This is a genomic window from Polynucleobacter sp. UK-Gri1-W3, assembly GCF_018881595.1.
Taxonomy (GTDB): domain Bacteria; phylum Pseudomonadota; class Gammaproteobacteria; order Burkholderiales; family Burkholderiaceae; genus Polynucleobacter.
On sequence record NZ_JACVQA010000006.1, the window covers coordinates 281,837 to 336,788 of the forward strand.

Below are 54,952 nucleotides of genomic sequence, written 5' to 3' on the forward strand. Positions count from 1 at the left end.
AGAGCCAATTTATGACGCCCTCAGAGATAGGGCGCATCCATGAGTCAATAAATTCCTATAAGGAAGATAATTTGTCGGGAAACTATGTGGTTTAGTAACACAAGTCTCTAATGTAGGCTGCTCATATCAATAACAAACCGGTGCTTCACATCATTTTTTATGATCCGCTCAAAAGCGTTATTAATTTGATCCATTTTGATGATCTCAATTTCCGATACGATCTGATGTTTTGCACAGAAATAAAGCATTTCTTGTGTTTCTTTGATTCCGCCAACTAATGATCCAGCAATACTCCGTCTTCCATAGACCATCGGTTCAGTATTGAGCTCGGCAGAAGGTCCAATAAGCGCTTTAGCTCCCTACCGATTTGCAAGCTCACGGTAGTCAAGGTCGCTAGATAATCCATTGGTTATATGCATTGGTAACTCCAAACGTCCTGAGGAGTTTGGTATTGCTCTGATGGAGATGATGGGCGCCGACCCAAGGACTGCTCCAAAGATTGAGGTGATAGCGGTATCAGCTGCATCATGACCAGTACAGATACGTAAGAAGCCCATTGGAATAGCAACTCCAGAGGGATCAAATATGTACCAGCGCCCATCTAGATAAACCTCAACATAAGCATGAAAATCTGTAGGCCCCAGGATTGGATCTGAGCCGTAATCGATTCCCGTAACAAATCTAGCTGGAATGCTGAGTGCTCCACAAAGCGCAATCATCAGATGAGCATAATCTCTACATACCCCTGCTTTGCTAAGGTATGTATCAATCGCAGTAGTGTGCGCTGTGGAGGAATTGGCTTGAAAACGAACATGATTACAGACCCAGTTACAAATTGCTTGTATTCGCCCATACCCATGATCAAGTCCGCCAAACTGCTTAATCGCTATATCCCGCATGGAATCAGATTGGCAATAGCGGGAAGGGTATAGGTAGCTAATGACGGATCCTGGTAGGTCCGCAACTGGTGGTTCATGAATTTGGTTAGGGGGTGCTGAGAAATGATTTAAATCCACTATGCCACCATAGTTCAGGCGTAAGGCGCCGGGCATTGCTTTCAAGCGCAACAGCCTCGTGTATGTTTCAGGATTCTCATACATGATCAAATCGATATTCTGATTAGTATTTAAGTATTCATTACAAAGTATTTGATAGTCTGTTTTAGCTGCATGGATACTAAAAATAAAATCACTGTCCGATTGCTCAACTTCATAGTTCAGTTGAATGGAAAACTCGAGTCGAATTGTTGGGACGGAATACTGGGGAGAAAATGAGTTGCTCATATAGCGTGATTGACTAATTTTTAGTGTAATAAGCCACTCTAGGGATATCTGGCTCAATAGTCTGTCTGTTGGCGGACATATTGAGCTAAGTGAATATGAAAATTCACTCTATCTGCACTTCTAATACTGTTTTTTATACCGAGGAGTCGCACACTATTGCTCTAAAGGTCTTACTGTGACTGCTACATCTAGTGTGTGGTCCGCTCCACCATGAATGACTCCGCGGATAGGGGAAACATCTCCATAATCTCGGCCATAAGCAAGATGTACATAATCCTCCCCGGGCGATTCAAAACCCCAGCGATTATTTGTGGGATCCAAATCACACCAAGCACCATGACCAAGATTACCTTGGTCATCTACTGAAGGAATGTATACCGACGCCCAAGCATGAGATGCGTCTCCACCAATCAGGCGAGGTTGTCCTGGTGGTGGATTGGTAAGAATATATCCACTGATATATTTAGCTGGAAGACCTATGCTACGCATTGTAGTTATCAGAATATGGGCAAAGTCTTGGCAAACACCCCTACGGTTTTTGAGGGCCTCAATAGCGGGGGTATTCACATCGGTACTTTTGCTTACATAATGAAATTCACTATAAATTCGCCGCATCAAATCGATGGCCGAGTCTAGTATAGGACGATTGCTTGTAAAGTTTGCCCGAGCAAATTCTGCAAATTCTGGGCTAGGGGTAATGTATTGTGAGGAAAATAAAAATTCAGATGCAGAATCCCATTTATTTTCCGAGTGATAGCGAAAGTATTCTCGTACCAATTCCCAAGAGGGGGTCTTAGATGATTCGAAATGAATTAATTGAGACTCTTTAGTTTGAATTTGTGACCTGACTGATATTTCCAGTGATCTATGTCGCGTCTCTAATGAAAAATAGGTGCAAGTGTTGCCATAGTTATCACTGTGTTCTTCTTGCCAAGCTGGCCTTGGATTAATGAGTAGCTCGGTTTGGATAATATCTTGAGTGCTCGTATTTGTAGGCTTCAGGTGGGTCAAATGCTGAGCTATCTCTACGTTAGGATCGTATTGATAGTTTGTGTCATGAATAATTTCTAACAGCATGGATAGGCTTTAGGTTTGAACTCGGTAGTCAATCTCGTGTATCAAATTGAAATAGCGGGCGCTAATCTCATCGGACACACTCCAGGCAGAATAGGAACAATTGCCAAAGCAATTTCTGAGATTATTAAAGCTGCCAGATGCATCTCGCAGGCATAAATTTTCTAGTGAGTAATCTTGTAGGTTTGTAACGCTGCGAGTAAGCTCATCTGGCTGGTTCCGCTCTGTACCTGCAAGCTTCGATAGTCTAGCTCTGAGGGCTTTGCTCACCCAAGCAAGGGATCGTGGGTTCTCATCATCTAATACCAGCAATTCAATGAGGGGCTCTAGTTCTCGACTCTGTTGGTGTTGAGCATGGAAAGTGATAGTGCTATCAAAGAGTGCCAATAAGGCCATGTAACCAGAGTTATCTACATTTGGATTGTTTAGCAATCCAGAGCTCACAGCTAAATCTAGTACGGAGGTTAAAAACGAAAGACGTTCAATGTGCCGGCCAATTGCAAGCAGCTGCCAACCATCATCCCGGGTCATGCGATCAGTTTGGGCTCCAGTAATGGCGGCTAATGAGCTGCTGGCACGATTGAGCGCTTCAATTGCCAGCGAAGGCGAGAAGTCTTGATATGTGGTGGCTTTATGGCAACCAGCATGAAAATTATCGATGCAATAATTGATCGTGCTCCATTGTTCAGTCGATAGTCTCTCGCGAATGCCAGAAGCAGTGCGCTTCATTGCGTTTAGGTTGTAGCCAACGCTGGTGACGTGATCACTCTTATCCAGGCAATCAATTAAGGTTCTTTCGAAAATACGATGACGATTTTCACTCTGATCTAGATTGCTTGGCACTCCATCGGGCACAAGACCATATTGGGCGCAGAGGGTTTCTAGCCATGTCCATAATTGCTTGGAAGGAGTGTATTCGCTGTTAATGCTTTCTAGATAGAGCTTTGCTAAGCGCAAAATATTTTCACTGCGCTCGGTATATCTGCCAAACCAATACAGATTTTCAGCGGCACGACTGGTGACAAGTCGTTTTCTTTGCATAGCTGTTTTAATTGGCTGCTGTGCTTGGGTAGCGTCTAAGTAATGTTTTTGATGGCCTTGAACCCAGACATCAGCACTACTCCCACCACGTTGCATCGAAGCAATCCCAGAGTCAGAAGTTGCAATACGTGCCAATCCTCCGGGTAATACTTGCCAGTTATCAGTACCATTGCTTAAGGCAAAGACCCTGAGCATATAAGAGCGTGGCTCTATTAAGGATGCGTTATTGAGATTAAACGCATTAAGCCAGACCGGCATTTGGGCCAGAGGAATATAGGTTTGAACGGTGTAATCCGCGGGCTGACGCATGATCCTTCCAATCCATTCATCGAGCTGAGATTGGTTAAGGCTGCCACCAAGACAGGCCTCGTAGCTAGTATGGCCAGGGGAATAAGGGTAGGTCGGCTTAATGGCGCTCATTTCCAAATGTGGAATCGCAGCCTCTAAGGCGGCTCTTTCGCCGCACCACCAAGTATCCATCGCGGGTAATTGGATTTCTTCGTTCAAGAGGCGTTCGCTAATGCCTGGTAAAAATCCGAGCAGAGCTGGTGACTCCAGAAAAGCCGAGCCAGGAGCATTTGCCAGAATAATATTGCCTGCTCTTATAGCTTGGAGTAGCCCTGGTACGCCCAGAGTTGAATCGGCGCGTAGCTCTAATGGATCCAGAAATTCGTCATCTAGACGTTTTAGCAAAATGTGGACTGGCTCGAGACCGCGAACTGTTTTTAGAAAAACATGCTGGTCTCGCACCGTTAAATCACTACCTTCAACTAGTGTCAGACCTAAGTAGCGCGCAAGGTAGGCATGTTCAAAGTAGGTCTCGTTGTAAGGTCCTGGAGTAAGAAGAGCAATATGTGCATTTGCTCCTGCCGGGCTTTGAGATTTCAGCGATTCAATCAGACCTCGATAGGCAGTTGCTAATGGTGAGATTTGCATTGCTTCATATGCTTTGGAAAATTGACGGGCAATAAGATTGCGATTTTCTAGCAGATACCCTAGGCCCGATGGAGCTTGAGTACGCTGCGAAAGAACAGACCATTTGCCGTCAGGTGAGCGCGCTAAATCAAATGCAATAACGTGAAGATGTTTTTTGCCCTTGGGGGTAACACCATGCATGGAGCGCATGTATCCGGGATGTCCATGTATTAGGGCGGGAGGAATCCAACCTTCTTTTAGTAAATTCTGTTCTCCATACACATCGGCCATGATGACTTCAAGTAAGCGCGCTCTTTGTAGAACGCCAGACTCAATCTCTTGCCATGCAGAGGCATCAATAATGAGTGGAAATAAATCTACTGACCATGGGCGTTGTGGGCCATATTCATCCGCATAGACGTTGTAGGTGATGCCATTCTCACGAATTTGTCGATTGAGCTCATGTGTTTTTTGATCAAAGTCCACAAGACCGGTTGGTTCCAGTTGCTCAAAAAACGTCTTCCAATGTTCAGCTAAATCCCCTGTGTTTTTATGTAATTCATCAAAGTGCCCATCTTTTGCTAAGGGCGCGAGTTGAGTCACTTCCTCCGCAAGAGATGGCTTGTGATGGGATGAGTTGTTCTGAGAGGATTCCACAGCTTATTGTCTCATCGGCGCATATCTAGTGTGAATGGAAATTCTTGGCTAACCGCCAGGTTAATGTTTGCCGGAACGCCCTCGATAGTTCCAGGCGTATGCCCCATTCTGAAGAAGCGTGACAGTCTTCGACTCTCAGCCTCATAGGCATTAATAGGGAAGGTATCGTAATTAAGGCCGCCTGGGTGGGCCACATGGTATTGGCAGCCACCTACAGAGCGTTTCATCCAGGTATCTATAACATCAAATGTCAATGGTGCATGAACCCCGATGCTAGGATGCAAACTAGATGGTGGATTCCAAGCCTTATAACGAACACCCGCAATATATTCTCCTGCAACGCCAGTTGGCTGAAGTGGTAGAGGCTCCCCATTGCAGGTAATGGCGTAACGACTTTGATTGAGGCCTGTAATACGAACCTCAAGTCGCTCAATTGAAGAGTCGACATAGCGGGCGGTTGCCCCTGAGGCATTCTCCTCACCCATGACATGCCAAGGTTCCAGAGCATTGCGTAAAGTAATTTCTACACCCATAGTTTGAACTTGTCCAATCAGCGGGAAGCGGAATTCTAAATGAGGCGCAAACCATTCCGCCTTGAATCCATAGCCTAGGCTTTGCATCTCTTCCATGATGTCTGCGAAATCCATCTTAATGAAGGTAGGTAGTAAGCAGCGATCATGAAGTTCTGTACCCCAACGGGTCGCAGGCGCCAAATATGGTTTATCCCAAAAGCGAGCAATCAATGCTCGAATGAGTAACTGTTGAACGATACTCATCTGTGCATGGGGCGGCATTTCAAAGGCGCGAAGCTCTAATAGGCCGAGTCTACCCGTTTGGCTATCGGGTGAATACATCTTGTCAATACAAAACTCACTACGGTGAGTATTGCCAGTGACATCAATTAGAATATTTCGCAGGGTGCGATCAACAATCCATGGAGGCATGCTGGCCCCAAACTTTTCTCGATTCTCATGAATTTGTTTTAGGGCAATTTCTAACTCATAGAGTTGGTCGTTACGCGCTTCATCTACTCGAGGCGCTTGGCTGGTAGGGCCAATAAACATACCGCTAAATAGGTAGCTCAAGCTAGGATGATTGTGCCAATACAAAATTAGGCTAGCGAGTAATTCGGGGCGTCGTAAAAATGGACTATCAATTGGGGTGGCACCACCCATGACAAAATGATTACCACCACCTGTGCCGGTATGACGACCGTCAGTCATAAATTTCTCGGCAGATAAGCGAGATTCAAATGCGGCATTGTAGAGAAACTCGGTGTGCTCTACTAATTCTTTCCAGTTGTGCGCCGGATGAATATTAACTTCGATGACTCCTGGATCTGGCGTGACTTGTAAAAGTTTTAAGCGAGGATCGCGTGGGGGAGGGTAGCCTTCTAGGACGATTTGGTATTGCAACTCTTCTGCCGTTGCCTCTACTGCCTGTACTAGGTTGAGGTAATCCTCTAAGCGAGCCAGAGGCGGCATGAATACATAAAGTGCACCACTCTTACCGCCATGAGCATTCTCTGCGGCAGGCCCATTTGAGCGCATGGGATCACGTGTCTCAACACACAAAGCGGTTCTTGTAATCCAGGCTGCTGATTCTTGACGAGCAGGTGTTCGAACCTCTTCAGACTGGCTCCACACACTAGTGCGGGATGCGGAGTTATCTTTGCCTAAAGCTCGGTACTGTTGCTGGACAGGCGCAAATGAGGCGAGCGGCGGTTTTGGTGCAAAAGGGTCTTCTTCAATGAGATAGGGGTAATCGGCTTTGCTAGTCCAAGGCAGAGAATCCAATGGAAGTCGATAACCCATTGGGGAGTCGCCAGGCAGAAGTAATAGTCGATCATCTCGGTAGATCCATGCACCAGTTTTCCATTTGGTATCTAGATAACCCTGACCTTTGCCTGCTTCAATTGGTAATACATAACCAATGACTGAATCCAGTTTTTGAGTAAAGACCCGCTTTAGGCGAGTGCGCTCCATCTCATCATCAAGATTTGATTTAAAGGGGTCAACATTGACTGGTAGCTTAGATTCGCGCCAGAGATAGTAAAAGGTATCTTCGTAAGCCGGCTCAATAAAGCGATCTGGTAAGCCCAAGTTTTTTGTGAGTGTATGAATGAAGCGATCTGCATCTTTACTGGTGTAAGTGATCGGGTGTGACTCATCTGCAAAGAGTTTGGGGTTTTTCCAAATAGGAGTGCCATCAGCCCTCCAGTAAATGGATAAGGCCCAGCGTGGTAGCTGCTCGCCTGGATACCATTTACCTTGGCCAAAGTGTAAAAAGCCGCCATCACCATACTTGGCTCGCAGTTTTCCAACTAGGTCGGTAGCGTAAGCGCGTTTCGTAGGCCCAAGAGCATCGATATTCCATTCACGCTCATCACGACCATTGACTGATACGAAGGTAGGCTCTCCACCCATCGTAAGACGAACGTCACCTGCAACTAGCTCTTTATCAACTTGCTCACCAAGTTTTAGAATTTTTTCCCACTGCTCTTCAGTGTAAGGTTTAGTGACGCGTGGAGACTCGTAGATCCGCGTGACATCCATGGTGTGCTCAAATTCAACCTCGCACTGATCAACTCCCCCTTCAATAGGCGCAGCCCCTGACGGCTCTGGCGTACAAGCCACTGGAATATGGCCTTCTCCAGCCATTAGTCCGGATGTTGGGTCAATGCCAATCCAGCCTGCGCCTGGTAGATAGACTTCGCACCAAGCGTGTAAGTCTGTGAAATCCACTTCAGTCCCGCTAGGGCCATCCAGCGATTTCACATCAGGTTTTAGTTGAATGAGATAGCCTGATACAAAGCGCGCTGCTAGTCCACACAGGCGCAGTAGGTTAACCATGAGCCATGCAGAGTCTCGACAGGAGCCACTCTTTAAATCTAAAGTTTCATCAGGAGTCTGAACGCCAGGCTCCATACGAATGAGATAGCTAATATCGTTTTGGACTTTTTGATTAATCTTTACTAGAAAATCGATCGTACGCATTTCGCTTCGATCGATAGTCTTGAGATATTTGTTTAGTGTTGCATTACGCATTCTTCCTAGGTAAGGACGCAATTCCTTTTTCAGTTCTGCGCTGTACTTAAACGGGAAATTTTCTGCATCTGGCTCAAGAAAGAAATCAAACGGGTTGTACACCGCCATTTCGGTGACAAGATCAACCGTTACCTTGAACTTGGTAGTTGCTTCTGGAAATACCAATCGTGCTTGGTAGTTCGAGAACGGATCTTGCTGCCAATTGATGAAGTGGCCTTCTGGTTCTACCTTAAGAGAATAGGAAAGAATATGGCTGCGGCAGTGCGGGGCTGGTCGCAAACGAATGACCTGGGGACCCAGCTTGACTGGTCGGTCATATTGATATTCAGTGACGTGGTGTAGGGCGGCGTGGATTGACATATTCAAAGTCTATGAGTGCACCAATATGCGTAATTATCGCAGTGCACGCTAATAGTGCTAAAAATAAACTTACGCCCAATATTGGGTAAAAGCAGTCAAAAACTGGGCATTTAGCAACTTGCAAGCTAGGCGAAGGGGAATAAGTTGTAGTTGCACCCTTACCGAAAGTTGATATGTCCAAGCCAACAACCCTGACAATCAGTAGCAAAAATTACTCCTCATGGTCGCTGCGTGGCTGGCTCATGATGAAGTTTTCTGGTTTGAAGTTCACTGAAATCCAGGTGGCGCCTGATGATATTGATAACCGCGCTGAATTATTACTGTTGTCACCATCAATTTTGGTTCCCCGCTTAGATCATGATGGTTGCAAGGTCTGGGATACCTTGGCAATCGGTGAATATCTCAATGAGCTAAATCCTAAAGCGCACTTGCTTCCAAAAGATCCTGTAGCACGAGCGCACTGCCGCTCTATTTGCGGCGAGATGCATTCTGGATTTTCTGCACTCAGAGCTTCGCTACCGATGAATATCAAGGCCAAATTTGATTCCTTCAAAGTTTGGTCAAAGGCACAGATTGACATCAATCGTGTTTTAGTAATTTGGCAAGACTGCCTCTCTACTTATGGTGGACCTTTTTTATTTGGAAAAGAGCCTACGCTTGCTGACGCCATGTTTGCGCCAGTAGTTACAAGATTCCTGACTTATAACGTCGAGCTGGATAAGGCTTGCCAGAAATATTGCGAGCACATCATGGCTTTGCCGGAGATGAAGGAATGGGTGATGGGCGCCATAGAAGAACCCGATGACATTGAAGAACTTGAAGTGGAGTTTTAATTATGAAAACACCTGTTGATTTTAAAAGTGATACTCAGTTTTCTCATGTAAAGCCTGGCGATACCCAGTTTTTGCCAGGTGGGTTGCGAGATTTCTTCTTGTATCGGGATCTCGGTGTGGCTAAGGCTACCAACGGCAAAGTTATTGCACACTTGGTAAAGGCAAACAAACCGCCAGTGAATGGTACGGGCTGGCACTATCACGTAGCTGAGTTTCAGATTGTGGCCATGACAAAAGGTTGGGCGCGCTTTATGTATGGAGATAAGCCAACCTTAGTTGAGGCTGGAGATGTGGTTCATCAAATGCCCGGGATAGTGCATTACCTGTATGACTACTCACCAGATATGGAGTACATTGAAATTGTCGGTCCTGCAGACTTTGGTTCTATTCCGGTAGAAATTGGCCCTGCAGAAGTGCCCGGAGTAACACCATGGAAGTAGTTAAAACCAATAATCCGCTGGCCTCAGATTTTGCAGTGCTGTTTCAGCGGATTATGAATCTCGCTCAGGAGCTTGATGCCATGCGAGAGCATTATCGTGAGCTCTACCAGAGGATTGAGTCTGGTGAGATTGGGCTCGAAGAAGGTAATCCACTTAATCTTCTTAAAGAATTTAATGTTGCTGGTTTTGTGCATCTCTCTATTGTTGCTGCACGTTCTGCGCAGACGGCAGCGATTATTGCCAATGATGTTTCCTTAAGTCGTGTTTTCGATCCTTCTCTGAAAGAGTACGAGCGTGCATTTCGCCATATAGAAAGTAGGTCGAATTAATGATGTATCGCGCATATCAAACCTTTGCAAATCTGCATAACCCAATTCGTTTGTTTGCGAGCGCCTCTGAGCGCGTATCCAATAATTGGTTTGGAAACTTTACTCTCAATCCTATGCAGCGATTAGCTGCTCACTATGAGCAAATCTCATTATTGGGTTTTACGCATACAAGACCAGACTTTAAGATTAAAGAGATAGTCGATTCTTTTGGTGAAAGCAAAAGAGTTTCCGAAGAGATTTTGCATTCCACTCATTTTTGTAACTTGTTGCGCTTTAAAAAGGATGGGATTGAGGGTCAACCGAAGATTTTATTGGTGGCTCCAATGTCAGGACACTTTGCAACTTTACTTGCGGGAACAATTAAAACGCTACTCAAAGACCATGAGGTATATCTCACAGATTGGTTAAATATTCGGGATATCCCAGTGAGTAGTGGTGAGTTTGATTTTGACTCCTATATCGAGCATATCATCCAATTTTTACAATATATCGGCCCAGGAACTCATCTGATGGCAGTTTGTCAGCCAACGGTTGCTTGCTTAGCAGCGACAGCCATCATGTCAGAGGATAAAAATCCTTGTGTACCAGCAAGCCTTATCCTAATGGCGGGGCCAATTGATGTTAGCCAGAGCCCAACCAAGGTAAATGAATTAGCTACCAGCAAACCAATGTCTTGGTTTGAGGAAAAGTTAATCGGTATTATTCCCGATCAATTTGGCGGAGTAGGGCGCCGAGTGTATCCAGGATTTCTGCAGTTAATGGCGTTTATGAGCATGAATCCAGAGCGCCATGCCGATTCATTTAAAAAGCTCTATGAGTATCGCGTAAATGGAGATAACGAAAAGGCTGACGTCATTCATGATTTCTACGAAGAGTACTTTGCAATTATGGACTTATCAGCGCCTTTTTATTTAGAAACGATTAAAAAAGTTTTCATGGATCGCGATCTCGCAATAGGAGGGCTAACCTATCAAGGTAGGCTAGTTAATCCAAAGCTAATCAAAAAAACGTTTCTATTAACCGTGGAAGGTGAGCGTGATGACATCTGCGGAATAGGACAAACCTTGGCAGCCCAAGATCTTTGCAGCGGTTTGCCTGGATATATGAAATCCCATCATTTGCAAGCAGGCGTCGGTCATTACGGCATCTTTAATGGAAAACGTTGGGATACCCAGATCTACCCAGTAGTGCGCAATGTTATTCAGTCAGCTCTTTAAATCCAGGAGAAATCATGGTCGTTTACATCACACGCAATATTGTCGCAAGAATGCGTCGAAATGATGGCACAGACAAAGGGTGCCTCCCATTAAACCCAGGCAAGTATCAAGCAAATAAAACCAATGATGGTGCGTTAGAAATTTTGCAAGATACTGGTGAGCCAGTTTATCTACTGCCATTTATTTGGTGGGAAAGAATGGAGTTGGGCGAGATTGTGATTTCGTAGATGAAGTGCTTTAGACGCTGCCTATTTACCTAATTAGTTCATGACTAAGCTCATCTCAAAAGAAAAAGCCACCTGCTGAACTGACCCCCAAAAGTTGGACATTATGTCCAACCAAGGGGGTTTTGTTTTATGAGCAAGTACAGCAAGCAGTTCAAGCTAAAGGTAGTTAAAGAGTTTCTAAAGTCAGGTGGTCTTAAGCGGGTAGGTCACCTGTTTAAGATTAGCCATTCAGATGTCCGCAAATGGACCTTGGCCTATCAAGCCCATGGTCATAGTGGTCTTAACCCCAGCTTCCAACGCTACTCCCCAGTTTTTAAAGTCCAAGTTCTGCAGCACATGGCTGCGCACCAGATATCAGCAAGGCCAGCTGCCGCCCACTTTGGGATTGGGAGTATGACCACCATTTTGCAATGGCAAAAACTCTACAATGGGGGCGGTATTACAGCCCTTGCTAATCGACCGAGAGGACGATCTCCTATGCCCCACTTCAATATCAAAGCGCTACTTAAAAAGCCCATCTCTGAGCTCACGCCGGCAGAGTTGCGACGACGCATGGAATATGCCGAGGCCGAGAGTGCGTACCTAAAAAAGTTAGAAGCCTTAGCTCAGAGCAAAGCAGTAAAAGAGAGCAAGCCCAAGTAATTACTGAGCTAAGGCAACACTATCCTTTATCGGATTTACTAATCATCGCCAAGATGGCTAAAAGCGTTTATTACTACTGGCGAGAAGCCAGTAGTAAAGCCGACCCTTATCAGGACACTAAAGAGCACATTACCCAGATCTTTAATGCCAACCAAGGTCGCTATGGCTATCGGCGAGTACACCTAGAGCTATGCAATCAGCACCAACACCTAAACCACAAGACAGTACAAAAGCTCATGACTCAATTAGGACTTAAATCGACTGTGAGACCTAAGCGATACCGGTCCTATAAAGACACTATCGGTAAGGTGGCGCCCAATTTACTAGAGCGTAACTTTGGAGCAAGCAAACCTAATCAGAAGTGGGTCACTGATGTCACTGAGTTCAATATCAAAGGTGAGCGAGTATACCTATCGCCGATCTTAGACCTCTATAACCAAGAGATCATCTCCTATGAGATTGCCGATCGACCACAGATTAGCTCAGTAATGCAAATGCTTCAAAGCGCATTTAAACAGCTGGGACCAAAAGACAAACCTATGTTGCACTCAGACCAGGGTTGGCAATACCAGATGGGGCTGTATCAACAGGCCCTGCACCAGCAAGGCATTACTCAAAGCATGTCCAGAAAAGGCAATTGCCTAGATAACGCTGTCATGGAGAACTGGTTTGGGATTATGAAAACAGAGTTCTTCTACCAAAAGAAGTTTGAGACTATTGAATCATTTAAGGCGGGGCTAGAGGAATATATCCACTACTACAACCATGATCGAATCAAACAAAAACTAAAGGGATTAAGCCCGGTGCAATACCGAACTCAATCCCTCGTGCTAACCTAACTAAACTGTCTAACTTTTGGGGGTTAGTTCACAAGGGTCGCTTTTGTATAACTGGTGGGTCGGGCGAGATTCGAGCTCGCGACCAACGGATTAAAAGAAGTTATGTCTCTTCAAAAATCTATATAGCGTATGGCTTTGGGCGGTTAAAAAATGAGTGTGCGATTGACTGTGCGATTGCTTTTTTGGTACATAGCTCTAAATCTCATTTTTATATCAAGTCTCGGGTAATAGTAGATCAGCCGCGTTAAATAATTGTGTAATATATTACACAATTTATGATATAGTGCACTTATGAACTTACGCGAAATTGGTCTCAAAGTCGGGCAGCGTCGAACTGATCTAGGTTTATCCCAGGAGCGGTTGGCAAAACTATGCGGACTATCAAGGTCAACTATCCATCATCTAGAGAAAGGTAGTTTGAATGATTTGGGCGCAGCTAAATTGCTGTCCTTGTTATCGCTTCTAGGGCTAGATGTAATTACACAAGAGCACAGCAAAAAGCATCATGGCTTAGATATGGCCAGTAAGACAGCCAGCGTTAGTTATAAGACTAAATTACAAAGTGGTGATTTATCTCATTCGTTGGCCTGTGGAGATCTGCCTGAAAGTATTTATCCTCATGTGGCAACGCTATTGGATGAGGCGCCACTAGAAATTATCGTGTCTGCGGTTGAGGAGGCCGCCAAAAATAATCACGTTGCACCCAAAGTGATTTGGAAGAATATTAATCGATGGGCGCAAGAGATGCATTCTCTCAGATCGGCTTGGACTTAATTCATGAATAATATTATTGAACGTGAACTTCCCGAAGGGGTGTGGAGAGATTTACTTCCGCATGCGCTTTCTATTATTGAAGATATTAAAAATCACGGAACGCCCGATCCATTTTGGACTTTTGGTGGTGGCACGGTATTAATGTTTCGTTATCAGCATCGGCTTAGTAAGGATATTGATATCTTTGTTCCAGATCCACAGTACTTAGGTTTTGTCACGCCACGCTTGAGTGATGTGGCTGCAGCGGTGAGCACAGACTACGTTGAAGATCAGAGCTCTTACGTGAAGTTAATTCGTCCAGAAGGGGAAATCGATTTTGTGGCATCCCCAAATCTCACTGATACACCTTTTGAAGTATGGAATATTGGCGGCCAACAGATTCGGGTAGAAACTGCTGCAGAGATTGTGGCAAAGAAATTGTGGCACCGAGGTGACAGGGCTACCGCTCGTGATTTATTTGATCTGTCATTAATTATTGAGCGAGAACCCGAAGCCTTAGTAAAGGCTGCTAAATTCTTGCGAAAGAATGCCGAGCCATTTAGTAGTCAGATATCTAGCAGGGCAGCAGTATTAAAAGTGCAGTTCGCTCAGATTGATATCTTGAATTACAGGCCAAGCTATGACGAGGCAGCGCAGAGGGCAGTCACATTCCTAGGTTCACTTAAGTAAGGGTGATTGATCGATACACGGGTAATAAAAAAGCCCCGCAGAGCGAGGCTTAGTAATGCTTGGTGGGTCGGGCGAGATTCGAACTCGCGATCAACGGTGTTTAGGCCGTAAGTTGGCGCTGCTTAATGAGTTCTGCGGCAGGGATCCGCACTATCTTGCCATCAATGGTAGTTATGATTGCAGTATTGGTTTGAATTGCCAAGTCTATTGCAGCTTGTCCAGCACGTTGCATGGCGTAGTAGGATCCAGCAATATCAGGATCTGATGAATTACGTATATCTTTGCTTGGAGTTACCGCAAAAGGCTTTTCTATGGGATTATTTTTTTCCATAAGCAGCATCATGATCTGGTTCAATTAATAAAACCCTTAGGAAATGATCTTCTCTGAAGCCAATTCCCCGGATTGATTTGCTAACTCGAAATGAGTAGAGTGCATCAATGCCTTTTGGTGTGGGAATGCTATGAATCTTTTCCCACTTCAATCCCTTATCGCGGTAAACCTGGTTCCAGGTCAATTGCGTGATTTTGTCAAAAGTGGCTAAGGCTTTCTCTTGTTCGGATGGCTCCAAACTCTCCCAGGTAGATTGGAAGATGGGGCTATTCAGATCAAGCTCAACTAAAGGCTCAGGCTTTGCGTTTCGCGCCATGAGTTTTAGCCATTTTTAGTTTAGAAAGATCGGTAGCTTTAGCAGGCGTCTTTTGTGCCCAGGCTAGGGCGGTAACCAAATCTTTTTTAACAGTAGGCTTATGCATCCACTTTTCATTGTCCGGAATAACGGTGGCGGTGCGAATCACCCAAACGCCTGGTTCAGGGGTTTCAACTAGCACTTGGCGGCCGGCATGCTCCTTCCCGAGCGAAATTTGTCCACTGGATCCAATGGATTTAATAACTTGATGATCTATGACTGCACCCATGGCATTCTCCTGTATTCATGCTGCATTATTGCATTATAGCATGATAATATTGGAAATTGCCCTTATTCGGAGTAATGCAATCCCATCTGCTTGCATTAAGTATGGCCTTGGTCTTGTTGTAGAAAAGAAAAAGCCCCCAGATTTCTCCAGAGGCTTTTGTATAACTGGTGGGTCGGGCGAGATTCGAACTCGCGACCAACGGATTAAAAGAGCTGTTTTAACGCCGACAGACTCAATTTAACACAAAAATATACGTTAAATCTACAGCCGTCGCCCTTGAATGATTTCAACAAGAAACATAACAATTGCAATGACTAGCAGAACGTGGATAAACCCACCAAGGGTGTAAGAGGAAACAAAACCTAGTAGCCAAAGGACTAGAAGAATAATGGCAATGGCACGAATCATGGAGTCTTCCTTGTTACCTGTAGAAGGGGTTCATGCTTCCCTTAACTCGCATATCATTTTTAACTGAAGTCACGCCATTGATGGTCTTTGCAACATCAACTACGCGATTGGTTTGTTCGATGCTACCTACAAACCCGCTAAGTTGAACCTCTCCCTTGAAGGTGACAACATTGATCTCAAGGGATTTTAGTGAGGGGTCATTAAAAATGGCAGCCTTAACTTTGGTGGTTATTGCGCTGTCATCAATATATTGACCTGCGCTTTCACTGGTGGCTGAGCCGGCACATGCCGATGTAATCAGGGTGACGGATATTGCTAACAATACGAGTGATTTTTTTATGAATTGCATGTGAAGCCTCATTTCTAAAAGGAGTGCTTTGCAGGGAGGGGGTAACCCAAAAGGCCTAAAGGTGGGCCTAATTTCATGTTACGCCTATTAGTTCGATAAAAGGGCTTTTAATTGAAGAGATCGGATGCCATGCATTATTGAGTTAATGCCATATAAATTTGTGACGCGTTAGTCGTAATTTCAGTTTTCAAATTTTGGAATATCCTCAATGGTTGAAAACGCTACCCCCATCCTATTGCTGATAACAATATGGGCAGGCAATAACCTACTAGCTTATTGAGGTTTACATAGTATTTAAAGTGAATATTGCCAAATTTTCAGCGTTCATGACATACTTAAACACATCATTAATTTTTGGTATCGGTTTTTGTACTTTTCTATAAAAACAAAATTTGTTGCTGCGCTGCTCTTTTCCCTGAGTTGGATGGCCTTTTCTTTTTGGTTTTCTCAGCCCTGGTATTCAGATCTGAGCAATGCTATTGGGCCCATTCCTGCTTATTTCATCATCACATTCATAGCAATAGTCCCTGGGTTTATGAATGCATTTGTATCCATTGCTTTGTTCTTAGATAAGCGTCCCAAGGTTATCGAAGGGCAAAAGTATCCACCAGTCACAATACTGGTTGCAGCCTATAACGAAGAGCAGGCAATCGGCTCAACCCTATCAGGAATACTTTTACAGGATTACCCAGCTGATATATATGTCATTGTTATTAATGATGGCTCAATAGATAACACTCCTCGAATTGTTAAGTCCCTTGTGGAAAAACACTCAAAATTAGATTTAATTGACTTGTCTACGAACATTGGAAAGGCTGCCGCCCTTAATCGGGGGCTTGAAAAAAGTAAAACCGACATCATTATTTCAATCGATGCGGATAGTTATATTCTAAAGGATGGTGTACGACACCTAGTCGGTCGCTACCTCTCGGATCCCACTAATACAAGGGCGGTAGCTGGTGAGATTCTCATTAGAAATTCGCGAGAAAATTGGATTACCAAAGCGCAGGAATGGGATTATTTCCTAGGCATCGCAACTGTGAAGCGTATTCAATCACTGTTCCAAGGTACGCTAGTCGCGCAAGGCGCCTTTTCACTCTATGACCGCAAAACGGTGGTTGACTTGGGTGGGTGGCCTAATATGGTTGGCGAAGATATTGTCTTGACTTGGAAAATCCTTTTAGCTGGCTATAGGGTAGGGCATGCTGAAGATGCTTTGGCATTTACTGACTGTCCAAATACTTTGAAAAAGTTTATTAAACAAAGGCAGCGCTGGTCGCGAGGGCTGATAGAGACATTCAAAGAAAATCCAACAATCTTATTTAAACCGAGGTTATCCACACTTTATATATGGTGGAATACGCTATTCCCATTTATAGATATAGCCTATACCTTTGGCTTCATACCTGGAATGGTGTTGGCATGCTTTGGGATATATTGGATAGTTGGCCCAATGACTTTATCTTTATTGCCCTTAGCCTTCATACTCAATATGCGTATGTATTCAAAGGGAAAGGCTATGTTTGACCAAGAGGGGTTAAAAGTGCGTAAAAATATCTTAGGATTTTTATTCTATGTGTTTGCGTATGGATTGGTTTTGCAGCCCGCCTGCGTTTACGGATATTTTTCAGAACTTTTTAATTTCAAGAAGACTTGGGGAACAAAATGAGATCCCTTCGCCATTTCATCCTAATCTTACTGTTGTTGAATATGGCTTCAGGCGTATATGCCCAGGAAGAGCAGTCTACAAAGCAAGCAATCTCTATTCCAAACGCCTATATTGCCTCTGACAGTGAGGGGTTCTCAACCTACAAGTACAACGCTGGCTATATGCCTTTATATGAGCATGGAGAAAAATATACTGGTGTCAGTTATCAGCATAATTACTTTACGCAGGGTAGCTGGGACTCATCAGCGGAGGTTTATACCTTATTCACAAAAGCTATTAATCCGAGGACAAGCCTAGGCTACAACCTTAGTCTTGGTTATAACTTACAAAATGGCCATAAGCTTCTTACTACAGACAGTAATTACAGCCTTCACGTTACCGACTCTACAAAAGCAGAATTTTTTGTTAACCGCGACCGAGTTGAAACTCAAAATGCACTGAATAACGGGATCTATTACACATTTGGTGGCGCCAGCATTGAGCAGCAAATTATTGAGCGATTAACGGCAATTGTGATGGCGGGCAATATGTATTTTTCCGATACAAACACTAGGCCAACAGTTAGGGCAAAGTTGATTTATGACTTAATTCCTGATTATGGAGTGACTGCACAATTGCGTTATCGCCAATTTCGCGATACCAATACCAATGTTGTAAATAATTATTTCAACCCAAACGAATACAGCGAAACGATGATTGCTTTTGGGGCAAGAAAAAGAATTGCTGGTTGGATTTTGAGCGGTACGGCGGGGGTAGGGCGGCAAGCCGTTAATCAAGACCCAAGCACCACTACTCAACTTTATGAGTTTGCAGCGACGAGTCCTATCGCCTCCAATGACTGCTACTTTAAGACTCGCGCAGGGTACGGCAAGTCTGCTGGTTTTTTGGGCCCTAATTACTTCTACCGCTATGTAATGGAAGAGTTGATTATTCCATTTTAGTATTACTAAGATTGCGAACTGTTTAACTCATCATTAGCTAGCTTCACAGCTCGGATAAAGGCCTTTATTGAGTTAGGTTGTTGATAAGTTGATAAAATTTAGCAGGGTCAAAATTCAAATTATCGAATCTGAAAAGAGAGGGGTTGGTTGGTGGCTCAGTTCTCCGCGTTACATATTGATCCCAATGCGCAAGCTTCCATTCATCTCGCGGGTCTGCACGTACCTCCATCCTACGCTTGGCTTCACCTCCTTCTAAATCTATCCAGGCTAGACGAATAATCGTTTGCAGTGGCACCCCTAAGAGTTCTGGGCTAAACATCTTGCCGCTCTGAATTTCATTTGAAAAGGGTCCTACAAGGATGATATTGACGCCGAGGAGAAGATTTTCTCTAGCTACATCAATAAGACCTGAATACTCCCAATCTCGTAAGTTCTTGAGGTAATAGGGGCTATCGCGGTTATTTGGATTACCGGTAGTTAACTCCATGACATGAGCGCTATAAGCACCAAAGGCCGTATCTTTATCTAGGAAGAAAAAATCTTCACCTGTCTTTTCAATAATTAAAGGAAGGGCTTTTTTAGCCAAAGTAGATTTACCGGTACCTGCATGACCAGCAAAAAGAATCAGGCGTGGAGCTAATGGCGATAACTTGCAACTCATTTGCCACCAGTCTGTCAGAAATTTGAGCAAATTGCTAGGGTTTCGGATCAAAAAGCTAGCCTTCCAAGGCTCCAGACCAATAGCGGCATTTTCTAATTGCCAATTAGCCAATCAAGATCTATAAAAGAAGTATGTACTTTTGCATTTAATAAGCGGTAGATATTATGGATATTAAGAGTGGCACTGTAATTCATTCGGACTCTCATGCTCCCTGCTCGAACTGTGCCCAACGCAGTAGGTGTGTGATTAGTGAAATTTCATCGAAAGAGCTAAGTACGCTTTCATCATCGTACATATCGCGAAAATCCCTTCATGAAGGCCAATATCTCTATAGAAGAGAGGATGCATTTCATGGCGTCTATTCTTTGAGATTTGGTGCCGTTAAAAGCGAATTAGTATTTCGCGATGGCGTACCGCAGGTAACCCATTTTTCTGTCCCTGGCGAAGTTCTGGGCTTAGATGGTCTGAGCAGTGGGCATTACCAGTTAGATGTTGTATGCCTTAGCTCTGTAGAGGTCTGCTCTATTCCTATAGCAGACCCTAAGGTGATGATAGAAAGCTATCCTGAATTTATGGGGGAGCTAGCCTCCTCATTGAGTGAATTATTAAATGTTTCATATGCGCATAATTACGACCTAATGAACCTTAACTCGCTTGAGCGAGTGGCTGATTTTTTGATTAATTACTCCAACCGACTGAGTACAGTTGGGTTTGACCGTGATAGCTTCGTGTTGCCAATGTCACGTCCAGATCTGGCAAATTACCTGGGGTTAACAGTTGAAACCCTCAGCAGATCTTTATCTCATTTAGAGAAAATCAATGTTATTAAAGCTAAAAATCGGGAAATTAAGTTTATTTCTAGGGCGCCTATCTTTGAGATGCTTAATTCAATTACCTTGAGAGAGAGGCATGAGTTGTCCAAAAGCGGATCGCATTCATACCCACCTTTTAAGGAAAAGAGAAAGCCATAAACAGCTGTTAAAACTACTTACGGTTCCCATATGTCCAGGCCCCAGCTAGAGTGGATCCTGAACCTTCGATATATGTATACGGATTAATCAGCTTGCGATATCTCGATGTCGAAAATGGCTTTGCAATATCTTCTCTCGAAAGACTAAGTCTTCAAAAATAAGTTTTTCTAAAGCATCGGCATGCTTTTTAGATTCCTCACTAGACTGCGCGGTTAGCCAGTCATATGCATCAATAATGCTCTTCATGTTAATCATCTTTACTCTCCTTAATTTCATTACAAATGGCTTTGTTGCAGGATTGATGGGTGAAGGGAATTGAACCCTTGTTGCGTCTCTTCTGAGGTTGCTGTTCTGCCATTGAACTACACCCACCTCAGAGGGCGTGGTCTAGATGTTTTTACCGCGCTAGTAAAAAGATTTCGATTTATCTCCTCCCTCATAAATCGAACTACACACCACTAACTACAGTCTCTTTATAAATAAGGGTTGAAATTCATTTTTGATCTGTATCAATTTTTAATAAAAATTTGTACAACAAGCCTCATATGGGGTACTTATTGATTGGGGATACATATTTCTTCAAAATTTTGATGTATATCAAACATGAAGGCATTGATCGCTATAGATTTAAAGCGTGGAATGTAATGTCATGGCGATACAGCAAAGGCGGTCGAAATGTTTAAAAAGATATTAGTACCACTAGATAGTAGTGAAACCAGCAAATTGGCTCTAAAGGAATCAATTAAGTTTGCCAAGGAGTGGGGGTCATCTTTACGGGTTGTTTACGTCATGGACGTCTTTAATATTTATTCTGAAGCCGAGTACATCAGCTATGGTGATATGCAAAAGTCTCTACAGCATGAGGGGGAGAAGGTTTTTGAAGGGGCTAAAAAAATCCTCAAGTCATCGGGAGTCTTATTTGGCCAACACCCTATAAAAACAAGCGTCAGGAACCCAAGGATTGCGGAAGCCATTTCTGCTGAAACTGATAAATGGAGAGCAGACCTCATTGTTGTTGGAACTCATGGCAGACGAGGATTTAGTCGATTTTTGCTAGGAAGTGTCGCTGAGTCAATTGTGAGGGTGGCGGCCAAGCCTGTCTTATTGATACGCGGTAAAGCTAATTAAAAAACTATTTAAGGAGAGTGATATGTATCAAATGATGGATGGATCTATGGCGGGTGGTATGTGTATATTTGGCTTATTGTTTCTGATTGCCCTTGTTCTTTCGATTGCGGCTCTATGTAAGTATCTATTTTTCTCAAAGACTTCATGATGGATCTGGGGGTCTAGTTTTTTATGCGTGTTTCCTTAAGGGGTAATAATGGGTCAAATTAATTTAAATGTTCAGGGCATTTCATCTGCATCAAGCATTGAGGTTATTAAGAAGGCGCTAAAGGGGCTAAAGGATACCAATCATATCCATGTGGACTGGGAGTCTGGGAGGGTTCAAGTTACCCGTCCTTTTAGACAGTCGGACGATATTATTCACGCCTTAAATGCAGCAGGGTATAAAGCAAGTCTCGATTTGGATGAACAAAATCCCTAGAACAATAACAAAGTTATGAAAACCATATTGCATTCCAGTGCCGGAATATTTTCTATGTTCTTCCTATTTGTATTTTTTACCGCCACCCTTGTTTCTGAATACTTCTACTCCCCGCAAGATGTTATTACGGTACAGCAAGCTATTCTCCAGGCAATGTTAGCTTATCTATTCTTAATTTTGATTGCTGGTGCTATAGGACTTTCATTGAGCAAAGAACGAAAGGGTAGACTTGTTGATGTAAAAAAGAAGCGCATGCTAGCAATTATATTTTTTAGTGTGGGCGTGCTATTGCCCGTTGTGTATCTATTGGCAGGGCAAACCCTTGAGAGTGATCGGGGTATATTTTTCTTCTACTTGGAGGGTATTGAATTAGGGGTCTGCGCTCTAATAATGGTGCTCCTAGGGCTAAATGCGAGGGATGGGGCCAAGCTAACTGCTAATGGACCAACGACCTCCTAGGGTGCTCCAAGGCCGAGCTACTTAATATATTGCAATACTTTCTTGAGGTGAGAATTGGTAGAGCTCCTCAGCCATTCAAAGGTAATCATCTCAACAGTTGCAATATTGACACCATAACTGCGCATGCGACTGACGGCATAATCAACTTGTATTGGGTCTCTAGAGCCTATGCAATCTACAGCAACAGTTACCTCAATATGATTTTCTAATAAACCAAAAGCGGTCTGAAGAATGCATATATGCGCCTCGCAGCCAACCAATATTAAATGTTTGCGATCATTGGGTATGCGCTCTAACAAGCCATCCTTACAAGCATCAAAATGGTGTTTTACTAGGGTGTGACTACAAAATGACCGAACTGAATCAAAATTGACTCCTAGGGCTTGTGGATTTTGTTCTGTACATACGATGGGAATGCCCATAATTTTGGCAATGTTAACCAAGCGTACGCATTGAGCCATCATCATCTCGCTGTTGGCTATCACAGGAACAAGGCGCATCTGAGAGTCAATCACAACCAATGTGGAATTTTGGGCTGAAATTAGCATGATGGATTCCTAGCTGAGGGATGATGCGAGTAAGGAGTTATTCACTTGTATAAGATGCGCGCAATTTTAAAAATAGGATGCTCCCAGCAAGCAGCAAGCTCAGTGAATTAGACAAAATCAGTGGCCATTTACCAATCAAAATGCCATATATGAGCCAAGTTGCTGCGCCCGCAGTAAAAAGTATGTAGACAAAAATCGAAATACAGAGGAAATTTCCGCTTTTCCATATTTGGATGGCCTGGGGTATTAAAGCTACCCCAGTTAGAGTAGCAGCTAGAAAGCCAATCCACTCAATGATTTGCGGTGAAATAGACATATTGATTATTGCAATATTGTTATGTCAAGACTAACTGGCTCCGCCATCAATAAATTGATTCAATTGAGCTCCCTGTAGAGCCCCGCTAACCCTATTTACTTCTTGTCCATTTTTAAATAGCACTAGGGTAGGAATTGACCTTATATTAAATTTGGCGCCTACGGTTGGATATTGCTCGGTGTCAATTTTGACGTGAATGACCCTATTGGACCGAGTGATAGCGCTTGCCTGAAAGGTTGGGGCGAACATTTTGCAGGGTCCGCACCATGGAGCCCAAAAGTCCACTATTACTGGAAGACTAGAGTCTTTGACTAACTCCTCAAAGGCCAGCTCATTTGGCGTAATGGGTAAAGACAGCAAATCTTGCTTGCAGGCCCCACAAGTTGGTCTGCTAGAAATTTTCTCTACAGGGACGCGATTTCCTTTGTTGCAGTGGGGGCATGAAAAAATCATTTAATGACTCCTTAATTCTTTATATTTCCATGGATCTTTAAACCAATACCAGCTCAATAGGAATATTTCCTCTGGTAGCATTTGAGTAAGGACAAACTTTATGGGCTTCATCAATTAGATTTTGTGCAATATCCTTTGGTACACCAGGCAATGAGATATTTAACTTCACAGCAATGCCAAATCCTAAGGGTGTTGGCCCAATATCAACGCTTGCATCGATAGCGGTATCTGCGGGCACTTCAATTTTCATGGGGCCCGCCACAAAACGCATGGCACCCAAAAAACACGCTGAATAACCAACTGCAAATAACTGCTCAGGGTTGGTGCCAGCGCCAGAACCGCTCATCTCCTTAGGGGGCGTTAAAGAAACATCCACATGGCCGTCATCTGTGCGGGAGTGACCCTCTCTGCCACCAGTGGTGTGGGCGTGAGCGGTATAAAGTACTTTATCTAGTTTGGTAAGCATATAAATCTCCAGTGTAAATTCATCATGTAAGACGCTTATCTCAACAGGGTGTTGAGTAAGTCAACGGTTTCAGACCAATCGGCATTTTTCATACACTCATCTTTCAGAAATGTAGATTGACTGTTACTTCAGAATGGTGCTTCTGATAAAAGAATGCTATTAGCTAAAGGTGAGTGAGCTCCAATAAATTCATTAATCGAAAAAATATCTGATGCCAGTCCCAATTGGCTGAATAATTCTTTAAGGGGGTGGTTGGGTGATTCCATAGAATTTTCTCCTTATAGAGAATATGCTTCATGTATACGCTCAAAAATTAGCAATAGCAATTGGTTTTTAAATAGGGGATTGGATTTGTACAGGTATCACATGAAGACAACTTGGGAGTTTGCCGCACCCTTGCAAGATGTCTATGAGTTAATTTCTGATACTTCAAGTTGGAGTAGATGGTGGCCCGATCTAGAGCAATCATATTTAGTAAGTGCAGATAGAAATGATGGTATTAATAGTGTTTGGCATTATGTATGGAGCACATATTATTTTTGTAAATTAGAGTTTGACATGAGGGTCGTTGAGATTCATGATCTTAAAAAGATTGTGGCGTTTGCCACTAAAGATCTAGAAGGCACGGGATCTTGGGAATTTTCTACCTTAGGTCCTAGTACTGTTGTTATATATGAGTGGGATGTCATAGCTAATCGATGGTGGATGAGATTACTGGCGCCATTAATTCATCGGGTGTTTGAGGAAAATCATGAAGCAATCATGCAGCGAGGAGGTAGGGGCCTTGCTAGGTGGCTTAGAGTGCGATTGGTTCGACCAAAAACGGTAAATACAAAGGGCTGAGAATTCATATTCTTTTACTCTCTGACTTTGGCTATTAAATTATTAGGATCGCCACGTCCTTCTTCTGCAGCCAATCGCAATGCCTCATACTCAAATGCTCTGAGATCTACTTCATCTTGGTTTAAGTCAATCGGGTTAACATCCCCCTCTATAGAGATGATGTAAATCCAAACAATTTCTGGAGACCAGCCACTCGTAAAAACATCGACAATCCGTTTCATTAGATATCTCTCTGTCTAAGTTCAAATTCTTTACTTTTCAACCTTCGATGCCTCAATTGCAACTTTAATCACAACCTCATCGGTAATTTGAGGTGTGAATTTACCCATGTTGAAGTCTGATCTCTTGACGACTGCTACGGCATTTGCGCCAAAGTGTTCTTGGCCACTAACGGGGTGCTTTCCATATTCAAAATGAATAACCTCTAGAGTGATGAGTTCGCAGATATCCTTTATTGTCAATACGCCATGCACTGCAGTGACCTTTGAGCCCTCAAATTCGACCCTATCAGACACAAAAGTGGTCTTTGGGTATTGAGCGGTATTAAAAAATTCAGTGCCTTGGATATGCGAGTTAAATAGCTCCGAACCAGTACTAACCGACTTGGTATCAATATCAATCTTTACTGAGCCAGTTCGTGATTTCATATTTAGCTTAATTTCTCCGCTTATCTTGTCAAATCTACTGATCTGCCTTGAAAATCCGAAATGACAGTATTCAAAGTAGACAAAAGTGTGACCTGAATCCAAGATATAGAGCTGTTCAGTTTTTGGCATACATCCCCCTAGATAGATATTGGTTCGACCCTAAATTGCAATAACCACTAAAACGCCCATAGCAACTTTTTCCTCAAACTGGGCTAACTTGAGATAGCTGGCATCGCCGGTACTTTTGAGGATTGAAAGCCCTTCATTTGGGTCGAACCTTGCTAGGTAATCGCCTGGGGTAATCGGAGAAAACCCACTATCAGAGCCATCAATTGCATGTCTGCGACCTAGAAATCCCTTATTCACATGTACTTGCATTGCAATCCCCCTTACTAATTCAAATTGAATGAAGTAATCATCTCTTTTGTCGCCAATTGTTTCTTGATATGTATCAAAAAATTTCAAAAATTATTGAAAAGATTTTTGGTTAATTTTGATACGTATCAAAAAAGATATTCCCTTGCGTTTTATTGTGGTTCATACACCAGTTGATGTTATTGAATTTCTATCTAAAAGTAAGGAGAAGTTGATGAAAACAATCATTCGATCAGTAATAGCGATCGCTATTGGATTCTCAATTGGCACTTCATATGCCGCTGATACTGGATCCATAAGCATCATCACCCCTTCGGATGGGGCTGTAGTGCAAGGTAGTGCAATCTCAAAATTAATCTATCGGGTTAAATTGGGTCCACAGGGAAATCATCTGCATGTCTACGTCGATGATCAAAAACCAATAGTTGATAGAGAGGTAACTGGCTGTCCATGCGCCGTTGATTTGCCTCCGCTCTCGCCCGGTAAGCACGTAATCATCGTCAAGGCAGCCCGTGCCGATCACAGCCTCACTGGATTGCAATCATCAACTGTATTTATTACCAGATAAAGATATGCAAAACTTACTCTACGCCCTCATTCAAAGCGTTCACAATTTGCTCGCCGTTCTTATAGTTGGGGTGGGTGCGTATGGTTTATTTTTTGCACTCAATCCAACTAAGAGGGCGTTAGCTACAGTCCAGTCATTTGCATGGGCTCTGCAGGGTGTTACCGGCGGGGCATTCGGGTTTACTACTTATCACTACTTCCATCAGCTTCCTGACATTCATGGGGTGGCGATTACTGCACTTATGATAAAGATCGCCTGTGTGGTTCCGGGATTTTCATTTGCCGCAACCTACGTATTATTTGGCCCGCAGTTTTCAAAGGTCATAGATAGGATATTTTGGTGGCCCATGTTCCTGTTTGGCGTTCTTGCATTAAGTTCTGCTGCATTCCTAAGATGGTTTTCATAACCATATACGTGGATTGCACATATCTCATAAATTTGAATGATTAGAAAGACTGACTATGGAACACAAACTGCCCGCATTGCCCTATGAATTGGACGCATTAGAGCCCTATATCTCAAAAGAAACAGTGGAGTTCCATTACGGCAGGCATCACAAGGCCTATGTTGATAACCTCAATACCTTAATCATGGGCACTGGCTTTGAAAACTCAACCTTAGAAGACATTATTAAGAATGCATCTGGCCCAATTTTTAACAATGCTGCTCAAGTATGGAATCACACGTTTTACTGGATGGGGCTAGAGCCTTCCACTCCCGAAATTCCATTTGGAAAGCTTGCCAAAGCTATCGATGCAAAGTGGGGCTCATATGAGGCATTCGTAGAGGATTTCTCAAAGGTAGCCGTTGGAACCTTTGGATCTGGGTGGGCCTGGCTAGTAAAAAAGGCAGATGGATCCCTAGAAATTGAATCAACAAGTAATGCAGTTACACCCCTAGTTACAGGATCTAAGCCCTTGCTCGCATGTGATGTGTGGGAGCACGCTTATTACATTGACTATAGAAATGCTCGCCCCCATTACTTACATAGCTTTTGGAGGTTGGTGAACTGGGAGTTTGTTGAGAAGAATTTTGAGTAAGGTTTTAGTGCCCATAAAGATCATCAATCTCCAAAAGATGATCTTCTTACCAAAAATGTTGATTTACTCCTTATTTTGATTTGAATCAAAAATTAAATTATTCATGTGCATATGATGAATCTAAGAGAACAACATCTGATAAAGAAATGGTGAATAAGGGGTCATATGAGCTTAAATCATGCAGTAATTTGGATAGATCATGTGGAGGCCCATGTTATGCACATGGATGGGGGCGCCAGTGAATCGGAAATTATAAAAACTAAATCAACACACCCCCATCTACATCACAAAATGGGTGAAATTGGTTCGGGCAAGGTGGCATTTGATGCCAAGTACTTTGAATCGGTTATCAATGCCGTAAAGGATGCTAAAGAAATCCTTATTCTCGGCCCAGGGTTGGCAAAGGTAGAGTTAACAAAATACGCGCATCGACATGCCGCAGAAGTTGCCGAAGGAATTGTTGGCATAGAGACGGTTGATCATCCGACTGATAGGCAAATCCTGGCATTTGCTAGGAAATTCTTTTACAAGATCGATCGAATTTTAGAAGACCCCAGCATTTAAAAGCGGAGTAAATATGAAAATTGAATTTATTGGCCCAGAAAAATTAGCAAAAGATGGTGGCGTTGACTATCCCACACTGGTTGATGGGCGCGAGTTTACTTCCCACTTCAGTTATGAGGTATTGGAGGATGTGGATCCCGGTGTTGTCCTGGGAGACCCTTTGGAGCACTTTGCGAGGCATAAATTGAAATTGCTATCAATTGCAGAGCAAAAGATTTTGGAGGGTCATGCCCATGCGAGCAAGATTGAGATATTCAGTAACGATTTAATTACGGATTAATACATTTCAAAGAGAAAAATGAGTAGAACATCACGTAAGCAGTCTGAGTTGGAGGATATTCCATCATCTGAGCAATGTATTGATGCAATCAGTCATGTTGATGACAATTTCTCTGGAGGCGATTTGATGCAATCAACTGCAAAAGGCTTGGTATACAGCCTTTTGGAGACATTGGGATCTGTAGTAGGAGATCCAGACTTACCAAGTCACCTGCGTTCAGGTTATGAGGCTGCAATGGATGTAGCTAAGGAAGTAGAGGCAAGGATTGAGTCATTAGGCTAGGACGATTGCCTGAGCAAATTATTTAATAAATCAATTACTTCGGCCCAATCAGCATCTTCCAATAACTCAACCCTTAAAAACTCTTTTTGATTAGGACTCCACCATGCAGCATCTGCTAACAGTATGGATTCATCTAATGGAGCATGAGACTTAATGAAGGATTCAATTTCAGAGCATTTATTAGGTAGCCCCAACTGTTTAAAGAGATCTTTAAGGGATTCAAATGGCTTATTCACGCTAACTCCTTCTTTATATTTAATTTATACGCCGATAAAAATTAACCTGCAAGTATCTTGCTATATGCATGGAAAGGTATAGGATAAAAACATGAGTGAAAACCGAATTGAGCATGACACTATGGGCGATATTGAGGTATCCAATGCAAATTTATGGGGCTCTCAAACTCAAAGAGCTCTCATGCATTTTGATATTTCCACTGAAAAGATGCCTCTAGAGTTTCTCTGGGCTTTAGCTGAGGTTAAGCGCGCCTGCATTTTGGCCAATATTCATCTCGGTTTATTTTCCATGCGCAAAGGAGAGCCTTTGTTACTGGCTGTAGAGGAAGTAATCATGAAATTACATTGGAAAGAGTTTCCCCTCTCAATATGGCAAACAGGCTCAGCGACTCAAACCAATATGAATATGAATGAGGTCATAGCTAATCTGGCAACTCGATTAGCGGAGATGGAGTCTGGCCCAAAACGCCAATTTCATCCAAACGATGATGTCAATGCTGGGCAATCATCCAATGATGTCATTCCAACAGCCATTCATGTGGCTGGGGTATGTCAGATCAAGCAGTATTTACTACCTATTCTGGATGAGTTGATAGACACTTTTGAGAAAAAGAGTAAGGATTTCTCAGGAATCACCAAGGTTGGCAGAACACACCTTCAAGATGCGGTGCCTCTTACTCTTGGCCAAGAGTTTTCTGGATACCTTTCTCAGCTGCGCATCGCTAGATGGGCAATACAACTAGCATTGTCGAGCTTGTCTGAGCTTGCAATAGGTGGTACTGCAGTGGGAACTGGAATCAACACAACCCAGGAATTTGCAAAATTGGTTGTTGAAAATCTCTCCCTCTCGACTGGCATTGATTTTACCGAAGCGGAGAATAAGTTTGCCGCAATAGCGGGAAGTGAAGTGCTTGTAAATATGCACGGGGCACTTAAAACGCTAGCAATTGCTTTAATGAAGATCTCTACAGATATTCGATTGATGGCTTCTGGTCCGAGGGCTGGGCTGGGAGAAATTAGCATTCCTGAAAATGAGCCTGGAAGCTCAATCATGCCGGGAAAAGTGAATCCCACCCAATGTGAAGCACTTGCCATGATTTGTTATCAAGTAATGGGAAACGATGTGACTATCGGAATGGGCGCTGCATCAGGCAATTTTGAGCTCAATGTATTTAGGCCGTTGATTCTTCATAACTTCCTTCAAAGTATTCGCCTGCTTGCCGATGGTATGAATTCCTTTAATCAGCATTGCGTTAAAGGGATTGAGCCAAATCTAAATCGAATTAAAGAATTAATGAATGCCTCTTTGATGTTGGCTACTGCATTAAGCCCCCATATTGGTTACGAAAAGACGGCAGCCATTACCAAATTGGCTCATGAGAAAAATATGAACTTAAGGGAAGCTGCAATAACTAGCGGGCTGGTAACAGAATCTGATTTTGATCGGTGGGTAGCGCCTGAAAAACTAACCAAGAATGAATAGAGAAATAGTGATGTATGTAGTTTTACTAACATGATCTAAGGAGATCGGTATGAACGATATGAATAATCAAATTGCAGTTGAGTCACTCAACAGAATTATGGAGCTAGAGTTAGCCGGGGTTGTTAAATACACCCACTACTCGCTAATGGTTTATGGCTACAACCGAATTCCCATTGTTGATTGGTTAAAGGGAAATGCAACCGAGAGTCTGGGCCATGCCCATAGAGCGGGTGAGCTGGTTACCTTGCTTGGCGGTCACCCATCTTTAAAGATTGGACCCTTACTCGAGACAGAAAAGCATGATATTGGCGATATATTGCGCGAAAGTCTTGAGCATGAAACGATCGCTCTGGCTGCTTACTATGACCTATTAAAGATTGCTACCCGTACTCATCCAGAAACTAGTGGAGTTCAGTCGGTATTGCTTGAAGAGTATGCAAGAGAACTGATTGTCCAAGAGGAAATGCATCTTGATGAGGTCAATAAGATGTTAAGAAAGCCTGGGGAGATTAGCCCATTTTCATCATAAAGCTAGGAGGCTCATCATGAAGACCATTCAAGTTGCCGTTATTGTCGGAAGTTTACGTAAGGATTCTTTTAACAGAAAGCTTGCGAATGCTATTGTCAAGCTTGCTCCTGCCAGCGTTCACTTTCAGTTCGTAGAAATTGGGGATCTCCCACTCTATAACCAGGATGATGATGAGCATCAAGCAGCGAGCGTACTGAGGATGAAGGCAGAAATCGAAAAAAGTGAAGGAGTCCTATTTGTAACCCCGGAATACAACCGCTCAATACCGGGAGTATTAAAAAATGCCCTTGATCACGGCTCCCGGCCTTTTGGAAAAAATTCTTGGGGTAAAAAGCCAGCTGCCATCATTGGGATCTCGCCAAGCCCGGTAGGTACAGCGCTAGCGCAGCAACATCTTCGAGGGGTGTTGGCTACCTTGGATATGCTTACGCTTGGTCAGCCAGAGATGTTCTTGCAAATTAAAGATGGTTTTTTTGATGATTCCGGAAATATTGGTGAGGCTAGCAAGAAATTTATCCTGCGCTGGATTGACACCATGATTCAATGGATAGAGCTAAATAGCAAATAGAAAGACCTTAACTTCCTCATGAAATTTCATTTAGAGCTGAAAAATGCCCAGAATCATAAGGATGAGCTAACCAGAATCGCAGTTGGCGTCATGATTATTCGAGGTTTAGAGCCTGAATTTTCATCTGATGCTCTGGAGCAGCTTGAAAGTATTTCTGAGTCCGCCCATGAGGAGGGATCCTCAATTCAGGATTTAACTAACCTATTGTGGTGCTCAATTGATAACGATGATTCTCGTGACTTGGATCAGTTGACTGTTGCAGAGCGCTTAAATGATGGGGCAATCAAGCTATTGGTTGCGATTGCGGATGTAGATGCGATTGTCAAAATGGATAGCCCGATTGATAGCCATGCATTTGTCAATACGCGTTCGGTATATACCTCTGCATGTATTTTTCCCATGCTTCCCTTGAAGCTCTCTAACGATCTCACATCGTTAAATCCAAGGCAAAATCGAATGGCGATGATTTGCGAAATGCATTTTTCAGCAGAGGGACAATTGCTGAATTCCGCTATTTACCGGGCGAAAGTGAGAAACCAATCTCAGCTTGCCTATGATGCTGTGTCAGCTTGGTTAGATGAGAAGGGGCCTATTCCTGAGGCCCTGAAGCAGGTGAAGGGTCTGGATGAGCAATTGCGTATGCAGGATGAGTTAGCGCAAAAATTACGTGTCCTGCGACATGAAAAGGGCTCTCTTGAATTTGATATTTTCCAGCCTAAGGCAACATTCATCAATAACGAGATAGCGGAAATTTCGCAACAGGTGCATAACCGAGCTCGGCAATTGATTGAAGAATTTATGATTGCAACCAATGGCTGCACCTCACGTTTTCTTGCAGATGCGGGAATCTTTTCGATGCGCAGGGTTGTTCGCTCCCCTGAGCGCTGGCTGCGAATTGTTCAAGTTGCTGCCGATCATGGTTATCAACTGCCTAAAGAACCTGATTCTCAGGCGCTAGAGGAGTTCTTGGCAAAAGAACATCGTAGCGATCCGGTGAGGTTTCCAGATCTGTCATTGGTGATTGTCAAGTTGATGGGCTCAGGTGAATATATTGTAGAAAAGCCATCTAGCCATCCAGTTGGGCATTTCGGACTGGCCGTGACTGACTATATGCACTCGACTGCGCCCAATAGAAGGTATCCGGATGTGATTACTTTGCGATTAATTAAGTCAGTGTTAGCAGGCCAAAAGCCGCCATACTCAGTAGAAGAATTAAAGGCATTAGCACTGCATTGCACTCTTCAGGAAGATATCAGCAAGCGGGTAGAGCGACAGGTTAGAAAATCAGAGGCTGCTTTGCTGCTCAGTTCTCGCATTGGTCAGTACTTCGATGGCATTGTTTCTGGTGTGAATGAAAAAGGAACATGGGTCAGAATTTTCAATCCTCCAGTAGAAGGGAAAATTGTCAGTAGCCCTGGGGACTATAAAGTGGGTCATCTGATGAGGGTAAAGCTTATCTCGACTCACGTTGAGCGAGGATTCATTGATTTTGTAGTGACTGGGTAAGACGTATGCCCCCATTTTTTAAGGCTCTGGGTAATCTACCCAAAACCGTTTGGTTGGTGGGATTGATTAGTCTGGTGAATGATTCTGCCAGTGAGATGCTGTACCCGTTACTCCCGTTATATTTGACCTCTGTCCTGATGGCTGGGCCTAGAGTTCTGGGTTTAATTGAGGGGATAGCAAACTCGACATCAAGTCTACTGCAATTGGTATCTGGTGTGATTGTGGACCGCACAAAAAAAACTAAGCCTTGGATTGTTTATGGCTATCTCGCCGCTGGAATAGGTAGACCTCTTATTGCGTTTGTTAATTCTTGGGGTTGGTTGTTGCTCATTCGTTTCTCCGATCGCGTTGGAAAGGGGCTTAGAACTTCGCCAAGAGATGCTCTTCTAGCAGAAAGTGTGCCTCACAATCAACGCGGCCTGGTATTTGGCTTTCATCGCTCTATGGATAATGCGGGTGCGGTTATTGGCCCATTGGTGGCAGCGCTTCTGCTGTCGCTAAACATCCCCATCAGAGATATTTTCTTGTGGGCGATTGTCCCTGCGTTAATCACGCTTTTGCTGGCGCTCTCCCTAAAAGAACCAAAGCAGGCTATCAAGATCGATGCTCCGGTATTTCAATGGAGTCTCGAAGGGATGTCACCGCAATTTAAGCGTTATTTATTGGTAGCAGGCTTGTTTGCATTAGGAAATTCTTCGGATATGTTTTTGTTGCTAAGGGCTCGAGAAATTGGCATACCTCTAGTACAAATTCCTATTTTGTGGGCAGCTGTCTCACTGATAACCACCTTATTCGGCGCGCCACTTTCGGCGCTATCTGATCGTTGTGGTCGTAAACAATTCATCTTGATTGCATGGATTGGGTTTGCGCTCTTTTATATAGGGATGGGGATGCCCTCTATTACAGTTTTAGGCCTATTTGGACTATTTGCTCTCTATGGGTTATTTAAGGCGGCAACTGAGGGGGTAGAGAAGGCGATGGTTGCTGATTTATCCCCCATTGGTAGGGCTGGCGCAGCATTTGGTTGGTTTAATTTAGTAACAGGAGTGATGATTTTGCCGGCATCCCTGATTTTCGGGGAGATTTATGAATCGGCAGGTCCTAGTTATGCATTTTGGTTCTCTGGCGCATGTGCAATAGGTGCAATTGCATTATTGAATATATGGGTTTTTGGGCGCAATATGGTGTCTGAGTGTTAGATAAATTAATATAGAAATGAGGGGGGGTGAATATGTTTAAAAATCTTCTTGTTCCAGTTAGCGGCGAATCTATTACTAAGGCTGAGCTGAAAAAAGCCATTCAGTTGGCAAAATTAGATAGCGCTAAGATTAGCCTAGTTTATGTTACTGATCCGGTAGTGCCATATTCCTCGTCAGAGGTGCAGTCTGCTTTAGCGCTTTCATCTAAGGAGTATAAAAAGGTCAGTGCAGAGTTTGCTAAGCGAGTTCTTGCTAAAGCAAAAGCAGTGATTGGTACTGAAATTGAGGTGGGCGAGTTTCATATTTATCATCCTAATATCGCGGATGGCATCTTAGAGGCGGCTAAGAAAGCAAAGGCGGATGTCATCGTGATGGCATCGCATAAGAGAACAGGCATTAGAGGTATTTTCCTGAGAAGTGAGGCTCAGGAGGTGATTCTTCATAGCAAAATACCGGTACTAGTTTTGGGATAATGAATATAAGTTATGGCTTAAGTCGCGCTCACTGGAAACTTTGAAGAATGAATAGTACAAATCCATCAAGTTATCAAAGCATTAGATTAAAAATGAAGTATGGATTTTGTGCTGCCATTTTGTCGATTTTTGCCCTTGGGGTAGTTCAGATCTATTCCAATTGGCATGAAAATTTCAAGGACATACGCTTAGAGATGTCTCATAACGCACAAATTGCCAGGCTGCTGGTAGATGATGCGCTGATTGACGGGTCTAAATTTTTAGATATCACTAAGGATGATTTGGTATCAGAGGGCTTGATCTCCAGTAAAAATAATCTTGCAATTGACAATTCTTTGCGCAAGTCAATCGCAAAATTTAAAGTCAGTAGTTGGTTCCATACTTATGGAAATATGTTATTTGTAAATTCTTCAGGCGATGTTATGGCTCAGTCTGATGGCCCATTGACCAGAAAAATTAATGTCTCAGACCGTTTTTATTTCAACAGCCTAAAAGAAGATAGCGGGCAAAGTTTGATTGTTGGCCCAGAGGTAACTGCACGATCCAATGGGAAAAAAGTATTTCATTTGGCCACACCACTTGTTGATGAGCATAGGGATTTCCAAGGAGTGTTGGTCATTCAGGTCAAAGCGGAAAAGTTTAAGGAAGACTTAAGCGAGGTATTAGTCGATGGCTATGAAAATCTGGGCTTGTATCTAAGTGGCGGACAGCTGGTGATGGCCTTGAGTGATCACGTTCAGGGCCCAATATCAGAAGGCATAGTCCAAAAAATAAATTCTGATCAGAAGGCGAATGATGTATTTAACATTCAGCCGGATAATTTCTTAGGGTACACAACGATTATTGCTTACTCTGAAATTCCCAATTTAGGTTTATACATTATTGGAAGTAGCTCTTCTAAGTTTATCTGGCTAAGAACCTTATTTTGGAGCATGAAGTTTCTTCTGTTGATTGGCCTTAGTTGCCTATTGGTTGGCTATTTCGCCTATCGTCTATTGGACTCCATTAATAAGGCTGAATCAGAGAATCATTCGGCAATTCATGACCCCCTTACTCATCTACCAAATCGCCGCTACTTCGATGAGTTATTTCCCAAAATTCAAGGGGATTGTCGGAGAACCCATTCTCCATTAAGTATTCTTTTCATTGATATTGATAAATTTAAGAATTTCAACGATCTTTATGGCCATGAATGTGGCGACAAGGTCCTCAAAGTGATTGCCAAAACGATTCTGTCGCTTAGAAAACGCCCGCTAGATTTTTTCTGTCGTTGGGGCGGGGAAGAGTTTCTATTTATCCTGCCAGACACGAATCAAGAGGGTGCAATTCATTACGCTCAGGAGGTGCTTGAGGCAGTTAGATCGCAGGATATAGAGCTAAACGATGGAATTGTTGTTCATGTCAGTGTGAGCGTGGGGGTTGCAACCGATATTGATGGCACTCATAACATCAGTGATGATTTAATCAAGCAGGCGGATTCTGCCATGTATCTTGCCAAGCAATCTGGAAGAGACCGATGCGCCACCTACCAGGAGGGAATGTCTCGCAAAGCATCCTGAATCAGGGCAATCCGAATACACAGAACATCAATCTAAGGGGATGTGATTGGCACCCAAAGGTTAAGCCAATGATTTTTTCGAGCGTTTCTAATGACTCGGATTTGAACCTACTTTTTAATAAACAATATTACTGTTCAGTAGTTTTTGAAACTCATCGGCTGGTAGGGGTTTTGAAAATAAGTATCCTTGACCCTCTTCGCAATGGTGCTGCGATAAAAATTGACGTTGTCCGTCAATTTCCACCCCTTCGGCAACTAATAAGAACTGCAATTCTTTAGCCATAGCGATGATCGCGCTTGTAATGGCCGCAGAATGCTTATCAGTTGTGACGCCTTGGACAAATGAGATATCAATTTTTAAAATATCAATTGGAAATTTTTCGAGATACGCTAGGGAGGAGTATCCGGTGCCAAAGTCATCGATGGCAATTAAAATTCCCAATTCTTTAATTTGATTCAGTAGCTTAGTGGTTTTCTCGGGATTTTTCATTGCTACAGATTCAGTTAACTCAACTTCAAGATACTTAGATTCAAGTTTATTCACCTGTAAGATTTTCTTTAAAAGCGAGAGGATTCGGTTATCTAGAAATTGCTCCGCAACTAGATTAACTGAGATTGGCACAATCTTTGTACCACTATCAAGCCATTTTTTTTGCTGTTGGCAGACCTGGTTTAATGCCCATTCAGTAAGCGGTTCAATGAGTCCAATCTCATGGGCAAGCGGAATAAAGTCATTTGGAGGAATGATGCCTTTGATGGGGTCGCGCCATCTCATCAGGGCTTCAGCACCCGAGATTTTCCCGGATTGGAGGTCTACACGCGGTTGAAAGAACATCTCCATTTGGCCTTTGCTAAACCCAAGGCGCAGCTCATTTTCTCTGCGGATGAGATTTTGAACTTGTTCATTTAGTTCTGGAGAGGCAAGAACAATTGCTTTTCGCTCACCCCTTTTTGCTTTGAAGAGGGCTGACTCCGCAGACTGTAGTAAATCATCAGCATCCTTTGCGTCTTTTGGATAAACACTGATTCCAATAAAAGGATCTAACTCCAAATTTGTCCCATCCCATTCAAATGGTGAGCTGGTTGCCTTTGAAATGCGAGTCAGTAGTTCTGTCAGCGGGCTGGGGTCTATAGATCCATCAACCATGAAAATAAATTCTTGATTGTGGACTCTTGCCACCATTCCAGCCTTAGGTTGAATGGCCCTCAGGCGCTCTGCTAGCTCAATTTGAATGGCCTCTGCCGCTGGGTGACCAAGGCTGGCAGTAATCGTATCCAACCTGCCCAAATCAATTGCAAAAAGAGTAATGGGATTGTTGGTTCTATCTGCCACATGAATTGCTTGCGCAAGTACTTCTAGCAGCAGACCTTTACTAGGAAGATCAGTTATTAAATCATGCGTTGCCTTGTGTTCTAGCTCTAATTCAATTTTTCTTGCGCGGTTAATATCCGAAATATCCCTAAAAATACAATTCAGTAATTTTCGGCCCTCAAACTCCACCTGTCTTGTACGAATATCCACCTCAATAGAGGTCTTATCTCGATTTAGTAGATGGGCTGTAAAGCTGATTTGTGGGTAAAGCAATGCTTGATTGAGGTGAGACAGTAGCTCCTCTTTTTCGCTGGGATCAACGAGGTCTAAAAGTGACAGATTTTCAAATTCATTGCGTAGATAACCCAATTGGCCGCAGGTGACATCATTAAATTCAATGAACTTCCAGTTATCCGTATTCAAAAGGCCCACGCCTTCAGGCAGTAATGCGAAAAGGGTTCGATACCGCGCTTCTGCATTGCGAGCCCGTTTTTCCTCTTCCGCTAAAGCGGCTGTTCTCTGCATGACCTTGTTCTCAAGGTCTTGGTTAAGCGTATGTAGGTCTTCTTCTAGCTTGCGAAGTAATTGATTTTGATATGCCGCATTGTCATAAGTAGATACCAGCATTTGTAAAATCTGTCTTCGGCCAGACTTAACGCTGTAACGATTTTGATTAATTTCTACTTCTAGCGGCTCTTCTGGTTGCTCGATAGCATCCCCAGGCACTTCATTCAGTAGGCGACGGACTTGCAATAAGAGCCGCTCATTGTCATAAGGTTTTGTTAAATAGGCTTGGGCGCCCGCATTAAGGCCGCGGATTACATCAACTGGATCAGATAGTGCGGTTAATAAAATAACTGGAATGGATCGAAGCGAGATATCCGCTTTAATTCTCTCGCACATCTGGTAGCCATCAAGCACTGGCATTTGAATGTCGCTAATAATTAAATCTGGACGACTATTTTTTACTGCAAGAAGACTGGCCTCGCCATTTGTGGCTACTGTACAAATAAATCCATGGCTGGTAATGAAGCGACGCAGAAGTTCAGCTTGAATAGGGCTGTCTTCTACGATCAGTATGTGTGTTTGATTAATTTCTTTACTCATATGTTTAAAGCATACCCATAGTTTAGATAGATATCCTGAGGGATTCAACTAGATCGCATTTTTCCCAACTGAACTCAATATCACTTCTACCAAAGTGGCCATAGCTTGCCGTCTGTCGATAGATGGGCTTTAAGAGTTCGAGCTTTTGAATAATCATTTTTGGACGCCAATCAAATGCTGTTGAAATGATGTCCTCTAACTTGGTATCCGAGACGATCCCACTGCCAAAAGTGTTGACCATAATCGAAGTAGGGTGGGCCACCCCAATTGAATAAGACACTTGTATGAGGCACTTTCGGGCTAAGCCTGCCGCCACCACATTTTTTGCTACATAGCGCGCCGCATAAGTGCCTGATCGATCTACTTTAGAAGGGTCTTTTCCGGAAAATGACCCCCCTCCATGCGGTGCAGATGAGCCATAGGTATCCACCATTAACTTTTTACCTGTGAGCCCCGTATCACCCTGTGGGCCTCCGATGATAAAGCGTCCAGTGGGGTTCACCAAGTACCGAATATTGTTTTTAACTAGATTGGGTGGAAGAATGGGTTTGATGCATTCTTCAATCATCGCCTCCCTCAAGTTTTTCAAGGAAATTTCGGGGGAATGCTGAGTGGACAAAATAATCGTGTCTATAGCGATAGGCTTATCGTCAATGTAGCGCATCGTGACCTGGGATTTTCCGTCAGGCCGCATCCAGTCAAAACGACCGTTACGGCGCAATTTAGCTTGCTGCCCCACCAGTCTATGGGCTAAGGTGATTGGCAGCGGCATGAGCTCTTCTGACTCGTCTACGGCATAGCCAAACATCATTCCTTGGTCTCCGGCGCCTTGATCTGATGGATCATCTTGGGCTTGATCTACCCCTTGGGAGATATCGAGACTTTGCTTCTCAAAATTGATTAAAACAGCGCAGCCCTTGTGATCCATTCCAAGCTCTGTATTGTTGTAGCCAATTTCCTGCAATGTATGCCTAGCGATTTGAGCGTAATCGATAAAAGCCTTGGTAGTAATTTGACCAGTGAGCAGTACTAGGCCTGAGCTACATACCGTATTGACAGCAACTCGACTTGCTGGATCTTCTCTTAGAAGCGCATCAAGAATGGCATCGGATATTTGATCGCAGACTTTATCCGGGTGTCCTTCAGTGACCGATTCAGATGTGAAAAGAAAATTGCTAGTCATGCGAAACCTTTATGTAGATGCACTCCCTTTTGTTACTATAAACCTAGAAAGTATTGTTGTTAAGTAGAGATTTATCACATGAAATGTGGCATAAAAGCTCAATGAATACTCCTTTATCGACTGAATTAATTCAGGCAGTTCGCGAACTATCCGGTTTGCGAATCACCGAGTTTGATTATGAAAAGCTGAGTGTATGGGTGCAAAAACGCTCAGAAAGTCTGGGTCTTGGGGGCGCAGGGGATTACCTGCAATATTTAGCCCGCTCAAATGATCTTGCCGAGGATCGAAGATTATTGAGTGATTTGCTCACTACAGGCGAAACCTTCTTTATGCGGGACCCTGGGCAGATGGAGTTAATCAAGCGCGTAATGCTCCCAGAAATTATCCTAAAAAAAGAGGCCTCCAAAAAAATTCGAATATGGGCCCCAGCATGTGCGACTGGCGAGGAAATTTATTCACTCATTATTTTGTTGGAGCAGGTTCTGCCTAATGCTAATGGTTGGGATATTGATATCGTTGGAAGTGATATCAATCCGAGCTTTATAGAGCAGGCTAAGCGCGCGACGTATAAAGAATGGGCTTTCCGGGGCTGCAACCAGCGGTTTAAAGACGCATACTTCCAAAAAGTAGATGATGGTTGGCGGTTGATCGATCGAATACGTACCCGTGCTCGGTTTCTAGTATTTGATCTAGTAGATGGTCATTTGCCCGATGTAAAGAATTTTCTCATGGACGTTGATTTCATTTTATGTAGAAATTTATTTATCTATATGAATTTGACATCGATCAGTGCCATCACTGATAAATTGTCGGCCTGTTTGCTAGAAGGCGGTGTGTTATTGACTGCACATGGAGAGCTTCATGCCTATAGGCAAAGCGGTCTTCGAGTCAAGATTTACCCTGAATCATTGGTATATGAAAAGCGGAATGATCTAAAGGCTGATCTTGAGGTAACTTCACCTATGATTCCTGTAATGGAAGCTCAAGCGCTAAATAGGGTGCTGCCTGAAGCAGCTAAAGCAACTAAGGCAATCCAGGCAACCCAGGTAACTAAGGCAGCATTACCCTCGATCGAAGATTTATTGAGCTCGGCTTGGAAATTGGCAGATCAAGGCCGCATTGCTGAAGCCTTGGCAATCTATCAGCAGATTCTTACTCGCGACTCTATGCGAGCAGAATTGCATTACTTGCATGCTGTGATTTCGGTTGAAAGGGATGACGTTTTGCGGGCAAAGGAGGACTTAAGGAAAACCTTGTACTTAGACCCCGACTTTATACCTGCTTACCTAGGGCTTATTACGATTCAGGTGCAAGAGGGTAAAAACAGTATGGCTGCTAAGTCTTGCCAGCAGGCTCTAAAGTCACTTGACCAAAAGCCTGAAGATCTGCAGATGCCAGGGTTTGGAAGCATCACTAAATCTGACCTAAAACAATACCTGACTAACTTACAAAACAGTTTGACTTCACCCTCCAATTAATCTAAATTGATTATGAGAGGTGAATAAACAAGATATGCCTAGCTTTTTGGTATTTGAGTCTGAGTCAGTTCGATATGCAATCCCTACGGAGAGCGTAGATAGTATTTTTTGGATGCCAGAACTTTCGCCTATTGAAGCGGCGCCACCATGGTTTATTGGTCTCGCAAACTGGCATGGTGAAGTGGTGCACATTCTTGATTTGAGCTTGCGATTTAAGCACTCGCCTAGAAGTTACTCAACCCTTACAAATATTATTCTAGTAAGCGCTCCACAGATGCGCTGTGGCATTGTGTCTGATTCTGTAATGGGCTTGGTTGACGTCCCTTTGGAGTCAATAGTTAAGCGTGAAATGGTGATGCCTTCAGACTTTAGCACACCCTATGCCGATCTCATTGAGGGGGAAATTAAGCACGAAGACCAAATTGTTTTGCTTCTCAATTTACAGAAATTATTGACCGTTCAAATAGGGGATGATGCATCCACCAGTCACGGTGAGTCTGAGTTGCCATCAACAAAATTCCTGGCGGAGCACAATGAAGAAATATTTCGCGCAAGAATGCACCAGTTGGCGATGCCAATCATCGATCAACAAGAGAAAGATAGAGATGGTTTTGCTATTGTTGCAATTGGTGAAATACGCTACGCCATTGAAATCGCCTACATTGCCGAGTTTGCGCATCTGAAACAGTGTGCACCGCTTCCATGTTGTCCTCCTTACATATTGGGTGTGATTAATTTAAGAGGGGAAATCTTATCGGTGATTGATATGACTACCTTGCTCAATATTCAAAATATTGCAGACAAAAGGGATATTGTTATTTTGCAGTTTGAATCCAAAAGAATCGCTTTGGCAGTGCAGAGGGTGGAAGATTTCCGTTATTTTGACCGCCATCACATCTCCGCTTTGCAAGATGTTGAGGATCAGCACGCCCAGTGCAAATCATTGCTGAAAGTGGATGATGGCGTTGCGGGAATTTTGGATATTGAGGCTATTTTGCTTAGCAGCATGCTCGAAATTGAAGAGCGAATTTAGTGATGAAATGAAGGAGAGATTAATGTGGAATAAACTAACCCTGAGATGGAGGATGGCCCTAGGTTTTCTGATCCCATCGGTGATCTTGATTGTCATTATCGGCATTAATCAAATGACTATCAATGCGGCTATTGAGCGATCTGTATATTTGGATAAAAGCTCAATAACCACCCCTGATCTATATAAGATATATGCGGCACAGTTAAGAATGCAGCGTGCCACATATGCATATCTTCTCAATAATGGTGCTCCCGGAGAAGAGCAAGAGTTTCCAAAGAAGGTATATCTTGATTCGTTATCCCAGGCAAATACTGTAGCTGATATTCTCCTGAGGTCAAATTTACCTCCCAAGCTTCAAGCGGATGTCGAAAAATTAAAGTCTGCAACCAATGATATTGCTCGGGTTAATGGTGGCTTAATGAAGTTAGTGGACGAGGGCAGGGGAAAAGAGGCTCTGGAAAAATTCAAACAAGGAGATACCCTACGCATTACTAGAGACAACGATTTAATTGCAGATGGCGCTGTAGAGATTGACTCTGCAATCAGGTCGGAGCTCCGCGGTTCGGTCACTTCAGCCATTGAAAGCGCCAAATTGGTTTTTTTATATGGAACATTGGCAGTTTTGTGCATGCTGGTTATTTTTGGTTCTGCCACTACATTTTTCTTGGTTCGTGATGTGAGGGCAAATTCAGGGCAGGTATCGTCGATCGCTACATCTATTGCGAGCACTTTAGTTCAGCATGAAAAAGCAGTGACACAACAAGGTTCCTCAGTGTCGGAGACTACGAGTACGGTAGAGGAGCTAGTGTCATCGGCGCGACTTTCTTCGGAGCAGGCGGATTCGGCTGCAACTGCAGCAAAGAAAGCCCAAGATACAACCATTAAGGGCTTAGAGCTGGTCAATCAGAATCAAGCCGATATGGTGTTGCTCGAAGAAAAAATGGCATTCATTGCCAAGCAAATATTGAGCCTGTCAGAGCAAGCCGGACAAATTGGCAATATTTCCAAGTTGGTTGGGGAGTTGGCAAGTGAAACCAATATGTTGGCCCTCAATGCCGCAGTGGAAGCTGCTAGAGCTGGAGAGCATGGCAAGGGATTTGCCGTTGTGGCCAGCGAAATTCGCAAGCTAGCAGATCAAAGTAAGCAATCGGCAGAAAAGGCCAGTCAGATAGTGATTGATATTCAGAAGTCTACGAACTCAATGGTGATGACGGCTGAGGACGGCACCAAAACTACCCATCAGGTATCTGAGAGTGTTGAGCAAACAGCTAAAGCATTTGAAATGCTCCGCAGACTTTCCGAAGGTGTTTTTCAGAACGCACAACAAGTTTTGTTAAATAGCAAACAACAAGCAGCAGCTTTAGTGCAAATTAATGAAGCGATGCAAAACATTAATAATGGTTCTCGAGAAATGATTGCCGGCACTTCGCAAGCGAGAACCGGAGTAGAGGATCTGACTAAGGTAGCCGAGCACCTACGCACTATGGTGTAAATACCCTATATGTCAAAGATTGAAGATCTAGAACTCCGTAATCTCTTTAGAACAGAGAGTGCGGAGCATTTGCAAAAGCTCGATATGGGTCTTTTGCAGCTAGAAAAAACACCTCAGGATCAGTCTTTGGTGCAAGAGGTGTTCCGTGAGGCGCATAGTCTGAAGGGTTCAGCCAGGATGCTTGGGTTGATTGAGATCCAGACATTGGCGAACACTGTTGAGGATATGCTTGGTGAGGTAAGGGGCGGTAAATTGCTAGTCACGCCTGCCATCATTGGGCCTCAGCTAGCAACGCTTGATCAAATTCGGAAGTTGGTGGCTGAAGCAGTTGGGGATATCACCCAAGCTGGTGGCAATCAACAGCATGAATCCAATATATCCCAGCAAAATTCTGCACCCCTAGTTGTTACTCCTATCAACACCGAGACGCCGCTCGAGTCAGCACATACAAATGAGTTGCCTAAAGGGGATTCGATCATTAAGGGACGTCCAATACCGCCCGAATTTCATATTGAGACCCTGCGAGTAGATGCCAAAAAATTAGATTTTTTATTAAGTCAAGCTGGAGAGTTGGTTGTCAGTCGCAGTCGCATCCTGCGTTGGGAAGATGAGTTTAGTAAGTTGATCAAACGTATTGATGGTGGCGAAGTAACTCCGGATGAATGGGTTGCAGAAGCTCAATTTATGCGTTCTAGACTTGTAGAGGATACGGGTAGATTAAGTGTTATTACCGATGAAATGGAATTCGGCATTCGGAGTTTGCGTTTGCTGCCAATTTCGACTTTATTGGAACAATTTCCTCGAATGGTTCATGATCTTGCTGCCGAAGAAAAGAAACAAGTAGATCTTGTATTCGAGGGTGAAAATACCGTAGTCGACAAGCGCATTATTGAGGAGATGAAGTCTCCTCTAATGCATATGTTCCGTAATGCAATTGATCACGGTATTGAGCTTCCTGACGAGCGTATTCAGGCGGGCAAATCACCCATTGGGCGAATTCTAGTCAAAATTAGTCAAGAGGCTGATCATATTCGCGTGGATGTCAGTGATGATGGGCGCGGTTTGGATCTAGAGGCAATTCGCGAGCAAACCATCAAGCGGCATATTTATACCGAATCTCAGGCGCAGGAATTGAACGAATACCAACTCAAAAGCGTGCTGATGACCCCTGGCTTTTCCACCAATAAGATGATTACTGATATCTCAGGTCGCGGGGTTGGGTTGGATGTCGTTAGATCTACTGTTGAGCGAATGCATGGATCATTGCAAATTGAATCCCAGTCAGGCAAAGGGATGCTATTTATTCTGAATCTTCCTGTGTCATTGACCTCAACACGCGTAATGATTCTGCGTGAATGGGGTGAACTCTACGCATTACCTTGTGATGCCATCTATTTTTCAAAAATATTGAAGCCCGGCGAGTTGCTGGTGCGCGAGGATCGTCAGTGTTTTTATCATGATGATGAGGTCATTACGGTAACCCGTCTTGGCACATTATTGGAGAGGTCGCACCAGTATGCTGATCCTGACCAGGTTTTGATTTGTATGGTGATTAAAGTCGGAGAGTTTACTTTTGGATTAATCGTTGATGAACTTCGCAACGAAGAGGAAATTGTCTTAAAACCGCCGCCCCCACCAATTAAGAGATTGCGAAATGTTTCCGGGGTTACCATTTTGGATTCTGGTTTAGTTTGTGCGGTTTTAAATGCAAACGATCTTGCAAAGAGCGTGCGTCAAACCCACCGAAAAGCAGCTGTTACTGGTGAGCTTAAGCCCGCAGTTGATGCGGTATCCAAAAAATCTATATTGCTGGTTGAGGATAGCATTGTGACCCGTATTCAGGAGAAACGTATCTTGGAAGCCGCTGGATATGAGGTGATAAGTGCTGTTGATGGTGTTAACGCATGGAATATTTTGGCGTCCAGAGCATTCGATGCAATCGTCTCTGACATTATGATGCCCAATATGGATGGCTTGGAGTTAACCGCTAAGATTAGAGCGAATAAAAAGTTTTCTGACACTCCCATTATTTTGGTTACATCATTGGCTTCGGAGAATGACAGGCGCAAGGGTTTAGAGGCAGGTGCAGATGCCTATATTTCCAAGTCAGACTTTGATCAAGCTGTCCTGCTACATTCCATCAAAAGATTGATCTAAAGAACCTATAACAATGCCTAATAATGGTGAAACCACCCCCATTCGAGTTCTTCTGGTTGAAGATTCGGCATTACAACTGCATATTATTAAGTCGGTCCTTGATGCGGATCCATTAATTGATGTGGTTGGCACCGCTACGAATGGTGCTGAAGCTTTAGCTATGCTGCCCAATTTGAAGCCAGACGTTATTTGCACGGATTACCATATGCCCGTAATGGACGGGTTAGAGTTCATTGAAAAAGCGGTTAGGGTATATCCTTGCCCAATTCTAGTCTTGAGTATTTCGGTGCAACCAGATCAAGTAGATAACATTTTTAAGCTGCTGACCGCTGGCGCTATTGATGTTATGGCAAAACCAAAAGCTTCCGGCGGAGTGATCGGTGGGGAAGATGGGAAAAGGCTGATTGAAAAAATTCGCATTATCAATGGCGTTAAGTACATCAAGAAGAAAAGTAGACAAGCTCTGCCGCTTCCGCATCCAAATTGTTTTATTCCACGAATCGTTAAGCCGAAAATAATCGCTATTGGCGCATCAACAGGGGGTCCGCAAGCTTTAGAAGTCCTCATCCCAGAATTAAAAGATACTTTTTCAATCCCAATTGTTTGTATTCAGCACATTAGCCGTGGGTTTTTGATGGGGATGTTAACTTGGCTAAGGAGTAAATCTTCTTTAACGATCGAGATTGCCGAAGAAGGGGGTATTCCACTACCTGGGCACCTGTATTTTCCTCCTGAAGGAATGCATCTTGCTTTCGGTGCCGATGGGCATTTTGTGCTTTCTCTGCCGCAGGAGGAGGATATTTATTGCCCAAGCATTGATAAATTATTTTTATCCATAGCACAGGTGTATCGAGATAGCGCAGTTGGCGTCATTCTAAGTGGTATGGGTAGGGATGGAGCCGAAGGAATGAAATTGATCTTCGAAAATGGAGGTGACACAGTTGCGCAAGATGAAGAGTCAAGTATCATTTTTGGGATGCCAGCTGTAGCTATACTTGAAGGAGCCGTCTGTAGAATCTTGCCCCCAAAAGAGATTGCCGCCTATTTGAATGGCCTTTGATACCGTTTTATAAAGTATTTCTGCTTGATTGCTAATGCGAGAATGGCTGTAATGGGTATTGTTTAACAATGAACTCTTCCACGATCTTCATTCTGTTTTTTTGAGATCTTCTCCACTGAGTTCTGGTGCTTTGGTTGCCGAATTGGCCTCTACTGCATTAGACTCGGCATTCCTATATTTACTTTGTTTTGCTTCATACATTAATGCATCGGCATTTTTGATCAAGGCATCAGGCTCAATATATTCGTCTGGACCTGTTTGCAAAACACCTGCACTAACTGCAAAACACCTGCACTAACGCTTAAGTCTGGTTCATGTTTATGAATTTCAGCATTGAGACGCGAGACATAGATTTCTCGTGCCAAATTCTCTCGATAGTTAGGCAAAATCACGCAGAATTCATCGCCGCCATAGCGAAATGCGTAATTGTCGACCCGAGAGACGAGCTTGATCGCCGCTCCAACTGTGCGCAATATCTCATCTCCACGTTGGTGGCCTTGGTTATCGTTAATTTTTTTTGAATTTGTCGATATCAAGAAATACGAGAGATACGGCTTCTGAGCGACGCTGGGCAGCGCGAATGACAACCGTGAGCGTTTCTATTAGGTATGAGATCAGCATTAACAAAGCGAAAAGTATGCGCTTCTTGTGGCAAGAAGTTCTTGGCAAAGGTAGTTTTACCGGCTCCATTGGGTCCGGCAATTATGATAATTTTTTTATTTAAATTGACCGTCATTTGGTTGTGCTCTTAATATAACTTTGCTTAGTTTGTTCTATAAATTGGGCGATACTTTTTTTGCCATTTATATAGTCAGTAAGTTTTTGTTCAAACTGCGTTGCTAGGGCGATGCCTTCAATTCGAGCAGAGGCAATGGCGTTGCAAACGATGTTTTGGCGAAGCTGATGTGTTGTGACAATCTTTGCTGGAATTTCGCTATTTTATTGGATTTGGATTGGATTCCCCAGCCAATAAATGACCCTAAAACAGGCTAAAAAGGACAGTTTTAAAAGATATCGCTGGCAATAAAAAAGCCCCGCAGAAGCGAGGCTTAGTATTGCTGGTGGGTCGGGCGAGATTCGAACTCGCGACCAATGGTGTTTAGGCTGTAAGTTGACGCTGTTTGATGAGTTCTGCAGCAGGGATCCGAACAATCTTGCCATCAATGGTAGTTACGATTGCAGTATTGGTTTGAATTGCCAAGTCTATTGCAGCTTGTCCGGCACGTTGCATAGCGTAGTAGGAGCCTGCAATGTCGGGATCTGATGAATTACGTATATCTTTGCTTGGAATAGTCATGGTCAGCCTTGGTCTGTTTGCTCTGGTGGAGTTTTATCTCCATTTAACAATATCCATGATTTTACAACTTTTTGATATTTGGGAAAATTCTCGAGCTCAGCAGTATATCGCCTACGAATGACCTCTTCAGGGATGTTGTGCCCTCCCTGTGCCACCCTCTCTTTTACACGCGAAATAGCTAACTCAGAGGAACTTAGTGCAATAAACCAGAGTTTGATGACGTACCCCAGATCTTTCCACTCCTGAATACGTTGCAGATAATGTGTGCCAGATAGAGTAGTTTCAAAGGCAAAGCTTTCGCCTGATTTGGTGTATTCATCTAATTCGTTTAGCATCAATCGAGCTGCTTAGACACTAACCTTATAAGGTTAAAATTACCGCCATCAACTCAAATTAACTCTTTTCTTCAAGCTAGATTGAAGTTTCATGAAATTTCCCCTAAAGGCTTTTGCAGCTTATTTCGTATTAGCCCTATATTCGGGAATTGTTTTTGCCGATTCCGTTTCAGCCACTATCGAAACCAATAATCTGATTAATTCTGGCGCATTACCTGCCAAGAGTGATGCTGCTAAATCTAAGGCGCCAATGGGCGACTCTGATAAGTTCAATCTTGCCAAGGAATTGGCTAACCCTGTAGCAAATTTAATTTCTATGCCATCTCAATGGGAATATAAGCGTGGCATGGGTAGGAATCAAGCTGGTGCTAATCAGACCCTATTATTTCAGCCACTTATTCCAATTGATTTAAGTGGCGGAGATATTTTTATTCTTCGTCCAATTGTTGCTGGTACAAGGCAGATGAACGTAAATGGTTACTCTGGATATGGAATGTCCAATATCACCATTGAAAGTTTTTACTCTCCCTACACTGGATCATCTTGGCTATGGGGTATTGGCCCCTATGCAACCTCGCCAGCAGGTAATAGCGGGCAATTCGGTTCGCAGCAAACGGGTGCTTTGCGAGATGATCCCAATCGCCCAGTCGAACAAATAAGTCGAGACCTTGGCATTACAGCGGAACAATTCAGAATTTGCTTTAGTAATGTCAATCCAGCCCCTCGTGGAGCTTTGCCTGAGGGAAATCAAAAACATGCTAATAAGGCTGTTTTATTAGGCTGTCTACAAAAGGCAAATCCGAGGATTACCAATGACAGCCTGGATCAGGTGATGGATCGCTATAGACCTGGTGGCAGGGCAGCTCAATGATCAAAATGAATATGCGGTATATTTTGTGCATATTCTAAAAATGGCTTTAGAGGACTTAGCTTGATGGGTTTGATAAAAAAATTGAGGGCTCTTCTACTAATTCCATTAGGAGTAGTGTTCTTTTGTGCGGGCCTTGCTGATGCAGAAGCTCTGCCACTATTCTCTCGGCAAACCGGTCAAAACTGTGTTTCTTGTCATGCTGGTGGACAGTACCCAGAGTTAACACCATATGGACGCTACTTCAAATTAACGGCTTATACGATTGGTGAGCGCACTAATATTCCAGTGTCAGTACAGTTTGTTGGTGGTGCTGCTACGAGCACCAATGGAAACAATGGCACTGGGCAAGTCCACCAAAGTGGCAAGCTAGAGCCTAACTATCTTTTTTTGGATGTGGGCGGAAAGATTGCGGATAACTTTGGCGCTTTTAGCCAATGGTATTACGCATTTGATGAGCAGGTGAGTGGCAAAGGAAGTATTCCGAATCAAAATCAATTTGCAGCAGATATTCAAGACTGGCGTTATGCAGATCACTATGTCGGAAATACTGCAGATGTAGTGAAGGACTTTATATGGGGCGCATCTCTCAATAACTATGCTGGCGCTACCGATGTCTGGAACTCCTCTCCAATGTGGATGTATCCGTACATGGGATCCACCAGAAACTATTCTACTTATGGGTTGCCTTATAACACCAGGCTATCGGCGTATTCTGTTCATAACCCAGGATACGGTGTGTATGGCTATGTAAACCAAAATTTTTATGGTGAGGTTAATCTGTACCAATCTGGCGGTTCGGGTCCGCTTTCTTGGATGACCTATCCTGCCTCCAATAGCAATCCCAATAGTGCACCGGTTTATTTGCAGGGCCTTAATCCCTATTTTCGGTTTGCATATCAGAGTGACGAGCATGCTGGACATAATTGGATGGTTGGATTCTTGGGCGCCAACATCAACCAATATGCCAGCTGTAATACAGTGGCTGATAGTAGCTCCTATAAAGGAGCTGCACCTACATGTAGTGGACCAGTAAATGCACCTGCCTTAAGTGCGGGAACGGTGAAGTTTCAGGATAGGGCGATCGATGGGCAGTATCAATACTTGGTAGATCCACATACGGTAACCGCACAGGCTCGCTATACCAAAGAAAATATCTCCGACCCAACGGGAATTTTGTATAGCAACCCGAATAACAAAACCAATTCTTTCATGTCCAAGGTGAGCTATGTCTACAACGCCACCTATGGAGCAGCAGTGGCATTTCAGAACATTACTGGAACTGGCGACGCGCGTTACGGAACCAATGCGGTAACTGGTGCTAATTTAAACCCGAATTCCACAGCATGGATTCCGTCGATTTGGTATCAACCTCTCCAAAATGTGCGCCTGACTTATCAGTACACTGCATTTACCAAATATAACGGTGGAACAATCAACTACAACGGATCTGGAACCAATGCCAGTGCAAATAATGCGAGTTGGCTCTATTTGTGGGTGGCGATGTAATGAAGATACTTCTCAAGACCTCTTCCATCACCATGCTGATATCACTGGCTATTATGACGGGGTGTACCTACTTTAATCACATTCCACCAGTAACTACGTTAGAAAATCCAAGTAGAAGTAGAACGCTGGGCGATTATGAAGTTGCGGGTAATGTGCTTGCAGTACAAGTATGTGCAGCATGTCATGGGGTAAATGGGCAATCACAATCGCCGATGGTTCCAAACCTGGCCGGGCAGCAAAGAGAATATCTAGTCAATCAGCTGCAGGATTACCGTGATCACACTAGAAGTAATAAATATGCTGTGCAATACATGTGGGGTATGGCTGGTTCGCTAACTAATAAGCAGATACAAGAACTAGCAGATTACTTTTCTAAGCAGCCGCCTGTAAGAGCAGGCAAGGTTAGTTCAAGTGATTCAAAGTTAGCGCGCGGGAAAGAAATATTTGAGAATGGAATTCCTGCTAAAGGCGTCATTCAATGTAACTCTTGTCACGGTCCCAGGGGCGAGGGTATGGCTACGTTCCCAAGAATCGCTGGGCAACATAATTATTATTTAATTCAACAGCTCAATGTTTGGAAAGAACCACTTCAAAAAGAGTTCATGGAAGTAGGTGGCAATACATGGGCACCTCGAACCATTAAATTTGCTAGACCACATGGTGTATTAATGATCAATGAAGAGAAAAATCTCTCTGAATCTGATATTGAGGCTGTGGCGGCTTACTTAAACGTCTTGGAGTAACCTGCTTGAGCATTAAATGAATGTAGAGTGTAAAAAGAAAAAGCCACCCAAAGGTGGCTTTTGTATAACTGGTGGGTCGGGCGAGATTCGAACTCGCGACCAACGGATTAAAAGTCCGCTGCTCTACCGACTGAGCTACCGACCCAGTTAAGCCATAAATTATAGCAAGAAGTTTGTAAGCGCTCCTCAGGTCTACGGTGTCTGCCTCTCAACCCTTGTACTTACAAGTTCCTAGGAGTTGACCCGTCTGGCGACCGGTGGATTTTTGGAAAAATAGTCCTTAATTCCCTTCAAAATGGCCTCTGCAATCCGGTCTTGGTAGCCATCATCGTTTAGGCGGGCCTCTTCTTGAGGATTGCTAATAAAAGCGGTCTCAACCAAGATTGAGGGGATGTCTGGAGCCTTCAAAACAGCAAAGCTAGCTTGTTCTACCTTGCCCTTGTGTAGAGGTGCAAATCCACCAATTTGCTTCAAGATGGAGTTGCCCACCTGTAAAGAGTCTTTAATCTGGGCGGTAGTCGACATATCTAATAGCAAGTTAGCAACCTGCCTATCTTGCGTCTTGATATTGATGCCACCTATTAGGTCAGAAGCATTTTCTTTATTCGCCATCCATCTGGCGGCGGTACTACTCGCTCCCATTTGAGAGAGTGCAAACACTGATGCACCTTTAGCATTTCTTTCAATGAAGGCATCTGCATGAATCGATACGAATAAATCAGCTTCTACACGACGTGCTTTCTGAACTCTGACATGTAGTGGCACAAAGTAATCGCCATCCCTTGTTAAGAAAGGGCGCATATACGCTTCGCCCTCAATCTTATCTTTGAGCCGCTTGGCAATGGCGAGGACGACATTCTTTTCTCTAGAGCCTGCGGCACCAATCGCTCCGGGATCTTCACCACCATGGCCAGGATCAATCGCTATAGTGATCAAGCGCTTATATTTAGCAGGCGCTGGCAATTCCTTTGGATCCGGAATGGCTTGCGCCACTGGAGCAGCTGGAATCTTAGCAAGTTCTTTTTCTTTCTTAGTGGCGAACTGCGCGATAAGGTCTACTTCTTCATTGGATTTCTCGAGAGCGCTTTCTTTCTTGGCGCTGCTTCTCACTAAAGCCATCAAAGGATCCGGCGGGGTAGTAGGGTACAAGTCAAATACCATGCGGTAGTTGTACTCACCAATCGGCTCTAAGGTAAAGAGTTGTGGCTTAATTGGTTCTTTTAAGTCAAACACCAAACGCACAATACCCGGCTGAAATTGCCCAACCCGAACCTGTGAGATATAAGGATCGTTTGGCTTTACCTTGGCTACTAAATCTTTAAGGGTTGGATTTAATTCCAACCCCTGCACATCAATCACCAATCGATCTGGGTTAGTCAAAATCTGCTGTGTAATCGGTAATGGTGTGTCAGATTCCAAAGTGACGCGGGTATAGTCCTCGGATGGCCAGACGCGCACACCCAATATCTTGGCGCCCCAAGCAATATCGAGCTCTGTCAGCAAGAGAGCAAAGCTTAAGAACTTCGCTGAAGTCTTGAGTGTTAGTCTTTTCGAGAGGTTGATCTTTGGTTTGATCTTTTTAGCGCTCATGTGTTACTAGGACTTAATCTCTTGCAATGCACTTGCTCCAGATGGACTCAAGCTGTTGATCTTAATAGTGCGCCCATTCTCATCCGCACCAGCAGACAGCTGAATCTGAATATCAAAACTTGGCAAAGTGCCTTCTGCTTTTTCTGGCCACTCAATTAAACAAATGCCCGGAACATCAAAATGCTCCGCGAATCCCGCTTCTTGCCATTCTAGGGGATCACGCATGCGATACAAATCAAAGTGGTGGATAGTGATTGCTTGCTCTTTTAATTGCAGCGGGTAAGGCTCGCACAAAGTATAGGTAGGACTCTTTACCTTACCAACATGACCCAGCGCATGAATGAGGTATCTCGCAAATGTCGTTTTGCCGGCGCCAAGATCACCTTCTAAGGAGATATTTAAGTGTGAATCTGGCTGCTGAGTCAGAAAGTGCTCAAAATTGGCCGCCAGATGCTTGGCAAGAGAGGCGGTATCGGCTTCCTGCCTACAATAGAGTTCTATTGCTGAAGGCGGGGTTGCCTTTGTTGTCGTTGCCGGTGTTTGAGTCATTCCCCTAGTTTATTCAATATTTGCGCTACATTCTGTATTCCATATGCCTTTATCTACTAGCTCTCAATCCTTAGATAAGACCAATCTGCGTGATTGGCTCAATGCCCAAGCGACTAAGCTTGGGTTTGATGGCTTGCGGATTACTGACACCCATTTAGGGTCTGCGACTGATCGCCTAAAAGAATGGCTGGAGCAGGGTCGTCACGGCCAAATGGAATACATGCAGCGCCACGCTGATTTACGCTCTAATCCCGAACTCTTGGTTCCCGGGACCATGCGCGTGATTTGTGTATCCATGAACTACCTCCCGCCCGAAACTAATTTCGATACTGAGTGGCAACGACTAGAGGATCCCACTCAAGCAGTGGTTTCAATGTATGCCAGGGGGCGTGACTATCACAAAGTACTGCGTAATCGCTTGCAAGAATTTGCCCAACTCATCGAAGAACGTATTGGGAAGTTGGGCTATCGCGTATTTACCGATTCAGCCCCATTAATGGAGGTAGAGCTAGCGCGTAAGGCGGGATTAGGTTGGCGTGGTAAACACACACTTTTACTGAATCGAGAATCTGGCTCCACGTTTTTCTTGGGTGAGATCTTGGTAGATGTGCCACTACCGATTGATAAAGAGATTGAAGAGCATTGCGGAACTTGTACCTCTTGTATTGATGTATGTCCAACGCAAGCCATTACTGCACCATATCAATTAGATGCCAGAAGATGTATTTCTTATCTCACCATCGAAAATTCTGAAGCTATACCAGTTGAATTTAGAAGCGCTATGGGTAATCGCGTCTACGGCTGTGATGATTGCCAGTTGATTTGTCCTTGGAATAAGTTTGCTAAGCGCACTGAGCTACCAGACTTTGCAAGACGTCATGGCCTGGGGCAAGCAAGCCTCTTGCATTTATGGTCTTGGACTGAAGCGGAGTTTGAGCAACGCCATGAAGGCAGCGCCATTCGTAGAATTGGTTATAGCCGCTGGCGTCGTAATCTAGCGGTAGCAATGGGTAATGCGCTGGCAAGCTCTGCTCTA

The 54,952-nt window shown here is 43.7% G+C and carries 67 protein-coding genes, 2 tRNA genes and 2 pseudogenes (2 of these 71 cut by a window edge); 39 read left to right on the forward strand and 32 right to left on the reverse strand.

The window, feature by feature from the left end; genetic code table 11:
- Positions 1-43: the end of a ClC family H(+)/Cl(-) exchange transporter gene (locus ICN36_RS06750; protein WP_216227589.1), read on the forward strand. The gene continues 1,274 nt to the left of window position 1, outside the view; only the last 43 of its 1,317 coding nucleotides appear in the window; the start codon falls outside the window, past its left edge; it ends in the stop codon at positions 41-43.
- A 316-nt stretch (positions 44-359) separates the two neighbouring features.
- On the opposite strand, the gene ICN36_RS06755 is transcribed toward ICN36_RS06750, so the two are convergent.
- The 4 genes from ICN36_RS06755 to ICN36_RS06770 all read right to left on the reverse strand — a co-directional run bounded on the left by ICN36_RS06755 (position 360) and on the right by ICN36_RS06770 (position 8,377).
- The gene (locus ICN36_RS06755) at positions 360-1,283 is read right to left on the reverse strand and encodes a transglutaminase family protein (RefSeq protein ID WP_216227590.1); all 924 of its coding nucleotides are present in this window, start codon (positions 1,281-1,283) and stop codon (positions 360-362) included.
- A 153-nt stretch (positions 1,284-1,436) separates the two neighbouring features.
- Positions 1,437-2,360: a transglutaminase family protein gene (locus ICN36_RS06760; protein WP_216227591.1), complete on the reverse strand. Its 924-nt coding sequence runs from the start codon at positions 2,358-2,360 to the stop codon at positions 1,437-1,439.
- A 9-nt stretch (positions 2,361-2,369) separates the two neighbouring features.
- Positions 2,370-4,916 carry a circularly permuted type 2 ATP-grasp protein gene (locus ICN36_RS06765; RefSeq protein WP_370623445.1) on the reverse strand — a complete coding sequence of 849 codons (2,547 nt, stop codon included), beginning with the start codon at positions 4,914-4,916 and terminating at the stop codon, positions 2,370-2,372.
- Between the two features lie 65 nt (positions 4,917-4,981).
- The gene (locus ICN36_RS06770; protein ID WP_216227593.1) at positions 4,982-8,377 is read right to left on the reverse strand and encodes a DUF2126 domain-containing protein; all 3,396 of its coding nucleotides are present in this window, start codon (positions 8,375-8,377) and stop codon (positions 4,982-4,984) included.
- 173 nt (positions 8,378-8,550) lie between these two features.
- Here ICN36_RS06770 and ICN36_RS06775 point away from each other — a divergent pair, with 173 nt between their 5' ends.
- From ICN36_RS06775 to ICN36_RS06810, 8 genes are all read left to right on the forward strand, one after another.
- Positions 8,551-9,210 carry a glutathione S-transferase family protein gene (locus ICN36_RS06775; RefSeq protein ID WP_216227594.1) on the forward strand — a complete coding sequence of 220 codons (660 nt, stop codon included), beginning with the start codon at positions 8,551-8,553 and terminating at the stop codon, positions 9,208-9,210.
- Positions 9,211-9,212: 2 nt separating this feature from the next.
- Entirely contained in the window at positions 9,213-9,650 is a 438-nt protein-coding gene (locus tag ICN36_RS06780) for a cupin domain-containing protein (protein WP_216227595.1), read from the forward strand.
- Entirely contained in the window at positions 9,641-9,979 is a 339-nt protein-coding gene (locus tag ICN36_RS06785; RefSeq protein ID WP_216227597.1) for a hypothetical protein, read from the forward strand. Before ICN36_RS06780 ends, ICN36_RS06785 begins: the two co-directional genes overlap by 10 nt.
- Entirely contained in the window at positions 9,979-11,196 is a 1,218-nt protein-coding gene (locus ICN36_RS06790; RefSeq protein ID WP_216227598.1) for a polyhydroxyalkanoate depolymerase, read from the forward strand. Before ICN36_RS06785 ends, ICN36_RS06790 begins: the two co-directional genes overlap by 1 nt.
- Positions 11,197-11,210: 14 nt before the next feature.
- Complete coding sequence (locus tag ICN36_RS06795) at positions 11,211-11,423, forward strand: hypothetical protein (RefSeq protein ID WP_216227600.1); 213 nt, start codon at positions 11,211-11,213, stop codon at positions 11,421-11,423.
- A gap of 129 nt (positions 11,424-11,552) precedes the next feature.
- A protein-coding gene (locus ICN36_RS06800; RefSeq protein WP_370623447.1) for an IS3 family transposase occupies positions 11,553-12,904 on the forward strand; the annotation gives its coding sequence in 2 pieces (ribosomal slippage) (positions 11,553-12,015 and positions 12,015-12,904; 1,353 coding nt in all).
- 291 nt (positions 12,905-13,195) lie between these two features.
- Entirely contained in the window at positions 13,196-13,678 is a 483-nt protein-coding gene (locus ICN36_RS06805) for a helix-turn-helix transcriptional regulator (protein ID WP_216227602.1), read from the forward strand.
- A 3-nt stretch (positions 13,679-13,681) separates the two neighbouring features.
- Positions 13,682-14,347 carry a nucleotidyl transferase AbiEii/AbiGii toxin family protein gene (locus ICN36_RS06810; protein ID WP_216227604.1) on the forward strand — a complete coding sequence of 222 codons (666 nt, stop codon included), beginning with the start codon at positions 13,682-13,684 and terminating at the stop codon, positions 14,345-14,347.
- A gap of 100 nt (positions 14,348-14,447) precedes the next feature.
- Here ICN36_RS06810 and ICN36_RS06815 read toward each other — a convergent pair whose 3' ends face one another.
- The 5 genes from ICN36_RS06815 to ICN36_RS06835 all read right to left on the reverse strand — a co-directional run bounded on the left by ICN36_RS06815 (position 14,448) and on the right by ICN36_RS06835 (position 16,019).
- The gene (locus ICN36_RS06815; RefSeq protein WP_216227605.1) at positions 14,448-14,678 is read right to left on the reverse strand and encodes a hypothetical protein; all 231 of its coding nucleotides are present in this window, start codon (positions 14,676-14,678) and stop codon (positions 14,448-14,450) included.
- Complete coding sequence (locus ICN36_RS06820; RefSeq protein ID WP_216227606.1) at positions 14,665-14,994, reverse strand: hypothetical protein; 330 nt, start codon at positions 14,992-14,994, stop codon at positions 14,665-14,667. Before ICN36_RS06820 ends, ICN36_RS06815 begins: the two co-directional genes overlap by 14 nt.
- Positions 14,972-15,262: a hypothetical protein gene (locus ICN36_RS06825; protein WP_216227607.1), complete on the reverse strand. Its 291-nt coding sequence runs from the start codon at positions 15,260-15,262 to the stop codon at positions 14,972-14,974. Before ICN36_RS06825 ends, ICN36_RS06820 begins: the two co-directional genes overlap by 23 nt.
- Positions 15,263-15,523: 261 nt before the next feature.
- On the reverse strand, positions 15,524-15,670 hold the full coding sequence (locus tag ICN36_RS06830; protein ID WP_216227608.1) for a lmo0937 family membrane protein: 147 nt from the start codon (positions 15,668-15,670) through the stop codon (positions 15,524-15,526).
- A 13-nt stretch (positions 15,671-15,683) separates the two neighbouring features.
- Positions 15,684-16,019 (reverse strand): BON domain-containing protein, encoded by a 336-nt coding sequence (locus tag ICN36_RS06835; RefSeq protein WP_255531265.1) that lies wholly within the window; start codon positions 16,017-16,019, stop codon positions 15,684-15,686.
- A gap of 424 nt (positions 16,020-16,443) precedes the next feature.
- On the opposite strand from ICN36_RS06835, the gene ICN36_RS06840 reads away from it, so the two are divergent.
- Complete coding sequence (locus tag ICN36_RS06840; protein WP_216227612.1) at positions 16,444-17,688, forward strand: glycosyltransferase family 2 protein; 1,245 nt, start codon at positions 16,444-16,446, stop codon at positions 17,686-17,688.
- Positions 17,685-18,629: a hypothetical protein gene (locus ICN36_RS06845; RefSeq protein WP_216227613.1), complete on the forward strand. Its 945-nt coding sequence runs from the start codon at positions 17,685-17,687 to the stop codon at positions 18,627-18,629. The genes ICN36_RS06840 and ICN36_RS06845 overlap by 4 nt, the downstream gene beginning before the upstream one ends.
- 64 nt (positions 18,630-18,693) lie before the next feature.
- On the opposite strand, the gene ICN36_RS06850 is transcribed toward ICN36_RS06845, so the two are convergent.
- Entirely contained in the window at positions 18,694-19,401 is a 708-nt protein-coding gene (locus tag ICN36_RS06850) for an AAA family ATPase (RefSeq protein WP_255531266.1), read from the reverse strand.
- A 131-nt stretch (positions 19,402-19,532) separates the two neighbouring features.
- Between ICN36_RS06850 and ICN36_RS06855 the strand changes: the two genes are divergently transcribed.
- The gene (locus ICN36_RS06855) at positions 19,533-20,261 is read left to right on the forward strand and encodes a Crp/Fnr family transcriptional regulator (protein ID WP_216227614.1); all 729 of its coding nucleotides are present in this window, start codon (positions 19,533-19,535) and stop codon (positions 20,259-20,261) included.
- An 87-nt stretch (positions 20,262-20,348) separates the two neighbouring features.
- Here ICN36_RS06855 and ICN36_RS06860 read toward each other — a convergent pair whose 3' ends face one another.
- Together ICN36_RS06860 and ICN36_RS06865 are read right to left on the reverse strand one after the other, a co-directional pair.
- On the reverse strand, positions 20,349-20,516 hold the full coding sequence (locus ICN36_RS06860; protein ID WP_216227615.1) for a hypothetical protein: 168 nt from the start codon (positions 20,514-20,516) through the stop codon (positions 20,349-20,351).
- A 44-nt stretch (positions 20,517-20,560) separates the two neighbouring features.
- A tRNA-OTHER gene (locus tag ICN36_RS06865) sits at positions 20,561-20,634 on the reverse strand.
- Between the two features lie 302 nt (positions 20,635-20,936).
- Between ICN36_RS06865 and ICN36_RS06870 the strand changes: the two genes are divergently transcribed.
- From ICN36_RS06870 to ICN36_RS06880, 4 genes are read left to right on the forward strand one after another with little or no spacing between them, the layout of a single operon-like run.
- Entirely contained in the window at positions 20,937-21,389 is a 453-nt protein-coding gene (locus tag ICN36_RS06870; protein ID WP_216227617.1) for a universal stress protein, read from the forward strand.
- 22 nt (positions 21,390-21,411) lie between these two features.
- Positions 21,412-21,537 (forward strand): hypothetical protein, encoded by a 126-nt coding sequence (locus tag ICN36_RS12030; protein ID WP_255531268.1) that lies wholly within the window; start codon positions 21,412-21,414, stop codon positions 21,535-21,537.
- A gap of 48 nt (positions 21,538-21,585) precedes the next feature.
- Positions 21,586-21,810 (forward strand): heavy-metal-associated domain-containing protein, encoded by a 225-nt coding sequence (locus tag ICN36_RS06875; protein ID WP_216227618.1) that lies wholly within the window; start codon positions 21,586-21,588, stop codon positions 21,808-21,810.
- Positions 21,811-21,825: 15 nt separating this feature from the next.
- Positions 21,826-22,269: a hypothetical protein gene (locus ICN36_RS06880; RefSeq protein WP_216227619.1), complete on the forward strand. Its 444-nt coding sequence runs from the start codon at positions 21,826-21,828 to the stop codon at positions 22,267-22,269.
- A 17-nt stretch (positions 22,270-22,286) separates the two neighbouring features.
- Here the strand turns inward: ICN36_RS06880 and ICN36_RS06885 are convergent, their stop codons facing one another.
- From ICN36_RS06885 to ICN36_RS06905, 5 genes and pseudogenes are all read right to left on the reverse strand, one after another.
- Positions 22,287-22,817, reverse strand: coding sequence for an isochorismatase family protein (locus ICN36_RS06885; protein ID WP_216227621.1), 531 nt, complete (start codon positions 22,815-22,817; stop codon positions 22,287-22,289).
- 37 nt (positions 22,818-22,854) lie between these two features.
- On the reverse strand, positions 22,855-23,133 hold the full coding sequence (locus ICN36_RS06890) for a SemiSWEET transporter (protein WP_216862051.1): 279 nt from the start codon (positions 23,131-23,133) through the stop codon (positions 22,855-22,857).
- 30 nt (positions 23,134-23,163) lie between these two features.
- Positions 23,164-23,586, reverse strand: a complete 423-nt coding sequence (gene trxC, locus ICN36_RS06895) for a thioredoxin TrxC (protein WP_216227622.1) — start codon at positions 23,584-23,586, stop codon at positions 23,164-23,166.
- Between the two features lie 37 nt (positions 23,587-23,623).
- On the reverse strand, positions 23,624-24,052 hold the full coding sequence (locus ICN36_RS06900) for an organic hydroperoxide resistance protein (protein ID WP_216227623.1): 429 nt from the start codon (positions 24,050-24,052) through the stop codon (positions 23,624-23,626).
- Positions 24,053-24,087: 35 nt separating this feature from the next.
- Positions 24,088-24,318 (reverse strand): annotated as a pseudogene (locus ICN36_RS06905) (DUF2789 family protein).
- 100 nt (positions 24,319-24,418) lie between these two features.
- Here ICN36_RS06905 and ICN36_RS06910 point away from each other — a divergent pair.
- Complete coding sequence (locus tag ICN36_RS06910; RefSeq protein WP_216227624.1) at positions 24,419-24,895, forward strand: SRPBCC family protein; 477 nt, start codon at positions 24,419-24,421, stop codon at positions 24,893-24,895.
- 14 nt (positions 24,896-24,909) lie between these two features.
- On the opposite strand, the gene ICN36_RS06915 is transcribed toward ICN36_RS06910, so the two are convergent.
- Genes ICN36_RS06915 through ICN36_RS06925 form a run of 3 tightly spaced genes read right to left on the reverse strand, consistent with a single transcriptional unit; the run spans position 24,910 to position 26,007 of the window.
- Positions 24,910-25,116: a hypothetical protein gene (locus ICN36_RS06915; protein ID WP_216227626.1), complete on the reverse strand. Its 207-nt coding sequence runs from the start codon at positions 25,114-25,116 to the stop codon at positions 24,910-24,912.
- Between the two features lie 30 nt (positions 25,117-25,146).
- A complete protein-coding gene (locus tag ICN36_RS06920) occupies positions 25,147-25,671 on the reverse strand; it encodes a YceI family protein (RefSeq protein WP_216227628.1) in 525 nt (174 codons plus the stop codon).
- A gap of 30 nt (positions 25,672-25,701) precedes the next feature.
- Positions 25,702-26,007, reverse strand: a complete 306-nt coding sequence (locus ICN36_RS06925) for a hypothetical protein (protein WP_216227629.1) — start codon at positions 26,005-26,007, stop codon at positions 25,702-25,704.
- A gap of 124 nt (positions 26,008-26,131) precedes the next feature.
- Between ICN36_RS06925 and ICN36_RS06930 the strand changes: the two genes are divergently transcribed.
- The 6 genes from ICN36_RS06930 (at position 26,132) to ICN36_RS06955 (ending at position 28,651) form a co-directional block, all read left to right on the forward strand.
- Positions 26,132-26,485 (forward strand): hypothetical protein, encoded by a 354-nt coding sequence (locus tag ICN36_RS06930; RefSeq protein ID WP_216227630.1) that lies wholly within the window; start codon positions 26,132-26,134, stop codon positions 26,483-26,485.
- Between the two features lie 4 nt (positions 26,486-26,489).
- On the forward strand, positions 26,490-26,891 hold the full coding sequence (locus ICN36_RS06935; protein WP_216227631.1) for a hypothetical protein: 402 nt from the start codon (positions 26,490-26,492) through the stop codon (positions 26,889-26,891).
- A 55-nt stretch (positions 26,892-26,946) separates the two neighbouring features.
- Positions 26,947-27,525, forward strand: a complete 579-nt coding sequence (locus ICN36_RS06940; RefSeq protein ID WP_216227633.1) for a superoxide dismutase — start codon at positions 26,947-26,949, stop codon at positions 27,523-27,525.
- A gap of 165 nt (positions 27,526-27,690) precedes the next feature.
- A complete protein-coding gene (locus ICN36_RS06945) occupies positions 27,691-28,089 on the forward strand; it encodes a translational machinery protein (RefSeq protein WP_216227634.1) in 399 nt (132 codons plus the stop codon).
- A gap of 13 nt (positions 28,090-28,102) precedes the next feature.
- Positions 28,103-28,369 (forward strand): hypothetical protein, encoded by a 267-nt coding sequence (locus ICN36_RS06950; RefSeq protein WP_216227636.1) that lies wholly within the window; start codon positions 28,103-28,105, stop codon positions 28,367-28,369.
- 18 nt (positions 28,370-28,387) lie between these two features.
- The gene (locus tag ICN36_RS06955; protein ID WP_216227637.1) at positions 28,388-28,651 is read left to right on the forward strand and encodes a hypothetical protein; all 264 of its coding nucleotides are present in this window, start codon (positions 28,388-28,390) and stop codon (positions 28,649-28,651) included.
- Here the strand turns inward: ICN36_RS06955 and ICN36_RS06960 are convergent.
- Positions 28,648-28,887 (reverse strand): DUF2789 family protein, encoded by a 240-nt coding sequence (locus ICN36_RS06960; RefSeq protein WP_216227638.1) that lies wholly within the window; start codon positions 28,885-28,887, stop codon positions 28,648-28,650. The two genes, ICN36_RS06955 and ICN36_RS06960, sit on opposite strands and share 4 nt — an antisense overlap.
- A gap of 91 nt (positions 28,888-28,978) precedes the next feature.
- Between ICN36_RS06960 and fumC the strand changes: the two genes are divergently transcribed.
- From fumC to ICN36_RS06995, 7 genes are read left to right on the forward strand one after another with little or no spacing between them, the layout of a single operon-like run.
- Complete coding sequence (fumC, locus tag ICN36_RS06965) at positions 28,979-30,370, forward strand: class II fumarate hydratase (protein ID WP_216227639.1); 1,392 nt, start codon at positions 28,979-28,981, stop codon at positions 30,368-30,370.
- A gap of 49 nt (positions 30,371-30,419) precedes the next feature.
- Positions 30,420-30,899 carry a bacterioferritin gene (locus ICN36_RS06970; RefSeq protein ID WP_216192220.1) on the forward strand — a complete coding sequence of 160 codons (480 nt, stop codon included), beginning with the start codon at positions 30,420-30,422 and terminating at the stop codon, positions 30,897-30,899.
- Positions 30,900-30,915: 16 nt separating this feature from the next.
- Entirely contained in the window at positions 30,916-31,467 is a 552-nt protein-coding gene (locus tag ICN36_RS06975) for an NADPH-dependent FMN reductase (RefSeq protein ID WP_216227640.1), read from the forward strand.
- Between the two features lie 18 nt (positions 31,468-31,485).
- A complete protein-coding gene (locus ICN36_RS06980; RefSeq protein ID WP_216227641.1) occupies positions 31,486-32,973 on the forward strand; it encodes an RNB domain-containing ribonuclease in 1,488 nt (495 codons plus the stop codon).
- Positions 32,974-32,978: 5 nt separating this feature from the next.
- Positions 32,979-34,172, forward strand: a complete 1,194-nt coding sequence (locus ICN36_RS06985) for an MFS transporter (RefSeq protein WP_216227642.1) — start codon at positions 32,979-32,981, stop codon at positions 34,170-34,172.
- Between the two features lie 32 nt (positions 34,173-34,204).
- Positions 34,205-34,645 carry a universal stress protein gene (locus ICN36_RS06990; protein WP_216227643.1) on the forward strand — a complete coding sequence of 147 codons (441 nt, stop codon included), beginning with the start codon at positions 34,205-34,207 and terminating at the stop codon, positions 34,643-34,645.
- Between the two features lie 47 nt (positions 34,646-34,692).
- Complete coding sequence (locus ICN36_RS06995) at positions 34,693-36,204, forward strand: diguanylate cyclase (RefSeq protein ID WP_216227645.1); 1,512 nt, start codon at positions 34,693-34,695, stop codon at positions 36,202-36,204.
- A 114-nt stretch (positions 36,205-36,318) separates the two neighbouring features.
- Here the strand turns inward: ICN36_RS06995 and ICN36_RS07000 are convergent, their stop codons facing one another.
- Both ICN36_RS07000 and metK read right to left on the reverse strand, forming a co-directional pair.
- Complete coding sequence (locus ICN36_RS07000; RefSeq protein ID WP_216227647.1) at positions 36,319-38,622, reverse strand: EAL domain-containing protein; 2,304 nt, start codon at positions 38,620-38,622, stop codon at positions 36,319-36,321.
- Positions 38,623-38,644: 22 nt separating this feature from the next.
- Positions 38,645-39,805 carry a methionine adenosyltransferase gene (metK, locus tag ICN36_RS07005; protein ID WP_216227648.1) on the reverse strand — a complete coding sequence of 387 codons (1,161 nt, stop codon included), beginning with the start codon at positions 39,803-39,805 and terminating at the stop codon, positions 38,645-38,647.
- A gap of 101 nt (positions 39,806-39,906) precedes the next feature.
- Here metK and ICN36_RS07010 point away from each other — a divergent pair, with 101 nt between their 5' ends.
- Genes ICN36_RS07010 through ICN36_RS07030 form a run of 5 tightly spaced genes read left to right on the forward strand, consistent with a single transcriptional unit; the run spans position 39,907 to position 47,025 of the window.
- Positions 39,907-41,283: a CheR family methyltransferase gene (locus tag ICN36_RS07010; RefSeq protein WP_216227649.1), complete on the forward strand. Its 1,377-nt coding sequence runs from the start codon at positions 39,907-39,909 to the stop codon at positions 41,281-41,283.
- Positions 41,284-41,302: 19 nt separating this feature from the next.
- Positions 41,303-42,316 (forward strand): chemotaxis protein CheW, encoded by a 1,014-nt coding sequence (locus tag ICN36_RS07015; RefSeq protein ID WP_216227651.1) that lies wholly within the window; start codon positions 41,303-41,305, stop codon positions 42,314-42,316.
- A gap of 22 nt (positions 42,317-42,338) precedes the next feature.
- Positions 42,339-43,808 carry a methyl-accepting chemotaxis protein gene (locus ICN36_RS07020; RefSeq protein ID WP_216227653.1) on the forward strand — a complete coding sequence of 490 codons (1,470 nt, stop codon included), beginning with the start codon at positions 42,339-42,341 and terminating at the stop codon, positions 43,806-43,808.
- 9 nt (positions 43,809-43,817) lie between these two features.
- On the forward strand, positions 43,818-45,965 hold the full coding sequence (locus tag ICN36_RS07025) for a response regulator (protein WP_216227654.1): 2,148 nt from the start codon (positions 43,818-43,820) through the stop codon (positions 45,963-45,965).
- 13 nt (positions 45,966-45,978) lie between these two features.
- On the forward strand, positions 45,979-47,025 hold the full coding sequence (locus ICN36_RS07030; RefSeq protein WP_216227660.1) for a chemotaxis protein CheB: 1,047 nt from the start codon (positions 45,979-45,981) through the stop codon (positions 47,023-47,025).
- A gap of 87 nt (positions 47,026-47,112) precedes the next feature.
- Here the strand turns inward: ICN36_RS07030 and ICN36_RS07035 are convergent, their stop codons facing one another.
- From ICN36_RS07035 to ICN36_RS07055, 6 genes and pseudogenes are all read right to left on the reverse strand, one after another.
- Positions 47,113-47,289 (reverse strand): hypothetical protein, encoded by a 177-nt coding sequence (locus ICN36_RS07035; protein WP_216227732.1) that lies wholly within the window; start codon positions 47,287-47,289, stop codon positions 47,113-47,115.
- A complete protein-coding gene (locus ICN36_RS12120) occupies positions 47,247-47,612 on the reverse strand; it encodes a GGDEF domain-containing protein (RefSeq protein WP_216227662.1) in 366 nt (121 codons plus the stop codon). Before ICN36_RS12120 ends, ICN36_RS07035 begins: the two co-directional genes overlap by 43 nt.
- Positions 47,613-47,632: 20 nt before the next feature.
- A pseudogene (locus ICN36_RS12035) lies at positions 47,633-47,761 on the reverse strand (Zeta toxin family protein); the annotation flags it as partial.
- On the reverse strand, positions 47,758-47,955 hold the full coding sequence (locus ICN36_RS12125; protein WP_216227727.1) for a hypothetical protein: 198 nt from the start codon (positions 47,953-47,955) through the stop codon (positions 47,758-47,760). The gene ICN36_RS12125 and the pseudogene ICN36_RS12035, both read right to left, overlap by 4 nt.
- 169 nt (positions 47,956-48,124) lie before the next feature.
- Complete coding sequence (locus ICN36_RS07050; RefSeq protein ID WP_216227664.1) at positions 48,125-48,322, reverse strand: hypothetical protein; 198 nt, start codon at positions 48,320-48,322, stop codon at positions 48,125-48,127.
- Positions 48,323-48,324: 2 nt separating this feature from the next.
- Positions 48,325-48,657, reverse strand: a complete 333-nt coding sequence (locus tag ICN36_RS07055; protein ID WP_255531269.1) for a hypothetical protein — start codon at positions 48,655-48,657, stop codon at positions 48,325-48,327.
- 91 nt (positions 48,658-48,748) lie between these two features.
- Here ICN36_RS07055 and ICN36_RS07060 point away from each other — a divergent pair, with 91 nt between their 5' ends.
- The 3 genes from ICN36_RS07060 (at position 48,749) to ICN36_RS07070 (ending at position 51,777) form a co-directional block, all read left to right on the forward strand.
- Complete coding sequence (locus ICN36_RS07060) at positions 48,749-49,528, forward strand: hypothetical protein (protein WP_216227666.1); 780 nt, start codon at positions 48,749-48,751, stop codon at positions 49,526-49,528.
- 63 nt (positions 49,529-49,591) lie between these two features.
- Positions 49,592-51,034 carry a hypothetical protein gene (locus tag ICN36_RS07065; RefSeq protein WP_216227667.1) on the forward strand — a complete coding sequence of 481 codons (1,443 nt, stop codon included), beginning with the start codon at positions 49,592-49,594 and terminating at the stop codon, positions 51,032-51,034.
- On the forward strand, positions 51,034-51,777 hold the full coding sequence (locus ICN36_RS07070) for a cytochrome c (RefSeq protein ID WP_216227669.1): 744 nt from the start codon (positions 51,034-51,036) through the stop codon (positions 51,775-51,777). Before ICN36_RS07065 ends, ICN36_RS07070 begins: the two co-directional genes overlap by 1 nt.
- A gap of 69 nt (positions 51,778-51,846) precedes the next feature.
- On the opposite strand, the gene ICN36_RS07075 is transcribed toward ICN36_RS07070, so the two are convergent.
- The 3 genes from ICN36_RS07075 to tsaE all read right to left on the reverse strand — a co-directional run bounded on the left by ICN36_RS07075 (position 51,847) and on the right by tsaE (position 53,916).
- A tRNA-Lys gene (locus tag ICN36_RS07075) sits at positions 51,847-51,922 on the reverse strand.
- 86 nt (positions 51,923-52,008) lie between these two features.
- Complete coding sequence (locus ICN36_RS07080) at positions 52,009-53,367, reverse strand: N-acetylmuramoyl-L-alanine amidase (protein WP_216862052.1); 1,359 nt, start codon at positions 53,365-53,367, stop codon at positions 52,009-52,011.
- A 6-nt stretch (positions 53,368-53,373) separates the two neighbouring features.
- Positions 53,374-53,916: a tRNA (adenosine(37)-N6)-threonylcarbamoyltransferase complex ATPase subunit type 1 TsaE gene (gene tsaE, locus ICN36_RS07085; protein WP_216227675.1), complete on the reverse strand. Its 543-nt coding sequence runs from the start codon at positions 53,914-53,916 to the stop codon at positions 53,374-53,376.
- A gap of 43 nt (positions 53,917-53,959) precedes the next feature.
- On the opposite strand from tsaE, the gene queG reads away from it, so the two are divergent.
- Positions 53,960-54,952, forward strand: the 5' portion of a protein-coding gene (queG, locus tag ICN36_RS07090; RefSeq protein ID WP_216227678.1) for a tRNA epoxyqueuosine(34) reductase QueG. Its footprint extends 111 nt past the window's final position; only the first 993 of its 1,104 coding nucleotides appear in the window; its start codon is at positions 53,960-53,962; the stop codon falls past the right edge of the window.

Bases quoted from the DNA above. Each gene is read 5' to 3' on its own strand.
- ICN36_RS06755 (WP_216227590.1), bottom strand. From the start codon at position 1,283: ATGAGCAACTCATTTTCTCCCCAGTATTCCGTCCCAACAATTCGACTC.
- ICN36_RS06760 (WP_216227591.1), bottom strand. From the start codon at position 2,360: ATGCTGTTAGAAATTATTCATGACACAAACTATCAATACGATCCTAAC.
- ICN36_RS06770 (WP_216227593.1), bottom strand. From the start codon at position 8,377: ATGTCAATCCACGCCGCCCTACACCACGTCACTGAATATCAATATGAC.
- ICN36_RS06775 (WP_216227594.1), top strand. From the start codon at position 8,551: ATGTCCAAGCCAACAACCCTGACAATCAGTAGCAAAAATTACTCCTCA.
- ICN36_RS06780 (WP_216227595.1), top strand. From the start codon at position 9,213: ATGAAAACACCTGTTGATTTTAAAAGTGATACTCAGTTTTCTCATGTA.
- ICN36_RS06785 (WP_216227597.1), top strand. From the start codon at position 9,641: ATGGAAGTAGTTAAAACCAATAATCCGCTGGCCTCAGATTTTGCAGTG.
- ICN36_RS06790 (WP_216227598.1), top strand. From the start codon at position 9,979: ATGATGTATCGCGCATATCAAACCTTTGCAAATCTGCATAACCCAATT.
- ICN36_RS06795 (WP_216227600.1), top strand. From the start codon at position 11,211: ATGGTCGTTTACATCACACGCAATATTGTCGCAAGAATGCGTCGAAAT.
- ICN36_RS06805 (WP_216227602.1), top strand. From the start codon at position 13,196: ATGAACTTACGCGAAATTGGTCTCAAAGTCGGGCAGCGTCGAACTGAT.
- ICN36_RS06810 (WP_216227604.1), top strand. From the start codon at position 13,682: ATGAATAATATTATTGAACGTGAACTTCCCGAAGGGGTGTGGAGAGAT.
- ICN36_RS06815 (WP_216227605.1), bottom strand. From the start codon at position 14,678: ATGGAAAAAAATAATCCCATAGAAAAGCCTTTTGCGGTAACTCCAAGC.
- ICN36_RS06820 (WP_216227606.1), bottom strand. From the start codon at position 14,994: ATGGCGCGAAACGCAAAGCCTGAGCCTTTAGTTGAGCTTGATCTGAAT.
- ICN36_RS06825 (WP_216227607.1), bottom strand. From the start codon at position 15,262: ATGGGTGCAGTCATAGATCATCAAGTTATTAAATCCATTGGATCCAGT.
- ICN36_RS06830 (WP_216227608.1), bottom strand. From the start codon at position 15,670: ATGATTCGTGCCATTGCCATTATTCTTCTAGTCCTTTGGCTACTAGGT.
- ICN36_RS06835 (WP_255531265.1), bottom strand. From the start codon at position 16,019: ATGCAATTCATAAAAAAATCACTCGTATTGTTAGCAATATCCGTCACC.
- ICN36_RS06840 (WP_216227612.1), top strand. From the start codon at position 16,444: ATGGCCTTTTCTTTTTGGTTTTCTCAGCCCTGGTATTCAGATCTGAGC.
- ICN36_RS06845 (WP_216227613.1), top strand. From the start codon at position 17,685: ATGAGATCCCTTCGCCATTTCATCCTAATCTTACTGTTGTTGAATATG.
- ICN36_RS06860 (WP_216227615.1), bottom strand. From the start codon at position 20,516: ATGATTAACATGAAGAGCATTATTGATGCATATGACTGGCTAACCGCG.
- ICN36_RS06870 (WP_216227617.1), top strand. From the start codon at position 20,937: ATGTTTAAAAAGATATTAGTACCACTAGATAGTAGTGAAACCAGCAAA.
- ICN36_RS12030 (WP_255531268.1), top strand. From the start codon at position 21,412: ATGTATCAAATGATGGATGGATCTATGGCGGGTGGTATGTGTATATTT.
- ICN36_RS06875 (WP_216227618.1), top strand. From the start codon at position 21,586: ATGGGTCAAATTAATTTAAATGTTCAGGGCATTTCATCTGCATCAAGC.
- ICN36_RS06880 (WP_216227619.1), top strand. From the start codon at position 21,826: ATGAAAACCATATTGCATTCCAGTGCCGGAATATTTTCTATGTTCTTC.
- ICN36_RS06885 (WP_216227621.1), bottom strand. From the start codon at position 22,817: ATGCTAATTTCAGCCCAAAATTCCACATTGGTTGTGATTGACTCTCAG.
- ICN36_RS06890 (WP_216862051.1), bottom strand. From the start codon at position 23,133: ATGTCTATTTCACCGCAAATCATTGAGTGGATTGGCTTTCTAGCTGCT.
- trxC (WP_216227622.1), bottom strand. From the start codon at position 23,586: ATGATTTTTTCATGCCCCCACTGCAACAAAGGAAATCGCGTCCCTGTA.
- ICN36_RS06900 (WP_216227623.1), bottom strand. From the start codon at position 24,052: ATGCTTACCAAACTAGATAAAGTACTTTATACCGCTCACGCCCACACC.
- ICN36_RS06910 (WP_216227624.1), top strand. From the start codon at position 24,419: ATGAAGACAACTTGGGAGTTTGCCGCACCCTTGCAAGATGTCTATGAG.
- ICN36_RS06915 (WP_216227626.1), bottom strand. From the start codon at position 25,116: ATGAAACGGATTGTCGATGTTTTTACGAGTGGCTGGTCTCCAGAAATT.
- ICN36_RS06920 (WP_216227628.1), bottom strand. From the start codon at position 25,671: ATGCCAAAAACTGAACAGCTCTATATCTTGGATTCAGGTCACACTTTT.
- ICN36_RS06930 (WP_216227630.1), top strand. From the start codon at position 26,132: ATGAAAACAATCATTCGATCAGTAATAGCGATCGCTATTGGATTCTCA.
- ICN36_RS06935 (WP_216227631.1), top strand. From the start codon at position 26,490: ATGCAAAACTTACTCTACGCCCTCATTCAAAGCGTTCACAATTTGCTC.
- ICN36_RS06940 (WP_216227633.1), top strand. From the start codon at position 26,947: ATGGAACACAAACTGCCCGCATTGCCCTATGAATTGGACGCATTAGAG.
- ICN36_RS06945 (WP_216227634.1), top strand. From the start codon at position 27,691: ATGAGCTTAAATCATGCAGTAATTTGGATAGATCATGTGGAGGCCCAT.
- ICN36_RS06950 (WP_216227636.1), top strand. From the start codon at position 28,103: ATGAAAATTGAATTTATTGGCCCAGAAAAATTAGCAAAAGATGGTGGC.
- ICN36_RS06955 (WP_216227637.1), top strand. From the start codon at position 28,388: ATGAGTAGAACATCACGTAAGCAGTCTGAGTTGGAGGATATTCCATCA.
- fumC (WP_216227639.1), top strand. From the start codon at position 28,979: ATGAGTGAAAACCGAATTGAGCATGACACTATGGGCGATATTGAGGTA.
- ICN36_RS06970 (WP_216192220.1), top strand. From the start codon at position 30,420: ATGAACGATATGAATAATCAAATTGCAGTTGAGTCACTCAACAGAATT.
- ICN36_RS06975 (WP_216227640.1), top strand. From the start codon at position 30,916: ATGAAGACCATTCAAGTTGCCGTTATTGTCGGAAGTTTACGTAAGGAT.
- ICN36_RS06980 (WP_216227641.1), top strand. From the start codon at position 31,486: ATGAAATTTCATTTAGAGCTGAAAAATGCCCAGAATCATAAGGATGAG.
- ICN36_RS06985 (WP_216227642.1), top strand. From the start codon at position 32,979: ATGCCCCCATTTTTTAAGGCTCTGGGTAATCTACCCAAAACCGTTTGG.
- ICN36_RS06990 (WP_216227643.1), top strand. From the start codon at position 34,205: ATGTTTAAAAATCTTCTTGTTCCAGTTAGCGGCGAATCTATTACTAAG.
- ICN36_RS06995 (WP_216227645.1), top strand. From the start codon at position 34,693: ATGAATAGTACAAATCCATCAAGTTATCAAAGCATTAGATTAAAAATG.
- ICN36_RS07000 (WP_216227647.1), bottom strand. From the start codon at position 38,622: ATGAGTAAAGAAATTAATCAAACACACATACTGATCGTAGAAGACAGC.
- metK (WP_216227648.1), bottom strand. From the start codon at position 39,805: ATGACTAGCAATTTTCTTTTCACATCTGAATCGGTCACTGAAGGACAC.
- ICN36_RS07010 (WP_216227649.1), top strand. From the start codon at position 39,907: ATGAATACTCCTTTATCGACTGAATTAATTCAGGCAGTTCGCGAACTA.
- ICN36_RS07020 (WP_216227653.1), top strand. From the start codon at position 42,339: ATGTGGAATAAACTAACCCTGAGATGGAGGATGGCCCTAGGTTTTCTG.
- ICN36_RS07025 (WP_216227654.1), top strand. From the start codon at position 43,818: ATGTCAAAGATTGAAGATCTAGAACTCCGTAATCTCTTTAGAACAGAG.
- ICN36_RS07030 (WP_216227660.1), top strand. From the start codon at position 45,979: ATGCCTAATAATGGTGAAACCACCCCCATTCGAGTTCTTCTGGTTGAA.
- ICN36_RS07050 (WP_216227664.1), bottom strand. From the start codon at position 48,322: ATGACTATTCCAAGCAAAGATATACGTAATTCATCAGATCCCGACATT.
- ICN36_RS07055 (WP_255531269.1), bottom strand. From the start codon at position 48,657: ATGCTAAACGAATTAGATGAATACACCAAATCAGGCGAAAGCTTTGCC.
- ICN36_RS07060 (WP_216227666.1), top strand. From the start codon at position 48,749: ATGAAATTTCCCCTAAAGGCTTTTGCAGCTTATTTCGTATTAGCCCTA.
- ICN36_RS07065 (WP_216227667.1), top strand. From the start codon at position 49,592: ATGGGTTTGATAAAAAAATTGAGGGCTCTTCTACTAATTCCATTAGGA.
- ICN36_RS07070 (WP_216227669.1), top strand. From the start codon at position 51,034: ATGAAGATACTTCTCAAGACCTCTTCCATCACCATGCTGATATCACTG.
- ICN36_RS07080 (WP_216862052.1), bottom strand. From the start codon at position 53,367: ATGAGCGCTAAAAAGATCAAACCAAAGATCAACCTCTCGAAAAGACTA.
- tsaE (WP_216227675.1), bottom strand. From the start codon at position 53,916: ATGACTCAAACACCGGCAACGACAACAAAGGCAACCCCGCCTTCAGCA.